43 protein-coding genes (1 of these 43 cut by a window edge) are annotated in these 57,671 nt (G+C 35.8%); 7 read left to right on the top strand and 36 right to left on the bottom strand.

Going from position 1 to position 57,671, the window contains the following annotated elements:
- Positions 1-12: 12 nt before the first annotated feature.
- From ACHRWY_RS04430 to ACHRWY_RS04410, 5 genes are all read right to left on the bottom strand, one after another.
- Positions 13-954, bottom strand: coding sequence for a hypothetical protein (locus ACHRWY_RS04430; protein ID WP_395352915.1), 942 nt, complete (start codon positions 952-954; stop codon positions 13-15).
- A gap of 31 nt (positions 955-985) precedes the next feature.
- Complete coding sequence (locus ACHRWY_RS04425) at positions 986-2,413, bottom strand: alpha-L-fucosidase (protein WP_395352913.1); 1,428 nt, start codon at positions 2,411-2,413, stop codon at positions 986-988.
- 650 nt (positions 2,414-3,063) lie between these two features.
- A complete protein-coding gene (locus ACHRWY_RS04420; RefSeq protein ID WP_395352911.1) occupies positions 3,064-4,623 on the bottom strand; it encodes a RagB/SusD family nutrient uptake outer membrane protein in 1,560 nt (519 codons plus the stop codon).
- A 25-nt stretch (positions 4,624-4,648) separates the two neighbouring features.
- The gene (locus ACHRWY_RS04415) at positions 4,649-7,834 is read right to left on the bottom strand and encodes a SusC/RagA family TonB-linked outer membrane protein (protein WP_395352909.1); all 3,186 of its coding nucleotides are present in this window, start codon (positions 7,832-7,834) and stop codon (positions 4,649-4,651) included.
- Positions 7,835-7,948: 114 nt separating this feature from the next.
- Complete coding sequence (locus ACHRWY_RS04410; RefSeq protein ID WP_395352907.1) at positions 7,949-10,282, bottom strand: FAD-dependent oxidoreductase; 2,334 nt, start codon at positions 10,280-10,282, stop codon at positions 7,949-7,951.
- An 840-nt stretch (positions 10,283-11,122) separates the two neighbouring features.
- Here ACHRWY_RS04410 and ACHRWY_RS04405 point away from each other — a divergent pair.
- The gene (locus ACHRWY_RS04405; RefSeq protein WP_395352905.1) at positions 11,123-12,148 is read left to right on the top strand and encodes a LacI family DNA-binding transcriptional regulator; all 1,026 of its coding nucleotides are present in this window, start codon (positions 11,123-11,125) and stop codon (positions 12,146-12,148) included.
- A 277-nt stretch (positions 12,149-12,425) separates the two neighbouring features.
- On the opposite strand, the gene ACHRWY_RS04400 is transcribed toward ACHRWY_RS04405, so the two are convergent.
- The 15 genes from ACHRWY_RS04400 to ACHRWY_RS04330 form a co-directional block, all read right to left on the bottom strand.
- Positions 12,426-13,280, bottom strand: coding sequence for a fumarylacetoacetate hydrolase family protein (locus ACHRWY_RS04400; RefSeq protein WP_395352902.1), 855 nt, complete (start codon positions 13,278-13,280; stop codon positions 12,426-12,428).
- Positions 13,281-13,339: 59 nt separating this feature from the next.
- Positions 13,340-13,924, bottom strand: coding sequence for a lactate utilization protein C (locus tag ACHRWY_RS04395; RefSeq protein ID WP_395352899.1), 585 nt, complete (start codon positions 13,922-13,924; stop codon positions 13,340-13,342).
- Positions 13,925-13,952: 28 nt separating this feature from the next.
- Positions 13,953-15,320 (bottom strand): lactate utilization protein B, encoded by a 1,368-nt coding sequence (locus ACHRWY_RS04390; RefSeq protein ID WP_395352897.1) that lies wholly within the window; start codon positions 15,318-15,320, stop codon positions 13,953-13,955.
- A 46-nt stretch (positions 15,321-15,366) separates the two neighbouring features.
- Positions 15,367-16,104 carry a (Fe-S)-binding protein gene (locus ACHRWY_RS04385; protein WP_395352895.1) on the bottom strand — a complete coding sequence of 246 codons (738 nt, stop codon included), beginning with the start codon at positions 16,102-16,104 and terminating at the stop codon, positions 15,367-15,369.
- Positions 16,105-16,110: 6 nt separating this feature from the next.
- Entirely contained in the window at positions 16,111-16,875 is a 765-nt protein-coding gene (locus tag ACHRWY_RS04380) for an SDR family NAD(P)-dependent oxidoreductase (RefSeq protein ID WP_395352893.1), read from the bottom strand.
- Between the two features lie 50 nt (positions 16,876-16,925).
- Positions 16,926-18,581 carry a UxaA family hydrolase gene (locus ACHRWY_RS04375; RefSeq protein ID WP_395352891.1) on the bottom strand — a complete coding sequence of 552 codons (1,656 nt, stop codon included), beginning with the start codon at positions 18,579-18,581 and terminating at the stop codon, positions 16,926-16,928.
- A 400-nt stretch (positions 18,582-18,981) separates the two neighbouring features.
- Positions 18,982-19,119, bottom strand: coding sequence for a hypothetical protein (locus ACHRWY_RS04370; RefSeq protein WP_395352890.1), 138 nt, complete (start codon positions 19,117-19,119; stop codon positions 18,982-18,984).
- A gap of 224 nt (positions 19,120-19,343) precedes the next feature.
- Positions 19,344-20,177 carry an amidohydrolase family protein gene (locus tag ACHRWY_RS04365; protein ID WP_395352888.1) on the bottom strand — a complete coding sequence of 278 codons (834 nt, stop codon included), beginning with the start codon at positions 20,175-20,177 and terminating at the stop codon, positions 19,344-19,346.
- A complete protein-coding gene (locus ACHRWY_RS04360; protein WP_395352886.1) occupies positions 20,164-20,511 on the bottom strand; it encodes an L-rhamnose mutarotase in 348 nt (115 codons plus the stop codon). The genes ACHRWY_RS04365 and ACHRWY_RS04360 overlap by 14 nt, the downstream gene beginning before the upstream one ends.
- 848 nt (positions 20,512-21,359) lie before the next feature.
- Positions 21,360-24,494, bottom strand: coding sequence for a glycoside hydrolase family 2 TIM barrel-domain containing protein (locus ACHRWY_RS04355; RefSeq protein WP_395352885.1), 3,135 nt, complete (start codon positions 24,492-24,494; stop codon positions 21,360-21,362).
- Between the two features lie 205 nt (positions 24,495-24,699).
- Complete coding sequence (locus tag ACHRWY_RS04350; protein WP_395352883.1) at positions 24,700-26,217, bottom strand: RagB/SusD family nutrient uptake outer membrane protein; 1,518 nt, start codon at positions 26,215-26,217, stop codon at positions 24,700-24,702.
- Positions 26,218-26,228: 11 nt separating this feature from the next.
- On the bottom strand, positions 26,229-29,300 hold the full coding sequence (locus tag ACHRWY_RS04345; RefSeq protein ID WP_395352881.1) for a SusC/RagA family TonB-linked outer membrane protein: 3,072 nt from the start codon (positions 29,298-29,300) through the stop codon (positions 26,229-26,231).
- A gap of 883 nt (positions 29,301-30,183) precedes the next feature.
- The gene (locus ACHRWY_RS04340; RefSeq protein WP_395352879.1) at positions 30,184-34,236 is read right to left on the bottom strand and encodes a two-component regulator propeller domain-containing protein; all 4,053 of its coding nucleotides are present in this window, start codon (positions 34,234-34,236) and stop codon (positions 30,184-30,186) included.
- A gap of 307 nt (positions 34,237-34,543) precedes the next feature.
- Entirely contained in the window at positions 34,544-35,548 is a 1,005-nt protein-coding gene (locus ACHRWY_RS04335) for a lysophospholipid acyltransferase family protein (RefSeq protein ID WP_395352876.1), read from the bottom strand.
- Between the two features lie 17 nt (positions 35,549-35,565).
- Complete coding sequence (locus ACHRWY_RS04330; RefSeq protein WP_395352874.1) at positions 35,566-35,967, bottom strand: hypothetical protein; 402 nt, start codon at positions 35,965-35,967, stop codon at positions 35,566-35,568.
- A gap of 883 nt (positions 35,968-36,850) precedes the next feature.
- Here ACHRWY_RS04330 and ACHRWY_RS04325 point away from each other — a divergent pair.
- The 4 genes from ACHRWY_RS04325 (at position 36,851) to ACHRWY_RS04310 (ending at position 42,419) form a co-directional block, all read left to right on the top strand.
- A complete protein-coding gene (locus ACHRWY_RS04325) occupies positions 36,851-37,486 on the top strand; it encodes a DUF6891 domain-containing protein (RefSeq protein ID WP_395352872.1) in 636 nt (211 codons plus the stop codon).
- Between the two features lie 94 nt (positions 37,487-37,580).
- Positions 37,581-39,443, top strand: a complete 1,863-nt coding sequence (locus tag ACHRWY_RS04320) for a T9SS type B sorting domain-containing protein (protein WP_395352870.1) — start codon at positions 37,581-37,583, stop codon at positions 39,441-39,443.
- 172 nt (positions 39,444-39,615) lie between these two features.
- On the top strand, positions 39,616-40,599 hold the full coding sequence (locus ACHRWY_RS04315; protein WP_395352868.1) for a type IX secretion system membrane protein PorP/SprF: 984 nt from the start codon (positions 39,616-39,618) through the stop codon (positions 40,597-40,599).
- Between the two features lie 266 nt (positions 40,600-40,865).
- Positions 40,866-42,419 (top strand): hypothetical protein, encoded by a 1,554-nt coding sequence (locus ACHRWY_RS04310; RefSeq protein WP_395352866.1) that lies wholly within the window; start codon positions 40,866-40,868, stop codon positions 42,417-42,419.
- A gap of 75 nt (positions 42,420-42,494) precedes the next feature.
- On the opposite strand, the gene ACHRWY_RS04305 is transcribed toward ACHRWY_RS04310, so the two are convergent.
- On the bottom strand, positions 42,495-43,016 hold the full coding sequence (locus ACHRWY_RS04305) for a hypothetical protein (RefSeq protein ID WP_395352865.1): 522 nt from the start codon (positions 43,014-43,016) through the stop codon (positions 42,495-42,497).
- Between the two features lie 668 nt (positions 43,017-43,684).
- On the bottom strand, positions 43,685-43,876 hold the full coding sequence (locus ACHRWY_RS04300; protein WP_395352863.1) for a cold-shock protein: 192 nt from the start codon (positions 43,874-43,876) through the stop codon (positions 43,685-43,687).
- 263 nt (positions 43,877-44,139) lie between these two features.
- Between ACHRWY_RS04300 and ACHRWY_RS04295 the strand changes: the two genes are divergently transcribed.
- Positions 44,140-45,648, top strand: a complete 1,509-nt coding sequence (locus ACHRWY_RS04295) for an ATP-binding protein (RefSeq protein ID WP_395352861.1) — start codon at positions 44,140-44,142, stop codon at positions 45,646-45,648.
- A gap of 700 nt (positions 45,649-46,348) precedes the next feature.
- Here the strand turns inward: ACHRWY_RS04295 and ACHRWY_RS04290 are convergent.
- From ACHRWY_RS04290 to ACHRWY_RS04255, 8 genes are all read right to left on the bottom strand, one after another.
- Positions 46,349-46,993: a hypothetical protein gene (locus ACHRWY_RS04290; RefSeq protein WP_395352858.1), complete on the bottom strand. Its 645-nt coding sequence runs from the start codon at positions 46,991-46,993 to the stop codon at positions 46,349-46,351.
- Positions 46,994-46,995: 2 nt separating this feature from the next.
- The gene (locus tag ACHRWY_RS04285; protein ID WP_395352856.1) at positions 46,996-48,030 is read right to left on the bottom strand and encodes a D-alanine--D-alanine ligase; all 1,035 of its coding nucleotides are present in this window, start codon (positions 48,028-48,030) and stop codon (positions 46,996-46,998) included.
- Positions 48,031-48,040: 10 nt separating this feature from the next.
- Positions 48,041-48,751: an NRDE family protein gene (locus ACHRWY_RS04280; protein ID WP_395352854.1), complete on the bottom strand. Its 711-nt coding sequence runs from the start codon at positions 48,749-48,751 to the stop codon at positions 48,041-48,043.
- The gene (locus ACHRWY_RS04275) at positions 48,739-49,227 is read right to left on the bottom strand and encodes a DinB family protein (RefSeq protein ID WP_395352852.1); all 489 of its coding nucleotides are present in this window, start codon (positions 49,225-49,227) and stop codon (positions 48,739-48,741) included. Before ACHRWY_RS04275 ends, ACHRWY_RS04280 begins: the two co-directional genes overlap by 13 nt.
- Before the next feature lie 6 nt (positions 49,228-49,233).
- Entirely contained in the window at positions 49,234-49,614 is a 381-nt protein-coding gene (locus ACHRWY_RS04270; RefSeq protein WP_395352850.1) for a DoxX family protein, read from the bottom strand.
- A gap of 7 nt (positions 49,615-49,621) precedes the next feature.
- Positions 49,622-50,080 (bottom strand): YHS domain-containing (seleno)protein, encoded by a 459-nt coding sequence (locus ACHRWY_RS04265; RefSeq protein ID WP_395352847.1) that lies wholly within the window; start codon positions 50,078-50,080, stop codon positions 49,622-49,624.
- A gap of 5 nt (positions 50,081-50,085) precedes the next feature.
- Complete coding sequence (locus tag ACHRWY_RS04260) at positions 50,086-50,682, bottom strand: peroxiredoxin-like family protein (protein ID WP_395352845.1); 597 nt, start codon at positions 50,680-50,682, stop codon at positions 50,086-50,088.
- 90 nt (positions 50,683-50,772) lie between these two features.
- Positions 50,773-51,450: a Crp/Fnr family transcriptional regulator gene (locus ACHRWY_RS04255; protein WP_395352844.1), complete on the bottom strand. Its 678-nt coding sequence runs from the start codon at positions 51,448-51,450 to the stop codon at positions 50,773-50,775.
- 270 nt (positions 51,451-51,720) lie between these two features.
- Between ACHRWY_RS04255 and ACHRWY_RS04250 the strand changes: the two genes are divergently transcribed.
- Positions 51,721-52,044 carry a helix-turn-helix domain-containing protein gene (locus ACHRWY_RS04250; RefSeq protein ID WP_395352842.1) on the top strand — a complete coding sequence of 108 codons (324 nt, stop codon included), beginning with the start codon at positions 51,721-51,723 and terminating at the stop codon, positions 52,042-52,044.
- A gap of 788 nt (positions 52,045-52,832) precedes the next feature.
- On the opposite strand, the gene ACHRWY_RS04245 is transcribed toward ACHRWY_RS04250, so the two are convergent.
- The 6 genes from ACHRWY_RS04245 to icd all read right to left on the bottom strand — a co-directional run.
- A complete protein-coding gene (locus tag ACHRWY_RS04245; protein ID WP_395352840.1) occupies positions 52,833-53,834 on the bottom strand; it encodes an NADP-dependent oxidoreductase in 1,002 nt (333 codons plus the stop codon).
- Between the two features lie 26 nt (positions 53,835-53,860).
- Complete coding sequence (locus ACHRWY_RS04240) at positions 53,861-54,625, bottom strand: SDR family oxidoreductase (RefSeq protein ID WP_395352838.1); 765 nt, start codon at positions 54,623-54,625, stop codon at positions 53,861-53,863.
- A 6-nt stretch (positions 54,626-54,631) separates the two neighbouring features.
- Positions 54,632-55,324, bottom strand: a complete 693-nt coding sequence (locus ACHRWY_RS04235) for an SDR family oxidoreductase (protein WP_395352836.1) — start codon at positions 55,322-55,324, stop codon at positions 54,632-54,634.
- A 132-nt stretch (positions 55,325-55,456) separates the two neighbouring features.
- Complete coding sequence (locus ACHRWY_RS04230) at positions 55,457-56,047, bottom strand: TetR/AcrR family transcriptional regulator (RefSeq protein ID WP_395352834.1); 591 nt, start codon at positions 56,045-56,047, stop codon at positions 55,457-55,459.
- 176 nt (positions 56,048-56,223) lie between these two features.
- Positions 56,224-56,499 carry a DUF983 domain-containing protein gene (locus tag ACHRWY_RS04225; protein ID WP_395352832.1) on the bottom strand — a complete coding sequence of 92 codons (276 nt, stop codon included), beginning with the start codon at positions 56,497-56,499 and terminating at the stop codon, positions 56,224-56,226.
- 188 nt (positions 56,500-56,687) lie between these two features.
- A protein-coding gene (gene icd / locus ACHRWY_RS04220) for an NADP-dependent isocitrate dehydrogenase (RefSeq protein ID WP_395353207.1) crosses the window boundary here: on the bottom strand, positions 56,688-57,671 show its 3' portion. It continues 249 nt past the right edge of the window; 984 of the gene's 1,233 nt are visible here — the last part of the coding sequence; the start codon falls outside the window, past its right edge — the gene reads right to left on this strand; it ends in the stop codon at positions 56,688-56,690.

Here is a 57,671-nt window from a genome sequence, read left to right as displayed (position 1 = left end):
CTGTCTCTCGTTTTATTCTAATTCAATTTTTCTTTCTTTTAGTACTGTTTGCTTTTTAAGTTCTATCAACTCCTCTACATAATTGCCATAAACAGCGATCGCTTTTCCATTTTTAACATTGTAATAGGGCTCTGGGTACCATTTCTCTATCCATTCTTTTGATGCTTTAGAGATGTCTATTTCTACAGGTACACTGAATGCTATTATTTCAGGCTTAAGCACAGAATTGGAGTCAAGTCTTAAATAGTCAGCAGTTTGATACGGTGCTGCCCACTTATTAACTTTTGTTGGGTAAACATTGCAAAATTGGTACTTTTGATGTATCCATTCTTTACAATATTCGCTAACAAAAAGCAATACGTTTTGATAATTGCTAAAACCCGGAGCTCCGTAGTGATCATAAGCAATAAAGCTTATTGTGTCTTTTTTAAAGTTTCCGTATAGTTTTTCGATAATTTTGTACTGAGCATTAAATTTATAGTCAAGTGAAATAACATTACATATATTTTGTTCTTTCCCGCGATCTACCTTTATCTTTTCACCAATAAAGACAAAGTGACTGGGTTTTGTATCCTTGCACGCAATGTATGGCTCACAAACCTCTGGCTCAAGCAGAATTTTTATTTCACCCATTTTTAAAAGGTCCTTTACGCAATACACTTTAGAAATATGTTTATAGGATTGAAAAAACAGTGAATCACTCTTTTTGGCTTTGATTTCAAATTTTCCATCACTTTTAGCGAGCACTACCAAATTAGAATCTTTGCAAAGCTTAGCGTAATGCTCCCATTTGAATGATTTGTCTTTAGAGGCTCTTGCTAAAGTATCGTTCAAAATTACAGTTATCCAATTGCGCCCATGGGTAGTGTCCAAAGCAATCCCTCTCACTGTGATTCTTTGAGAAAAGCATAAAATATTTGACAAGAGCACTATTAAAAAAAGAAGTTTTTTCATAGAGTAGAATATAAAATTACAGCTCACATTTTTATATACTCAACCGAAGTACCGAAACCAAGTCATCCGGCGCCTTATTAGGGAGTTTAAGGACTGTGAAGTCAGTTGTTTGCTTCACCTCTATCTTAGCTTTTGTATCTGCAAGGAAAACTGCATTTTTTATTTTTGACTTCAATGCAGGTAATTTCAATTGGCCATCTTTTGGCCAGTTCAAAATGTGAATGTATACGCTACCTTTTTTGGTAGTGCAGCGCCAAGGAGCAGGAGTTGAAACGAATTTTGTTTTGCCATCCACTTGGGTATACTCACCAAACTCAGTTCCAAAAGCAGTACCACCACACCCGTAAATGGCTTCTCCATTAACTTTAAGCCATCCACCCATCTCCTGTAAACGTTTTATGTAGGGTTCTGTGATCTCTCCATCACCATTAGGAGCTATATTCAAAAGATAATTTCCATTCTTTGAAACGGCATTAACAAGAACATTAATCAGCTCACTGGTAGGAACAAAATCGGTGTCCCACTTTTTATAACCCCAACTATTATTCATAATTCCGCAATACTCCCAAGGTATTTTCGAATATAATGGATAGTCCTTGTTATCACCTCCACTCGAGTAATCCCAAAGACGCCCAATTTTGCTGTCCTTTCCCGTATATATCCTATTGCTCAACAATACATTTGGCGTAATACTGCGGGCCAAATCTGCTACTTTTTGGGCTCGTTCCAAGGTCATAGCCCCAGGAGTGTCAAACCATATTACAGCCGGCTGGTATTTTCTGCAAATCTCGGCAAGTTGTGGCAACCCTTTATTATTAAGATAAGCATCCATATCCCCTTTATATCCATTAAAGGACCAATTGTTGCCATATCCGTCAGGTTCATTCCAATCCTGTGCATGGGAATAATACACTCCGAACTTAATTCCCTGGCGATCACAAGCATCTTTCAATTCCCTCATAACATCCCTCTTAAAGGGGGTAGCATCAACAACGTTATAAGAGGAAACAGTACTTTTAAACATGGCAAAACCATCATGATGTTTAGCTGTTACAACAATATATTTCATACCTGCAGATTTTGCTAAAGAAACCCACTGATCGGCATTATACTTTGCTGGATTAAACTCTTTAGCGAGCTCACGATACTCCTCAATGGGAAGTTTATGTCCTTTCAGTGCCCATTCACCTCCGTAAACTTTTTTCCCTTTCCAGTATCCTTCCATGATTGAATATAGGCCCCAGTGAATGAACATGCCAAATTTATCATTACGAAACCATGCTATTCGTTCTTTCTCTTCCTTTGTTGGATTATAAGATCCTGTTGCCGGTCCGCCAAATTGCTCTAGTGTTGTCATTTCGCTAAATTGTGGCTCAGTTTGTTTTTGTTTACTGATCACTTGTGCATTAAAAGCTAAAGGCACTGAGAGCAAAAAAAATTGAATAAGTTTTTTTTTCATTTGATATTTTTTAGTTTAATAAGTAAGAAAAACGCCCTGATTGTCGGTAGTTTACCCTTATGTAATTTTATTTTTTCACAGCTCCCTTATAGGCAATACTGCTCTGCAATATTTAGTTAAATCCTAATACCAGATTTCCCATTAGGTTTTATATAATTTATACCCTGAACCTAATCACCGAAGTCTGCGTATCTACTGTCTTCTACTTAAGTTTCGCCTAAATACCGTCCACAAAGTGCTATACCATCTATTGGTGTTTTTGAGTTTGCCAGAATAGCTACGTTTATTTTTTTTAACTTCTATGCAGTTAATTTCAATATGCCCTGCTTGGCCAGTTCAAAATGTGGATAAACAGTTTACTTTGCTTGGTAATGCAGCGTCTATCGGCCGCAGCCGTAACGTTTTTTTTCCATCCACACTAAAACTAGTTCAAAATCAGCGACACTAAAGCCCTAAGCGGTCTCTATGTTAACTTTAAACCATTTCCCATTCTCAGAAATGATCCAACAAAGATCCTTCATTGAATCAAAAACTACTAATTGAGACACTATCTAAGAAATTGGAAATTTACTGCCAATAAATTAACCCCAGGCATTTCTGCCTTGGGTCAAAGTACATAGGTCCTGCATCAAAGAAATGCGGTGAGCTTTTCAATATCCAGGGTTCTGGTGGTCTTTTATATTAGGATTAGTAATCAATTCATTTTTCGGAATTGGGAACAGCTTTAAGTAATCACCTTCCATATAACTGTTATCACCGATGTTTAACTTTTTGTAGAAAAAGTAGCTTCGCTCCTTAGCGCCTTTAACTGCCTGTGCATAAATATTCCAGCGAACCAGGTCAAATCTTCTTTGTCCTTCAAAGAACAGCTCTCTATGGCGCTCTTTGCGAAGTTCTTCACGCAATTCTACTTGTGTTATGGCAGTTGTATTACCAATGCCGGCTCTGTTTCTGGTCATATTGATATATCCTTTAGCTACATCAAGGTTTTTGCCCTGCTCGATGAGCGCCTCAGCATACATTAATAGAACATCAGAGTAACGCAACCACACAAAATCATTGGCCCCATTAGTTCCATTAACAAAATCCAGATATTTAACAATGAACTTCGTCCTTCCTGTAGGCGTACTATAGGGGTCATTAAGATCGTATACAATAAACGGACTTGCAGCTGTAGTGGGATAAGCGCCTTGCGTAGTACCTAAATTGGACTTTCTGCGCAAATCGACTTTGTTATATAACGCATTAGGCGTATTATCTGATGAGGCGATTGCATCGCTTGAGGGCATGAATCCCTGAGATCTGGTCCACAATCCCATACGGCTAAAGGACCAGCTACCGCCCACGGCAGATAATGTGGAATTACATCTTGTATAAAAAATTGTCTCGGTATTGAGTGCTTTATTGCCATCATTTGGCGATCTGGGAAACATATCACTGTAAACCGGCATAAATTTGTAGCCATAAGTTGCGCTATTGTCAATTACTTCTTTAAGTTTTTTTTCTGCTTCAGCATACATCTCTGTCATATTCATTGGAGCTCCGGCCATGGTAAGGTATACTTTTCCTAAGAGGGATTTTGCAGCACCTTTAGTGGCCCTCCCTCCATTGGCATCCATATAGCTATACTTATCGTCAAGGTCATTTTCTGCAATTTTAAGGTCTTCAATAATCTGATTATAAACAGCAGCCCTCGGACTTCTGCTGGGATACAGATCAGCAGTTGCTAATCCGGTAACTAACGGAACGTCTCCGTACCAGCGTACCAGATCGAAATAGCAAAAGGCCCTCATAAAACAAGCTTCTGCACGAACTCTTTTACTGAGCGCTCCCGCATTAGAAGAATTTACATAAATAAGAACTTCATTTGCACGAGTAATTGCCCGATAACGATTTGCCCACGTGTTTTGGAACAAAGAACTTTTATCATCCCAGGTCAATAAATTCATCCCGTCGCGTTCAGCAGTTGCCGTTCCTGTATAGAATGTATCATCAGCAGCCAACTCATTGAGAAAAAAAGGTTCAACACCAAGTACTTCACTTCTCAGCGCGGCAATATATACCGCATTTACAGCAGTGACAGCGTCAGTTGGGTTATTATAAAAATTGTCCGGGGTGATTAACCCTTTAGGGTCCTCTTCGAGAAACGTATCGCAAGACTGCATGCCCAGCGTAGTTATCACCAACATTATGGTCAATATCTTTTTCATATCTTAAAAATTTTGATTTTAAATATTAAAATGTAAAATTAGTTCCCACAGAAAACAGTTTGTTTAATGGATAACCTCCTGAATCTATCCCTCTTCCTATGGAACTATCGGCCGACGTTCCCATAGGATTTATCCCTTTATAACTGGTTAGAATCCATGGGTTCTGAACCGTGAAATATACTTTGATATTTTGTACATTAAGTTTTGAGACTAGATCTTTCGGGAAATTATATCCCAGGGTAATATTATTTATGCGCAAGTAAGAGGTTTTTTCAACATTGAAATCTTTGACTCTACCGGAATCTACAGTAGTACCAGCTATGGGAAAATGGGTAACTGCATTGTTCTGTGTAACGGCTTCTACTGTTTGTGCATCCATATCAGGAGTCAAGGCGCGATAGCGGGTATCAAAGTATTTATATGCAGTATTATTTCCTCCAACATTAGACATTCGGGCAAGAAATGCATTATAAGCAGTTGCCCCGTATGAAAAACTCATAAAAATATTCAGGTCAAAATTTTTGTAAGATAGATCATTGCCAATTCCACCGGTATATTTCGGAAGCGCACTACCGAATGACAGTAAGTCTCCATCATCTAACCTTCCATTATTATTAATGTCGTCAAAACGTACATCACCTGGCTTAACGCCAGGCTGAAAAGTAACTGGTTTTGTTGCCAGACTCTCTGCGTTCCAGACAGGCAAGGTACGAAAAGCATAAATCTCTGCAATTGGCTTTCCTACATACGAGCGACTAAGCCCGCCAACTTCTGAACCACTTTGAATAAAGGTAACATCACCTACGAGCCTGGTGAGTTTATTTTTATTGAACGCAATATTAAAATCAGTACTCCATTTGAACTCCTTTTTAAAATTAATTGTTGTTAAAGCAATCTCGAGTCCTTTATTCTCCATTGCCCCAACGTTCTGCGTTTGTGACGAAAAACCTAGAGTAAGCGGTGTTTGTGCATTATACAATAGCTTATCGGTATTCTTTTTATATACGTCAACACTTAGGCTAATACGATTTTTCAATACTGCCAAATCAATACCTAAATTAATTTGTTTACTTTCTTCCCAACTTAGATCCGGGTTAGGAGCTCTTGAAGATGCATAACCCGGATTTACAATGCTTCCAAAACCATAGTTCATGCCTCCCGATGAGAGTGTAGATAGGGTTGCGTAATTCCCTGAGGCCTGTCTGCCTACTATTCCGTAACTTGCGCGAAGCTTCATATCAGAGAGTATCTTAACTTTTTTCATAAATGATTCCTTAGTAACTCTCCATGAAACACCAATCGACGGAAAAAAACCAAACTTATTTCCTTGTGCAAATTTTGATGTCCCATCATAGCGGCCGCTTAATGTTACCAGATACTTATTAGCATAACCATAGTTCATACGGCCCAGAAATGAAGCCAACCGATTCTCTTCAGTACTACTTGAGGGAGGCAATAATACGGATCCTGCTCCAATATCATAATAGCCTGTAACATCATTGGGAAACTCACGACTCTCCGCACCAATGATCTTAGTAAGATAACTTTCTGCTGTAGCAGCTAATACACCATCTACACTATGTTTACCAAAGGAATTAACATAATTGATTCTGGCCTCGTACAGGAGCTTTCTTGCGATATTATCGCGAATGCTGGCCTGGCCTTTCCATGTTAATTCTACAGGAAGTGCGCGTGGGCGGTATGATTCACTAAGACTCTGGGAAGATATGATTCCCACTTTCCCCATTACGGAAAGATGCTTGTCAAAGTTATAGGTCAAATTGAAATTTCCAATAATCTGCTCTGAAGTATCTGCACTTTTATATTTATCAATAAGAACAAACGTATTATTGGCCGGTTCGTCTGTTATACCTGAAAGTACCTCAGTTTGAAGATTAAAACGAGATTTATAGTATATAGGTCCAAAAACAGGATCGAGATAAAGGGTGGTTCCATACTTATAATTACCAAGCTTATTATAAGATCCGTCGGGATTTAGCATGGGTACCAATGGAGAATAGGTTAAAGCACTTGAGAATAAAGAACTTCCAAAACTAGCGTTAATGGGAAATCCTTCCGTTACACTTCTGTTGTAAGTCAACGATGCACTAACTCTTAAGTTCTTTTTGACCTGACTTTCTATATTTACTTTTATCGCATTTTTATTGAAATCAGAGGCTTTATAAACTCCCTGCTGTCCCAATCCCTGGTAAGAAATATAGTATTTTGTTACATCGGAACCTCCTGAAATTGAAGCGTTAAAATCATTTACAATACCCGTGCGGCTAACTTCTTTAAAATGATCATAATATTTAAGATCCTTCATCTCCTCTGGTGTATAACCTACAACCATGCCCCTGGTTGCATTAAACTCATTAACAGCCAAAGCCTGATCCATTGCATTTAGCCTCTCGATAGGAAAATTGACATAGGAAAGCGAGCTGTTATAACTTAAATTAATCCGCGGCGCTCCTTTTTTTCCTTGTTTAGTTGTAATAAGAATTACTCCGTCGGCGCCTCGTGATCCGTAAATAGAAGTTGCCGAAGCATCTTTTAAAATCTCGAAACTTGCAATATCATTAGGATTGATACCAGCGAGCGGGCTTGATGCAGTTGCCGGGGCATAAGTACTGCCAGATGAAGACCCTATGGCATCAAAAGGGATCCCATCCACTACATATAATGGCTGTGAGGAACCCGAAATGGATGACATTCCACGGATCTCGACACTCAGGGCGGCCCCAGGCTGGCCTGAACTTTCTCCAACCACTACACCTGCTGCTTTTCCTGCTAGAAACTGTTGAAAGTTTGAAAAGGTCTTTTCTGAAATATCTTTGGTACTAATGGTCGATACCGCGCCTGGTATTTTACTCTTTATCATTTTGCCATAACCTACTTCTACTACTACTTCATCCATCATAATCATATCAGGCTTTAGTTTAATCTTAAAATTGCTGGCTGATGTAATATCTATCTCCTGACTGATATAACCTACAAAGCTAAGAGTCATAAACCTGGCATCCTTTGGGACAACAAGTTTAAAATTGCCATCCATATCAGTTAAGGTCTTTATTGTTGTATTTTTTACAACAATATTTACACCAGGGAAAAATTGACCAGTTTCATCGGTGATATTTCCCTTAATCTCTTTTTGCTGAGCGAATATGGCGGTGCTGAGCAAAAAAGAACAAATAATAATTAGTTCTCTCATTTAATTTGGTTTTGGTTGGTTAGTATTAATCTTTTATATCTAGTGGATATTTTTCTTCTTCAAATAGCGATAAATCAGAAACAAAGTTTCCTATTAGACACTTAGCTTCTGCTGCTATTGTTCATTGAAACAAACAATTTCAAATAACGCTGCAGGTACATGCGCTGAGGGATGCTCAAACTTAAACTTTAATTCTAAAAATTCCTTTTCACTTTGCAGCTTTATGTCATTTATGGTTTGATAATTTCCTGTCTTTTCATACACTAGCTGGTCATCCTGATCAAATACTTTATAGTTTTGTATACAAAACGGAATAATATTCTCGGGATGTCCCATCAGCAGATTCTCCATTGGATGGTCGTAATCAGTATCAAAAAATAATCGTATTCTATTTATTCTCTGAGGGCTATCCCACATTAGTTTTACTTCAGGGGCTGTGTCTTCCAGGCTTGCTGCCCACGCATTTGATTTTAAATAAGGGCGTACAAACCCATTATTTATATGCTCCTTTTTAAATAACGCAATCGGGGGAGAAACGCTAAAGGCAAGGTTTCTGCCATTTGGACGTCGCTCGGGTGTCCAAAATTCAAAAGTATCAAATCCACTTCCCTCAGGAGGCTGTTGAATTCCATTGTTGGAAACTGCTTTATTAACTTTTTGGATCAGAGACAGTGTACCGGTAATTCTTTTTTCACTTGTCAATATCTTTACTTTTTCATTGGGCAAAAACTTTAAAAAAACGTACTGGTCTGTATCAATGGTATTTTCAAAAGAAAAATTTATATAATTTGAGTATGATAATTTATCTAGATGTGCTGTTTGCGTGGCACCTTGAGATGCTGGTACAGTTATTTCCAGTGCTTCAATAATGGTATCAGGAGAATAATTTCCCAATTTGGATGATTTTACCAATTGAACCTCTAATGTAGTTTGCTCCGGGCTCATGACCAAAAATTTAAACTTGTATTTAGTATTGGCATTTAAAGGAAGTACCTGAATAAATCCCTGATTTAAATCAGTCCACTGACCATTAAAAGGCATTTCTGCAAATTCATATGTACTGGAAACCTCTATAGATGGCCGCTGCACATTTAGCTCCGTGAAATCTATCGCTTTTCCTTTAATACTTTGTCCATTTAAATTGAGTTTATTTTGAACCTGTCCAAGGTACTGCGGTTGTAAAATCTCTCGTGTCACTAAATTATTCTCAAAGCAAATAACTGCAGCCTGCCCTGCGGCCTGCGCAGCATGTGCACAAGTTGCCATTACACGTGTAGAGCCGAAAGCAACATGAGTGGCACTGATAATTCTTCCTGCCAGAAATAGATTGTCAATATTCTTACTTATTATTGATCTATAGGGAATATCATAAATTCCTTTGGAATGATACTGATTGCATCCGGGTAGCTTACTGTAAACTCCGTCACCGGGATGCAGATCAATTGCCCAGCCTCCATATGCAATTGCATCGTCAAAATTTTGCTGAGAAACAATATCCTGCTGTTTTAGTATATAGTCCCCTTCAAACCTTCTGCTTTCGCGTTTACCTGGAATGGTCCCTACCCATTCCAAAGTCAGGTGTTCAGCTTCGGGAAAGTTTCCGGAATTTTTAATATAATCCCATACGCCATATACAATTTTCCAAAGTTCCCATTTAATATTCTCAGATTCCACAATGGTATCCTCTTCACGACCTCCGTATTCAAACCACCAAAACTGACAACCCTGCATGGAACTTTGTATGGTTTTATAACGTGGAATTTGAGTGATATCCTTTAATGCAAATGCTGGAGCTATATATTTTACAGGTTTCCCCGTGTCTTTACTATAAAAATAGATAGTATGCCCGAGCATTTTTCCATATTCCTGATCCGGAGCAAACAATTCTCCAAATTCTTCTTGAGTTTCTGCTCCCATTCGAAAAGACGCTCCCGCTAGAAAACCTAAAACGCCATCTCCAGAGGCATCTATAAAGAATTTTCCACTAATGAAAAATTCCGTTGATGTTTGACTGCAAAAGGCGCGTACAGTCTTTATTGTTGTATCTTCTTTTTCTGAGACTTCAAAAACTGCTGTATTTAATAACAATGTTATATTGGGCTCATTGCTTACTTTTTCCAGAAGGATTATATCAAAAATAACCGGATTACCTTCCTGATTGCGGTACAGATTCTCCACAAGAATCTCATCAATGATACCGCCTTCCCGGGCCCACCGATTATTGTTACCCATATGCGAAGTTGCACCTAAAATCCACATCCTAACCTCTCCTGATGCATTACCGCCCAAAACAGGCCTATCCTGCACTAAGATAACATTCAATCCTTCACGTGCTGCAGTTAAGGCCGCACAGACACCTGCTATTCCTCCTCCAACTACAACCAAATCACGATTGTATTTTATTGTATTATTTGATCTAACTTCTTTTGATTGTTCTCCTAGAATCATTTAATTTTTATTTTCTGTTTGATAAAAAAGACCAAATAAATAGCGCTGAGTACATCTCCACACTGCTGGGTTTCGGCTAAAGAAACCCCTATTGGCTCAGTAAAACTATATAGATAATTTTTTCCTGACTCAACAAATCCAAAAAATATTTACGGAAACGTTTCCGAAAACGCTTTCCATTTACGGAAACGTTTTCGTGATTTTATTACTACTCATAAAAAATAAAGAATATCATAAAAAAATATAAAAATTAATATATATTATATATCTTTCGCTCTTAAAAAAGTAAAAATCACAAAAAGCAAGCATTCATAAAGAAAAAAATCCATAAACACATTTTTATAAGACTCTTTTGAATGATGGTATGAAAAAAATTAGAAATTTTGGCCTATCTTTACAAGGTAAGAAGTGTATACGATAAATTTATTAACCATTAATAATAACGTTTTTTTTATTTCCATTTAAAAAAAGCACATCGACACTTCCGCCTGTGTACTTACACATGAACGGCAAGATTTAAAAAACTCAAAAAAAATGCTATATCTCTTAATTGGTATACGAAAATAAAAACTTCAAATTCTATTGAATCAGGTACAGTTTGGATAAGATCAATTTCAATACATTTTAGGCAAGTATGAAATTGAAACCTATTTTGATAAGTTTGTTTATGGAATCCAAACTATTGGATTGTGGAAAAAAATTGCAGCATACAACGATCATGATACTAAGTATATATCGTTCACCCATAGAAATAAATAACAGGAAAAATAAAATGACTTTTTAATAATTTCAATCAAAAACAGTAAATCAATTAGTCCATAATTTTAATTTCATACCTAAATGAAACACGTCTCCATTAAAGATGTAGCTAAAGCACTTAACTGCTCCGTATCTACCATTTCCAGAGCTCTTAATGATAAATATGATATTCGCCCAGAAACACGTGATAAAATCATTAAAGCTGCAAAAGAGATGGGGTACTCACCAAATCCTATTGCCCGAAAATTAACTCAAAAGCAAAGTTACAGTATAGGTGTGGTGATCCCCGAGTTTGTCAATTCCTTTTTTCCGGAAGTCATTATTGGAATTCAGGAAGTCTTCTTTAAAAAAGGCTATCAGGTACTAATAATGCAATCCAATGAACAATATGAATATGAATTGGCTAATTTAAAAAGATTGGTCGATAATTTTGTTGACGGAATTATTATTTCCCTGACTAAAGAATCAGATAACCTCACTTTTATTCGTGAGCTAATCGAAAGGAATTACCCGTTGGTTCTCTTCAATAGAGTTGACGAATCTTTAGAGGTTTCAAAAGTGATATTTGATGACTATAAAATGACTTTTTTAGCTACTGAGCATCTCATTAGTCAAGGGATAACAGATTTGATGTATCTGGGAGGACCTATCCATTTAAGCTTATCAAAAAACAGACGCAGAGGCTTTATGGATGCGCTCAATAAACACAAACTACCCACATTTAGTAGTCAAATTATTGAAACAGAATTTTCACTGAAAAGCGGAGAAGAAATTGTTGAAAAACTTATTAGTGAAAACAAAGTTCCCAAAGGGCTTGTGTGCATCAATGACCCCATTGCCATCGGGGCTATTAAAGCGTTGAAGAATCACGGATACAAAATACCCCAAGATGTAGCCCTAATTGGTTTTTCTGAATCTCCAATGGCATCAATCATTGAGCCCTCGTTGTCTTCTGTATTACAACCCACCCGAGAAATGGGAAAACTAGCTGCTGAGCTATTATTAAAGCAAATTGAATCAAATTCTGTTGTTCCTATGACTGAAACGATTATTCTGCCCGGTACTATAAACATAAGAGAATCCTCCAAAATAACTCATGATGTGTAAACCAAGGCAATTCTGTATCTCTTAACCCGTTTTTCCTGAAGATTTTTTACCGGGTCTGCTTTTTGGTAAACGCTGATCAGATACCGGGCTAGCTCTTTTAAAAATCTTTGGGACAACCTGTTCCTGAATTAGTGCAAATTACAATATCTAACTCAGGATCAGGATATATGAAAAATTGCAGCTCTTGTATTTACAGAGATTCCAAGGGGTAACTTTTTTTTTCAAAATTTATTCCTTAAGTAATGCGGAGTCATTACGCGCAGCAGCCTGCGTTACTCTATTTTGTATAAGCCACAGCGTGTTGTTTACTGCTGCCCAGTCCATCCATCCCCAATTCGATTACATCTCCTTCTTTGATGTAAATTGGATCTGGTTTTATTCCTAAACCAACTCCCGGAGGCGTTCCTGTACTAATGATATCACCTGGAAGCAAGGTCATAAACTGGCTTAAATAATGTACTAAAAAGGGGATCTTGAATACTAAATTCGAGGTATTACTGTTTTGGAATTTCTTTCCGTTAACTTTTAACCACATTGGTAAGTTATTCACGTCTGTTATTTCATCCTGAGTTGCCAAAAAGGGTCCGAGTGGTGCAAATGTATCACAGCCTTTTCCTTTTGCCCATTGTCCGCCACGCTCAATCTGAAAAGCTCTTTCGCTGTAATCATTAAGTAAAGCATAACCGGCAACATAATCCAAAGCATCGGCTTCTTCTATGTAACTTGCTTTTTTGCCTACAACAAAAGCCAACTCAATTTCCCAATCTGTTTTCTCACTGTTCTTTGGGATTATCAAATCATCATTTGGTCCGCATAAAGAGGTTGTTGATTTAAAAAAGATAATAGGCTCCGTTGGAATTGGCGCATTGGTTTCTAAACAATGATCTACATAATTCAGTCCAATACAAATTATTTTTGATGGTCTGGCCACCGGAGAACCTAAACGTACATTGGCATCTACTTCCGGTAAAACCGGATTACTTTCTAATGCTTTTTTTAATTTCTCTAATCCGTTTTCTTCAAAAAACGTTTCGTTGTAATCCGTTACTATTGAAGAGACATCCAATCTTTTTTCTCCTATTAAAATACCCGGTTTTTCTTTACCGGTTTCTCCAAATCGTATTAATTTCATTTTTATTATTTTTAAATATATTATACCTCTTTATTTATTAAGACAATTACATGTGTCACTTATTCTATTACATAAATCGTGGCGCTTCTTGCGCCGTGTGCCCCTATTACCAATGACTGTTCGATGTCGGCAGTTTTAGAAGGTCCGGCTATAAATGCTCCAAAACCTTCTTTTGCAACATCCAGTTTTTCATAAGCCTGATGTAGCGTGTTTACAATGTTTTTTTTCTTGATTACCAAAATCAAATGCTGGCATATAAAAGGAACGAGCCTGTTGATCATTTGACTTTCAAAAACCCAAACCGCTCCATTTTCTGCCACTCCAATTGTACCTTCAACATACGCTTTTTCGACTTTTTCTAATTCAAATGCTGATAAAAAAGCGACTTGATTATCAACTTCTCCTAATGCGTTTATAGTATTTACAATAAAATTGCCGTTTGCTTTATCGGCAGTTAATCGGTCTTTTAGCACTGCTATATCCGAAATCAGTTCTACTTTACCACCAATGCTTTCCAATACTGTTTTGAACTGGATAAAAGCATTTTCATATTGAATAACCTCCGAAATAGTAACAACAGGAAGTTCCACCCGTTCAGGCTGATTCATCGCTATGGCATTCAATATTTTTTCTCTTGCGCTCATACTCTTTTGTTCTCTGCTGTCTTATTTTTTATTTTTCCCGTTTTTTTAAATACCAATCCCGGAATGATTCCTTGGGAGCTACAGGCATTTCTCTTTGTTTGTACCAGACATTTAATTTATTATTGACCATAAACGGAAACAAATGCATCACTCCTCTTCCCATTTTTCCCGCCAAACGATAGACTTTAGGGTTCGAGAATATAAAATTCATTCCCTTCATGCTTACTTTTTTACTTGTGGTTACATGTCCTTCGGCAACAATTACTTGTCTCCATTTCCATAATTGCTCATGAATATTGATTTTAACGGGGCATACGTTGGTACAACTGCCGCATAAGGTTGATGCGAAAGGCAAGTCGGCATTGGCTTTCATGTCCAGATTTGGATTCAAAATAGAACCTATTGGTCCTGCAACGGCGGTATGATAACTATGTCCGCCACTTCTTCGGTATACCGGACAAGTGTTGAAACAGGCGGCACAACGGATACATTTTAAGGAGTTTCTGAAATCTTCTCTTCCCAATTGTTTGCTTCGGCCATTATCTACAATCACGATATGCATTTCCTGATTGGGTCTTGGTTTGTGAAAATGACTTGAATAGGTCGTAATAGGCTGACCTGTGGCGCTTCTGGCCAATAATCTCAAAAACACAGCTAAATGTTCTGCTTTTGGAATTAGTTTTTCAAAACCCATGCAGGCAATGTGTACAGGCGCTGTATGTGCTCCCATATCGGCATTTCCCTCATTGGTACACACTACAAAACCACCCGTCTCCGCAATCGCAAAATTAACTCCGGTAATGGCTAAATCTGATGCTACAAACTTATTGCGTAAGTGCTGTCGGGCTGCTTCGGTTAAATATTGTGGATCATTATTTCCTTTTTCTGTTTGCAAATACTCATGAAAAGTGGCGCTTACATCTTCTTTTTTTAAGTGAATAGCAGGTAATACAATATGGCTTGGCGGTTCTTTTCTGAATTGAACAATGCGTTCTCCCAGATCTGTATCCACGACTTCTATTCCGTTGTGCTGTAGATATTCATTCAGATGACATTCTTCGGTTAACATACTCTTGCTTTTGACAATCTTCTGAATACCGTGTTTTCTGATAATTTGATGAATGATCTCATTGTGCTCTTTGGCATCTGAAGCCCAATGCACTTTTAGACCATTGGCTGTTGCTTTTTCTTCAAATTCTTTTAAATAATTAGAAAGATTAGAAAGCGTATTGTTCTTGATCTGTGAACCCCATTGTCTTAATTGCTCCCATTCCGGTAAACCATGAGCAGCCTTATCCCGTTTCTCACGAACAAACCACAAAGTTTCGTCGTGCCAGTCGGTTCTTGGCTCGTCAGCTATAAACTTTTCCGCTAATGCAGTGTGTTTTACCGTCATCTTTTTATATTTATTTTAATCTTTACTAAAGACTAATTGCATTTTTTTATAACAAACTATTCAATATTTCAGCAATATGAATGGTTTTTACCTTACTGCCTTGTCGTTTTAATATTCCTTCAAGGTGCATCAAGCAGCTGGTATCTCCTCCTGTGATATAATCAACCTCATTATCGTTGTGTTCTTTGACTCTGTCCTTACCCATTTTTACGCTTACTGCTTCTTCAAACACGCAAAAAGTACCACCAAAACCACAACATTCATCATTTCGTTTGGGTTTAATAAGGGTAATGCCTCTGACCATACTTAATAATTGTTCGGGTTTCGAAAATTCCGGCAGCATTCGTTCTGTCATCGAAGAAAGGTTTAATCCTCTCTGTCCGTGACAACTGTTGTGCATCCCAACTTTATAAGGAAAGCTGGCATTTATATTTTCTACTTTTACAATATCGGTTAAAAATTCAGTGAGTTCATAAATCGAATTGCGAATATGTGATGTTTCCTGAGGATGTTTCGCATCATGCAAATGTTCTTTTACATGCAAAACACAGCTTCCTGAAGGAGCTACTATATAATCAAACCCGGTAAAATTTTCAACAAAATTACTATTGCATCCCTTACTCAAACTTGCAAAACCACTATTGGCCATCGGTTGGCCACAGCAAGTCTGCTGCAGCGGAAAAGTGACCTCGCAGCCTAATTTTTCTAATAGCTGCAAAGTTGCAATACCCACATTGGGGTAAAACTGGTCGATATAGCAGGGAATGAATAAAGCAACCTTCATTATACCTTAGTTATTTAATTTAATAAAACCTCCGTCAATAGGATAATCGCAACCGGTAACAAAACCGGATTCATCACTGCATAAAAACAAAGCCAAAGCTGCCACTTCATCCGGTTTCGCCATACGGCCAATGGGTTGCGACTTTGATAATTTCTCAAACATTTCAGTTTCCTGTCCCGGATAATTCTTTGCTATAAACCCGTCTACAAAAGGAGTATGAACGCGCGCCGGAGAAACTGAATTACAACGAATGTTTTCGCTTATATAATCTCTTGCTATCGATAAAGTCATTGCCATTACAGCTCCTTTGGCAGTAGAATAAGCAAACCTGTCCGGAATACCTACCCAGGCAGCAATCGAAGCCATATTTAAAATAACGCCTCCTCCAGAATTTCTAAAATGTGGTATTGAAGCATGCAGACAATTGTATACCCCTTTTACGTTCACATTCATGATTCGGTCAAAATCTGCTTCAGGAGTTGTATCTACTTTGCCAACATGAGCAATTCCTGCATTGTTTACCAGAATATTAATATTTCCTATTTTTTCAAATGTGACCAATACTTCTTGCTGACTGGCAACATTACAGGCGTGAGAAAATACTTTTCCGCCATTTGCCTTTATTTCATCAACGGCCGTTTTAGCACTTTCCTCTGTTACTTCGACAATGTGTACTTCGGCTCCCTGATTTGCAAATAAAACCGAAATGGCTTTTCCTATTCCGCTGCCACCACCGGTAACAACCGCTTTTTTGCTTTGTAATGAAAACATATAATTAGATTTTTAGATCTTTAGATTATTAGACTTTTAACTCCTGAGAGTTACAATGACACTCCTCTTTTCCACGGAATAAAATCATCCTGGTTGAGTAATACGGCTTTTGGAATAATTTCCCCACTTGCCGCTTTGATACAATATTCCAGAATATCTTCTCCCATTTCTTCAATGGTTTTTTCTCCGCTAATTATCGGACCACAATCAATATCGATAATATCTCTCATTTTTTTAGCCAAAATAGAATTTGTAGCTACCTTAATAACTGGACAAACGGGATTACCTGTTGGAGTTCCTAATCCTGTGGTAAACAAAATTAATGTTGCTCCGGCAGCCGCTTTTCCGGTTGTGGCTTCAACGTCATTTCCTGGTGTACAAACCAAACTCAAACCTGCTTTTGTTACCGGTTCTGTATAATCCAATACATCAACTACAGGTGCTGTTCCCGCTTTTTTAGCTGCTCCGGCACTTTTTATGGCATCGGTTATTAATCCGTCTTTAATATTTCCCGGCGATGGGTTCATGTGAAATCCTGAACCTACTTTATGTGCCAGGGCATCGTAAGACTGCATTAAATCAATGAATTTTTTAGCAACAGTTTCTGATGTACAACGATCAATCAGGTTCTGCTCTACTCCGCACAATTCCGGAAACTCAGCCAACAAAACTTTACCGCCCAAAGCCACCAGTAAATCTGAAGCATAACCTACTGCAGGATTAGCCGAAACTCCGCTAAAACCATCGCTGCCGCCACATTTTACTCCAAGACACAATTCGCTTAACGGCGCTGCTACTCTCTCGAGTTTGTTTATTTCGATTAATCCTTCAAATGTTTTTTTAATGGCATCGGCAATCAATTGTTCTTCGCTTTTTGATTGTTGCTGCTCAAAAATATACAAAGGTTTATCAAAGGATGGATTTTGCTTTTTAACATCATTCGTAAAATCCTGTACTTGCAAATGCTGGCAACCCAAACTCAATACGGTTATTCCCGCCACATTTGGATGATTTGCATATGAAGCCAGTAACGCACTTAAAGTGGCCGAATCCTGACGCGTACCTCCACAACCACCCTGATGGTTCAGAAATTTAATCCCATCTACATTTTTGAAGATCTTATTCGTATTTTGATCCGGAGCCAATTGTACATCAATTGAATCGAGGCTTTCTCCTTTTTTAAACGCTTCAAGTAAATTATGGGTATATTGGGTGTACTTATCGCTCACTGAATATCCTAACTCATTGTGCAAAGCTTCACGGATAACATCCAGATTGCGGTTCTCACAAAATACTGTTGGTACAAACAACCAGTAATTGGCTGTTCCAACCCGGCTGTCATTTCTTTTGTATCCTCTAAAAGTTCTGTCTTTAAATTTTGAAACATCCGGCGCTTTCCATTCAAAATCAACATGACGATACTGATACGGTTCTGCCGCATGTTTCAGATTGTCTGTTGTCATGAGGCTTCCTTTGGCAACATCATTTTGCACTTTTCCAACCAAAACACCGTACATGGTAACTTCAGCTCCTTCTTTTAAATCAGTTGTATAAAACTTATGCTTTGCCTTAATAGTATCCTGAAGGATATAGGTTTCTTTATCAAAAGTTACACTTTCTCCTTTTACCAAATCTGTCAAAGCGACCAGCACATTATCTTCCGGGTGCATTTTCACCACCAATCTTTTAACTCCGTTTTCTAACATATTATATAAATAAATTTTATGCTTTATTTGTTTTATGTCCGTTAAATGCAAACAATAATATTACTGAAAAGCAAGTCAACGGAACAACGTAACCATACTGAATACTTCATCTACTATCTGAAATCAACCCTAAAACCGGAGGAAGTAAAGCGCCTCCTACTATAGATATTACGATTAATGAAGATCCTATTTTGGTATTATCTCCAAGACCGTCAATTCCCATTTAGAAAATAGTTGGAAACATAATATTCATAAAAAAAGCTATTGTAATTAAGGTATAAACTACTATCATTCCTGAACCGAATATGGCTAATATTGATAAGAGGATATTAATGATGGTATATGATTAATAATTTTCTTGGTTGTATGTATTGCATGAAAAATGTTCCTGCAAAGCGTCCTAACATAAATGCCAGACCAAAAAACCAAGATATTTGGCTGCAACACCTTCTTCGAGACCTGCTGAAGTAGTTGCCATTTTAATAAAAAAAAGTTCTACAGCATCTCTGCATTCCCGCGCATTAGTGAGTTCAGCCACAACACCAAAGGCTTTTCCTCTCTGAGCTCGATTTCTGTAACAGCAATTTAATTATCGGCATTCTATTCCAAATATTACAGCCGCAGCTAGCTAATTTCACGTTCTATTCCTTTTGCTCCACCATTTACGATAATTATTCTTTCATTAAGTTTTAGATTCATCTTGTTCTTTATTCAAGTTGGTATTTTATTTCTTATGGTTGTAGATAAAATACAATGAATTCATTAAAATTTTAAGTCATAAAAATCAATGGCATTCCTGCTCCAGAATTTTTCCCGATCTTCTATCGAAAATTCCCAAAAATAATCCTCTACAATATCACATAATTCTGCATAAGACGCTGCCAGTGTACTCACTGGCCAATCACTTCCAAACATGAGTCGGTCGATACCAAATGCGTCTGTGACCACATCTAAACAATAGGTAAAGTCTGCAGCTTTCCACCTATTCCAATGGGCTTCGGTTACTAATCCTGAAACCTTACACATCACATTAGGAAACTGGGCCATCGCGATGATACCTTTCTCCCATTGGCTGAAATTTTGAATTTTGAAATCTGGTTTGGCCAAATGATCTATAACAAACTTTTGATGGGGGAATTTTGCAACAAGTTTTGCTGCATTTTTGAGATGTTTTGGAAAAATCAAAATATCATAGGTAAAACCATATTCTGACAATTTAGAAATTCCATTCTGGAAGCCCTCCATGTGCATAAAATTAATATCTGATTCGCCCTGAAGGATATGCCTGAATCCTTTTAACTTCTCATATTTATTAAAATATTCCAAACGTTCCTCTACGTTTTCTGAGCACAGGTCTACCCAGCCTACAACACCTTTTATGAAATCATTGTCCCGGGCCAAATCCAAAAGAAAACGAGTTTCCTCTTCGCTTTGATCTGCCTGAACAGCCACACAACCATCAATTTGATTTTCAAACAACAATGGTTCTAAATCAGAAGGCAAAAAATCCCTTCTAATCACTTTCATTTTTTCATTGATCCACGCATCCTTTACAGGATGGTATTTCCAAAAATGCTGGTGGCTATCTATTCTCATGCAAATCAAATATTTTCTCCATTAGAATCCATTTCTCACCTTTCTTTGCCCAAGGCAATGCCTTTTGATATTTCCACATCAATTCTTCCCATTTTTGAACTACCGGATTATTAGCATCCATTTCCCCTTTTCTTTCAAAACTAAAAGTTTCATTGGCTTCAATAATCATAAACATTCTGTTACCAACGCAATAAATGTCAAGATTTTCAATCCCAGAACTGGTGATACTTTCTGTGATTTCAGGCCAAATCTTTTCATGATATTTTTTGTACTCTGCCATGAGTGCCGGATCTTCATTCAAATCTAATGCAAGACAATATTTTTGAGTTATCATATTATTTTATTTAAAATTTAAGATTAAAAACTAAAAATTATTTTTTTATCAATCCAAACTAAGGATCGAAACCTATCTTTTGGTCTTTTCAAATCCTTTATTATGAAGCACAACTTTTTTTAAACAAAAACCAAGCTTATCTGCTAAATGTTTTTATATTTTCCAGCTCAATATCTCGCCGTGCTCTTAAAAGTATAAAACTAATGCATTATTATTTTTTATTTCAAGTCAAAATTATCATGTATTAAGTTTTAATTATCTTTTTTATTGATTTAACAAAACACCAAGTAAGCAGCTATTTTTTAATAAATTTAATGCATAAAAATAAGTTTTATTTACAGGATTAGAATTCAGAATACTCACCACATCTTCTTGCTGTTTTAAAGTGTTTTAAAGACCATTTAATTTAGACTGATATCCCAAATTCTGTATTCAAATTCTGTATTATAAAGCAAATTCTCGAAATTAATAAGTATAGTAATACTATATTTTTGGGACTAAATCATTGGTTTAAAGCACATGTAAATCCACCAATATATTCACAAGACCACCTTCTGCTAAAAATCATTTATTCTATTTAGAGCTATATACAAAAAAAACAACCCGAAGGTTGTTAGTTTTTGACCGCGATTACACTAGAAATAGTTGGTTTTCTGTAAATCTTTATGAACTAATGACTCAACACATTTGATACATTTTCTTCTCTTTATTATAGTATTCTGAGAAAGCAAATCTTCAAACAAAGCAATGGAATAAAACTCTTTTTATGTAAAAAAATCTTATTACTCCTATTGGTCAGGTTTAATTATTTTGGTTCGGTTTTTTATACAAAAGGAAATATTAGCTACTTATTTCTTTATAGCTCTAATAACAAAACCATAACTGTATTCTTTGTTCTTCAATTGATATTGCTCATGAGGTAAAGCGCCCCAGCTGGTATCACCACCAAGGCCTCTTTGTGCTAAATCAACACAGACAATAATTTCTTTTCGAGGCGTAATATCACTCGAATGACGGTATTTTTTTGTCAGGCCGGGATCAAAGTCTTCGGGATAATTGTGCAGCGCGCTTACTCCCAATGCTTGCAAACCTTCTATTTCTATACCATTTCCTGAGTTATTGGTTAGCGTTAACCAGCGAACATCTGTTTTATATCCATTTTCCTGAGGACGTATATAAGGGACATATTGATCAGCTACTTTACTTTGGTAAATTCCTTTGAAAGAGGCTGTGTTTCTGTCCTGATAATTCTCCCACGGCCCTCTTCCATAATATGAAAAATTATCCAGTTCTTTTTTAAGAGAAAATATCATTCCAAAACGAGGCATTTCAGACAATTGATTATTTCCGGCTTTGAATGAATTTATCAGCGTCAAACTTCCATCTGAATTCATCGTGTAAGTAATTGTATAAGTGGAGGTAACATCTTTTAAGAAAAGATTTGCCACAACAATTGTTCTACCGGATTCTTTTTTGACTTCTATAGTGTTCAGAATAGCAGTCTTTCCTGCGGCTCTCCATACATTACTTAAAACCGGCATATTGTTTCCAAAGTCATTATCTGTTGGTGCACGCCAAAAATTAGGAGTTGGCATCTGATCAAAATAATCTTCATTATTTGATTTGTATTGCTGCATTAAACCTGTATTCTTGTTGATGGTCACTTCGACACCTGCTGTGCTAAGCGTAATGGCATCTTTAGTTTCTTTGACAACCGGATTTGTCACTGCAACTTTAGATTTTGCAAAATAATTCCCCTCACTAATTGAGAATTGTTCTCGGGCTACTTCAAAATTTTGAGGTAAAACTTCAGTGCCTTCAGTAGTGTACGCATAAATATTCAAAAAATATTCAACTCCGTCTTCTGTTGTTAGTTTCGGTAATTCAAGCTGGACTTTCTTCTTAGACTGCGGTGCAAGACTAATGGCAATAGTACCTGATTTTATAACCAATCCGTTTTTTAGGACTTCATACCTGAAATTATATTTTTCTAGGTTTGTATAACCAAATCCATTTTCTACTTCAATAATTCCTTTTTTCAAATCAGCCGCTGTAAATAGAATATCTTGATACACTTTTTTTACTTCAAAAGCACCCGGATGAGGCGTGCGATCCGGCCAGACTAATCCGTCATCGCAACCATTTTCGTCATTGGTATAATTTTGACTTCCCATATCTCCTCCATAGGCCCAGTATTTTCGTCCCACTTCATCAGTCATCTCCAGTCCCTGATCTACCCAATCCCAGATAAATCCTCCCTGCATGTTATTGCTGCTGCGAATAATATCCCAATATTCCTGAAAATTACCATTGCTATTTCCCATTGAATGGGCATATTCACACATAATAAACGGGCGTTTTACTTCTTTTCGACTGGCATATTCTTTCATATAATCAATACTTGGATACATTGGGCAAACCACATCAGTATTCTCTTGTTCTCCTGCCTGCTCAAATTGTATTAATCGCGTTTTATCTCTATTTTTTACCCAATTGTAGGCTTCATGAAAAACGGGTCCGTTGCCGCATTCATTACCAAGGGACCAAAGAATAACTGAGGGCTGGTTTTTATCTCTTTCCACTAAGCTGTAAATACGATCCATATGCGCCGCTTTCCACTCTGGAAGATAAGCAGGATGTTTTGTTTTATCAAAAGGCCCTTGCAGTTCCGCCCCCATATCGTGACTTTCTATGTTGGCCTCGTCTACCAGAAATAAACCAAATTTGTTACATAATTTTACCCACATCAAGTTATTTGGATAATGACTGCAACGCACCGCATTAATGTTTAATTGCTTCATTAACCTGATGTCTTTCATCATCGTTTCTTTATCCTGATAATGGCCCGTTTTAGGATTATGTTCATGGATATTTACACCATGTACCATAATTCGAATACCGTTCACTAATAATTGTCCGTTCTTTAATTCTACTTTTCTAAAGCCAATTGGTGTCGAAACCGTTTCAATAAACTTTCCATTTTCATCCTTTAAGGTCAACAGTAAAGTATATAAATTTGGTGTTTCGTTGTTCCACAATTTAGGTGAAGTGACCTTTTGTGTAAAAGTGGTGGTTGCTTCAGAATTAGTTCCTATATTTATTTTTAATGTTCTTTTAAAAACTTCCCTGCCTACTGCATCTACTAATTTCGCTTCAACGGTTTGGTTGTTTTTTGAAATAGTATTCATATTCTTTAGTCTAACATCTACAGAGAGACTTCCGTTTTTATAGGAAGCGTCAAGATCCGGACGCGCAAAAAAATCTGCAATACGAATGTTTGCCGTACTATAAAGATAAACGTCGCGATCTATGCCTGACAAACGCCAAAAATCCTGATCCTCTAAATACGAACCATCGCTCCAGCGATATACCTCAACTGCAACCTGATTTTTACCGGGTTTAACGTATTTTGTTATATCAAACTCTGTTGGACTTTTAGTGTTTTCACTATATCCCACTTTTTCCCCATTGATCCAAATATACATTGCCGAAGTTCCTGCTTCAAAATGAAGATAAATACGTCGTTGGTTCCAGTTTTCCGGCAACTCAAAAGTGCGTTTGTAGGATCCCACAGGATTATCTGTGTGAGCAATGAAAGGCGGATTTTTAGCAAATGGATAGATGATATTGGTATAAATAGGAATTCCGTATCCAACCAATTCCCAGTTCATAGGGACTGAAATTTCTTTCCAATTTGTGGTATTAAAGTCAGTTTTAAAGAAATCTTTTGGTCTTTCGTCAGGCGTTGGCGCCCAGTTAAATTTCCATTTTCCGTCTAGTGTTAAGAACCAGGGAGAACGAGTATAATCATCTGCAATAGCAGAAGATTCGTCTGCATAGGGTAAGAATGCTGCCCGTGCAGGTTCGCGATTAATCTGAAATACGGCTGGATTTTCCCAATCACTATTTGCTGTCTTTTCCTGCGCATTGACAAATAATGATGTTATCACAGCGATATAAACTAAAATTGTATTTTTTTTCATATAAAATATTTTCTAATATGCATAATCAAAATTTATCATTCTCTAAGTCTATAATTCAATAGTTAAAACTTAGTGGGTATTTAAACTGATTGCTACACAAATATTTGAACTATTAACAAATCATAATAAGAGATGACAAATGACTGATTTAATTCGATCAATCATTTGTCAAACTCAACAACTAACTAATTTAAACAAATACTATCTACCAAGGCGCATTTTGGGTCATATTGGGATTATTATTCAATTCGCTTTGCGGAATTGGATAATACGAGTTTTTAGTGGTAAAAAGCTGGTAACCTCCTACCTGACTTGTTTTGATTACTGTTTCTAAAGTTCCCCATCTTCTTAAATCAAAAAAGTGCAGTCCTTCGCGGGCAAACTCAACATTTCTTTGGTGCATAATCTCTGTCATCATTTGGTCTTTGCTCCATCCTGTCATCGAAATATCAGCCAGCTTTGCTCTGTCTCTAATCCTTTTCACTAATGGTATTGCCTCAGCTACTTTACCTTGCATTGTTTTTGCCTCAGCCAGCATTAAAAGAACATCTGCATAACGCATGGCATATTCATTGAGTTCAGACTTCCAGTCCCCTTCGTCATTATTCCACCAGTTTTGATTTTTTCTAATCCATATCGCATTTGTTCCAAACTTTGTTGCAAAATCTGAATTGTAATAAATGCACCCCGGATAATTCCACGCCAAAGTAGCCAAAGCTCTTGGATCAAATTCGCCAGCAACAGTCTTTTCCTGTGTTAATGCATTTAATAGTACCTTTGTTGGCAATAATTCGTTCCATCCGCCAACTTCACCAGGCGCGCATTCCTGAGCCATTGTTGTTGCTCTTGTTCTCTCGGCCGGCGTTCCTCCCCAAATGGTCGAACCTCCCACTTTGCTAAACTGAATTTCAAAAACGGACTCTTTGCTGTTTTCATGTTTACCATCAAATAATTCAGCATAATTATCTAAAAGTCCATATCCGTTTGAGCCTTCGTTACTTACTAACTTATTAAATTGCTCTTCGGCCTTTGCCCAGTCTTTCATATACAAATATGTTTTTCCTAAAAACGCAATGGCGGCATTTTTTGTCACTCTTCCTTTAAGGGCAGCAGGATAATTTTCCGGTAATTTGCTATTGGCAGCAAATTGAAAATCAGCTATAACCTGATTCCAAACTTCCGCTTCAGTAGATTTTGATTTAAAATAATCAGCCTGAGTTTCTACTAACGCTGTCGTAATAGGCACGCTTCCATACTCATTGACCAAATTAAAATAATTCAAACCTCTTAAAAAAGTCGCTTCTGCTAATAATTGCTCTCTTTTAGTTTCATCTATATTTTTAATTTTTGACCCGTAAACAATTACCTGATTGGCGCGAAAAATTCCGATATAAAGTGCTTTAAAGATATCTCCGGTCAGATTGGTACCGGCATCATTTTTATACATAGAAACGGCATAACGATCCTGCACATCATTTCTGGCAACAAAATTTTCTGTTCTATTTTCTTTGAGCTGCATGGCCTGAATCTCCCAATAACCTGCATTATTATTGTCTACAAGAGTATTATAAACGGTTGCTAATCCGGCTTCCAGATCTTCAGGAGTTTTCCAATAAGAAGTAGTGGTTAATTGACTAGGGTTTTCTAATTCAAGGTTATTATCGCATGAACTTAATAATACAAGTCCTGAGATTAGATAAAATATAATTGATTTTTTTTTCATTTTTTGTCTATTTAAAAGTTAATTTGCAAACCAAAAAGTATCGTTTTGCTTAATGGATATGATTTATAATCAATTCCTCTCCCGCCTAATGCATCAGCTGACACATCCGGGTTATATCCTTTATATTTTGTAAAAGTATAGAGGTTGTCTCCTGCAAAATAAATTCTGCATCTCTCTACCGATACTTGTTTTGTAATGCTGTTTGGAATTGTATATCCAAGTTGAACCGTTTTGATTCTAAGATAAGAACCGTCTTCCAGGAATCGATCAGAATAATCTGCTCCGTTATTGTTTTTGTCGTCAATATCTAATCTTGGGAAATCTGAATTTGGATTAAAAGTATAAGAATCTAGTGTTGCGCTAGAATAGTTGGTATTGGCTCTTACTGTTTCAAGATCTGTTTTATTTCCATTATAAAGTTTATTTCCCTGAGTTCCTTGCAAAGCCAGCGTAAAGTCAATCCCTTTCCAGTCCCCCTGCAGTCTCAATCCGTACTCAAACTTAGGGAAAGCACTTCCTTTGTATTGTCTGTCTTCACCGTTGATTTCACCATCACCATTGTAATCAATGTATTTAACATCTCCTACTTGTGCATTTGGCTGAATCAGTTTTCCGTCTTTCGTATAAGAATTAATTTCTGCCTGAGATCTGAATAATCCATCAGAATCTACCAGAAAAAACGAATAAATCGGATATCCTACTTTGCTATAGGTTACTGGAGCACCGTGAAAGGAACCTTTTCCTCCTTCGATTACCTGACTTCCTGTACTAAGTTCATCTACATTGTTTTTGATACTTGAGACATTAGCGGTAATATTGAAGTTAAAATCTCCCAGTTTCTCATTATAGGTTAAACTCATTTCATAACCTTTATTGGTAACGTTTCCAGCATTTGTATAAGGATTATCACTTGATCCGACAGATAGAGGAATTGGAACTCTTAAAAGTAAATCTGATGTTTGCTTTTTGAAATAGTCAAATGTATATTGCAGCTTACCGTTCCATAAATCCAGATCTAAACCAAAATCTGATGTTGCTGTTGATTCCCATTTTAAACCCACTGCCGGATAATTAGTCTGAATATTTCCACTCCATAATGTGTTTGGTTCTCCTGCTCCGTAACTGATTCCCGAAGTAATCAATCCTAAGTATTGATAATCCCCAATTTCCTGATTCCCCAATACACCGTAACTTGCACGTAATTTAAAATCGGATATTGGTGTTTTTAGATTTGTAAAAAAGTTTTCTTTACCAATGCTCCATGCTCCTGAAACAGAAGGGAAATTACCCCATTTGTTGTTTTGGCTAAATCTTGATGACCCGTCACGTCTTATGGTAGCTGACAATGTATATTTACTGTCATAAGAGTATATTACACGACCTAAATAAGAAACCAGATTATTTTTCGTGTTAAAACCACTTGCTGCGGGCTGAACGGCTCCGGATAACGTATAAATCCCATCCGGTATTCCACTCACTGAGCTTGTAACTGACTTGAAGGTATTGTTATATACCGTATATCCTGCCAAAGCATTTACATAGTGCTTGCCAAAAGATTTTGTATAATTTAAGGTATTTTCTACCTGCGTGTAAAGATTGAACTGATCCAGATGAATCAAATCGTTATCTAAATTTTTAAAGAAACCGCCCACCTCATAACGTGGTGTATAATTATCTTTTACGTAATCTGATACAGTTGCCCCGACACTCAATTTGTATTTAAAACCATCAAAAAAGTTAGCTTCAACATACGTATTTAGCAAGGCCTGATAGGTATCACTTTTTACATCAAGAAGATTCAATGCCGCTATTGGGTTAAAGATATCCGTTACAGGACCGGAAGCTCCGCCGTATCCTCCGACCGCATCTTGATTGTAAAGAGCAAAACCGGGAATCATTGTAATAGCCGATCCCACCACATTCTTTCCTTGTCCCGGTACATCTGGTAATTCTTTTCTTTTTTCTTTGGTTAACAGAAGTGTTTCTCCAATTTTAAAGATCCCTTTTTTATAATCAGACTTTACTCTAATATTAAAACGATCGTAATTTGTTTCTCTGATTATCCCTTCCTGATTGAAGTAATTTAAAGACATATTGTATTTTAAATTATCAGATCCTCCTGAAAAACCTAAAGAGTAATTTTGAATCGGTGCAGCTTTAAAAATGGCATCCTGATAATTTACTCCAGCTGCCCCAACTTCAGGATTAAGTGAAATAGGCAACGGATCTTTTCCTGCCGCCGCATAGGCTGCATTACTTACTTTCGACCATTGTTCCTGGTTCAGTAAACTTAATTGTTTGGCTACAGTAGCATAACCTCCAAACACATCCAAAGAAACCTTGATATCTCCTTTTTTCCCGCTCTTAGTGGTAATAATAACAACACCATTTGCGGCTCTGGAACCATAGATTGCAGCGGCAGCGGCATCTTTTAAAACCTCGATTGATTCAATATCATTTGGACTTATGCTGTTCATGGATGCCACCTGGATATCATCTACCAAAATCAAAGGGGTGTTATTGTTTAATGAACCCGCTCCTCTTATCTGAATTCTGGTACCGGCGCCGGGACTTCCTCCTGCCGATTCTACAGAAACTCCTGCAACCTTACCCTGAATAGCACTACCCAGATTAGTATTGCTTTGAGCATCAAGCTGTTTTGCCTTCAAACTGCTTATAGCACCCGTAGTACTGCTTTTCTTCACAGTACCGTATCCTATTATAACAACTTCATTTAATGCATTACTTTCTTCACTTAGGGAAGCATTAATAACATTTCTTCCTTTTACTGCTTCTTCAACACTACTATATCCAATGTAGGAGAAAACTAATATGGCATTTGAATTGGCTACATTTAACTTAAAAGTTCCATCAAAATCTGTAACAGTTCCATTAGTAGTTCCTTTGACAGTTACTGTAACGCCGGGAATTTTTTGAGCTGTTTTATTGTCTTGGACTGTTCCTGTAATCGTATTTTGAGCTTGCATACTAATGCATGAAATCAAAATAAAAACAGACAGTGCCAGTTTAGATGTAATGAAAGATCTTAAATTTTTCATTCGATTAAAATTCTTTTTTTTCATAAATTCATGGTTTTAAAATTGGTATTAGTTAGTAATTATTATAATTATTCTTTGGACAAAGCAATAAAAAGCACTCTCTGTTTCAAGTACTGACCTTGGAATAAATGAACTGACCTTATTGCAGGTAGGGACTTTTATTTGCTTAATTATCCCAAGAGAATTATTAGTCTTGATCTTAAATGGATTTGAAAATTTACAATGTTCTTCATTGTGTATTTTTTTATTCTTACCCTTTCAATAAAAAAAAACGATAAATCCAATTGTGAGTTAATTAACCGTAAAAAACACACTTTTACACTGCTGTTTCAAAAGCTTTTCTTCTTTGCCCATATCTATTTTCAAATGCAAAGTAATGTCTAGTGAAAGGCATTTATGGGGGGTAAATTCAAGAAAAAAGGAGGGTAAATTCGTGATTTGTTTTATTTTAGGATAAAAATTTTAGAATATAAAAAAATCTATGCTTTTTTTTACATAAACAATAATTACCTAAAAAAAATTTCCAGAACAGTATTTCTACTAAAAACGCATATTCAGATTCCTTTTATAAAAGCTCTACAGAGACGTGGAAAAAAACAGTTTAGTACAATCTGCTATAAAAAAGACATTAATAGCCCTTTTGCTGCTGAGAAAAAAGAAAAATATGATGTCATTCTTGAACATGAATCACTAAGCAGCATTGGAGCTTAAATACAAAACATAATTATATAATAAATCTTTTTTTTAATTAGTGGAGCAGCAGATGAAAAATTATACTACTTATAGTACTATTATATCATGGAGATGAACATCCGCTTGATAGGCAATTGGCCTAAAAGTAAATTGAATAGATTATTTTTCATGGTGTAAAACAAGCAGTAATTGCAAATGAACAAACACATAAATTTTATTTGACAATATTGGTATCGGCATTAAAAGAACTCTTATATTTTTTTATATACTCAGAGGGTGTTATTCCAAATAACTTTACAAATTGTTGCCTGAAATATTTAGGATCTTCAAAACCAACTTCAGCACTTGCCTGGGCAATATTAATATCTTTTGTCAACATTAACATGGCTGCTCTTCTCAGACGGATAGAACGAATAAAGGAATTTAAAGTTTGACCTGAGATTATTTTAATTTTAGCATATAACATACTGTGGCTCATTCCCATTTCCATTGCAAAATTTTTGATCTTAAAATCTCTTTTATGAATATTGGATTCCACTATATCGATACATTTTTTTAATAGATCCTGATATTCAATTGGAACTTTTTGGGTATTCTCTTTAAGGGTTATACTTTCTAGAAAATATTTACGTAAATTATTTCGATTCCTCAATAAAGAATCTACTCTTGCCAAAAGCATGTCATCATCAAATGGTTTTGTAATATAATCATCGGCGCCACCACTTATTCCCTGAAGATGTGTCTCTGGATTTTTTGATGCCGTTAATAGAATAACCGGAATATGAGACAATATATTGTTTTCTTTTATTTTTTTACACAACTCCAGACCATCTAATTGCTCCATCGTAATATCACTGATTACTAAATCCGGCATGTATTTTTCAGTCAATTTCAGAGCTTCTTCTCCATTCTCTGCGCTATAAACAATATAGAGATCAGAAAACAATTTGATCAGATAATTTCTTATTTCAGCATTATCATCAATAATTAAAACTGTACGTTTGTCTGTCAACATTATTGCATGAAAGTCATTTTCTGAAACAGTAGCTGTAAACGAATTATTATCCTCATCCATTTCATCACCAAGAAGTTCATTGAGTAATTGACTTCTTTGATTAGCAGTATTGGTAATTTCAGCACCTTCAAAATGATTTCCACCTTTTATAAAAGTCAATCTAAATAGACTTCCTTTTCCAATTTCACTGGTACAGCTTACGCTTCCTTTATGTTTTTCTATAAAATACTTTACAATATAAAGTCCGATTCCAAAACCTGTTCCCACCGATACTTTTGAATTTACCTGCCTGAATTTTTCGAATATAACCTGCATATTCTTTTCTTCAATTCCCTTACCGGTATCAGCAATTTCAAGGATAACTTCAAAATCATTCTCAATGAGTTTTAGCTCAATTTCGCCTCCCTCAGAAGTATATTTAAAAGCATTAGACATTAAATTAAATAATGAAATTTCAATTTTCTCATAATCTCCGATAATTTCAATTGTATAATCTGGCAAACTAAAATTGTAATTAATATTCTTATCTTTTGCTTGATTTACAAAACATTGATATACCTCATTACAAAGGTTATTTACATTTATAGTTGACAATCTAAGCGAATCCGCATCATTTTCGGCTTTACGAAGAAGCAACAGCTGATCCACCAAACTCAAAAGTCTTCGTGCGTTTCGATGTGCAATCGCTAAATCACTTCCAGAAGAGCCATTTTGCACATTTTCTTTTTGAACTGCTTTTTTTAATGGATTTATAATGAGTGAAAGCGGCGTACGAAACTCATGTGAAATATAAGTAAACATAGAAGATTGCTTCTCAGCAATTTCCTTTTCTTTTTTACTTTCTAATTCAGCAATTTTCACTTTGTACTTTAGTTTTTCTTTATTTTTATTGTATCTCAGATATCCAAACACAATTGCAACAACAGCAAATAAATATAAAATATATGCCCACCAAGCCCTGTACCACGGCGGCATAACAACTATAGTAATAAGATCTGTTTCTTGGTTCCAACCTCCTTTAAAATTGGTTGTCTTTACCTTAAAAATATATTTTCCTTCGGGCAATCTCGAATAATTTGCCTTTCTTATCTGTCCGGCATATGTCCAGTGATTATCCCAGCCTTTCAAAAAGTAAGCATACTTAATTTTATCGGCATCATTATAATCAAGTGCCGCAAATTCCATTGATAAGGTGGTTTGGTCATAGGGCAGTTTTACCATCTTGATCTTACCGGAATCCCACTCTGAGTTTAATTCATTTGAACTTTGTTCAATAGGCTGATTATTGACATAAAAATCTGAAAGCAATACGTTGTTCTCTTGATTGACCTCCCTAATATTTTCAGGAAAAAAGATATTAAATCCGTTTATTCCACCAAATAGAAATTCTCCTGTGGCTAATTTTAATCCAGCATTAAAACTAAACTGATTGTTCTGAAGTCCATCATTTACTGAAAAATTCCTGAATATTTTTCTTTTCCAGTCAAACCTGCAAATACCATTATAGGTACTCATCCATAAATTTCCATTCTTGTCCTCGAGCAATCTTAAAATTGTGTTTGAGGGCAAACCATCATCAGTGGTCAGGCGTTTAAACACTTTTGTCTTACGATCAAATAACAATAATCCACCTTCCTGGGTGCCAACCCAAAGATTTTTGCTTTTATCCTCAAGTATACAACGAGCAGGATTACTAATGCTTATCCGAGTGTATTTCCTTTTTTCTTTTTCAATAACAATCAAAGAGGTGTAATTTCCACCCCAGAGTTTACCGTCACTAGTTTCTGTCAAACATTGCAAATTATCAATTCCTCTATCATAGAGTAGAAAACTATTTTTGGTCCTATCAAAGAGATATAAAAAACCTTCATTAGTAGCACTAGCCCAAATATTTCCCTTAGAATCCTTGTAAACAAGCCATATATTTCTCTCAATGTGTTTTGTGTATGGATTATAGCAAGAAAAATGACTTACAGTGTGATCTGAATTAATACGGTTTATACCACCTGCCCAGGTTGATAACCAAATAGCATTAGTTTTATCATCTCTTATAATGCTGGTAATAAAACCACTGGAGAGTTTATTTGAATATTTTATATAGGAATTATTCTTTCTATTCCAATACTTTAAACCTGCTCCATCGGTTCCTATCCATATATTGTTTTTTTCATCTTCACAAAATGAGAGAATAAAGTTATCAGTTGGATCATTCCCAATGCTATTATAGCGAATACTCTGAAAATACTTAGGCGTACCACTCAACATGCTTATGCCTCCTCGCAGTGTTCCAATCCATTTGTTTCCTGCTCTATCTTCATACAAGCACTCTATAGAATTACTCTTTAAAAGTTGGTTATCCCGGACAGAATTATAAGCTACCGCTTTTTCAGTATTTCCTACTACCTTATAAATACCACAACCATCTGTGGTCAGCCACAATTCTTTTTTCTTATCTAAAAGAATGTCAGTAACGGTGCATTTTTCTGAAAAATAATTCTGGGAAAGCAAACCAGATTTGATGTTCAAAAGAAAAAGACCTTCATCTGTACCCAGCCAAAGATTATGATCTAAAGAAACCTGCATAGATTCCACTTCTTTTGACAAAGGGAATCGTACCTTTAATCTTTTTAAGTGATAATCATATCTGCAAACACCTACATCTCTAACATATACCCAGCAGTAATCTTTAGCCCCGGCCTCTTGGAGAACCGTCGCATCGTACTTATATTTAATATCTTTATTTAATCCCTCAAGAGGTATATTTCGACCTATAAATGATCCGTTCTCAAAGAGTAGTAAACCTAAATTTTGTGTACCTACTAATACCTGTTTTTTATAAACCGATTTTATCTGACGAATGATATCCTTAAGTACTTTTGGCTTGTTATGTGCAAAAACATATTGAACTGGGTAAAATACAGCCTTGCTTTTACTATAAACACAGACACCATTAGAACCTCCCACCCAAATATTTTTATTTGAATCTCCTTCAATGCAGGATATATGATTAAATCGTAATGATTGTCTGTCCTTAATACTATTTCGGTACACTTTAAAATTATAACCATCATATCTATTGAGTCCGTCGTAGGTGCCAAACCACATATAACCATCACTATCCTGAAATATTGATCTTATTGAATTATGAGATAAACCATCGGGAGTGTCAAGAAATTTAACTGCATGCCCTTGTGAAGAACCAATTATAGGAAGACCAATTAATAGTAAAAAATTTAGAACAAAATTTTTCAAAATAAAGTGTGTTTTTAATTTCGTTAAAAGAAAATATAAGCAATTTTACAAAAAAAAACATTCTACTTATTTTTTTATATCTTTTTTTTCATAATTCACATTTTAATACCAATATTTTTGATTCAGACCAAAAAACAGACACAACTGCAAAATCATTTTAATCGTCTTTATTATTCTCGCAAGAATCTGAATGCTTATTTCCATCTCTTTTGTAGAAAATTTATGAGTTTAATTTTAATATCGTACCCACAAGGACATACAATAAAATAGAGAGCAAAATCGTATTTAAAAAACTAGACTAATAGTGCTAAACTTTGCTAGTTTTGTTAATCCATCTTTTTCTATATTCGTTTTTATACTTATGCTTCCATCGCTTATGGCTCCATAAATAATTTTCAGGATTTGATATGATTGCATTTTCCAATTTTTCAACAAAAATATTGGTTAGAATTCTTCTTTTATAAGGTTCCGTAAAATCAAATATTGGCTCTAGAATAATTTTATAACGCCCTCTTTTTTCACGAATAATATTTGCAAAAAGACTAGGTGTTTTATAATCGGCCGTATTTAATTCAACATCGCTCAAAAACGCTGTTCTTTGCGAAAGAAACGAGAGCCAATAGCTTTTTGATGGAAATTTAGGATTTTGATCTGCAAGTACAATCACAATGTGAGGACTACCTGAGAATTGCTCCATCTCTTTTTTCATATTTTCTGATTCCACGATTTTTGAACCAAAGCGGCTTTTTATTCGTAACATTAAATCATTTACTATGTGGCTGCGCGAGGTCTTATAAACCAATAAAACTTCGGCTTTTTTTTGAACTAGAGTCATATGGGCGATTGCCCATTCCCAATTAAATTGATGCCCGAGATAAATATGGCAATTTTGATTCTCTGCAAGTATTTTCTCAAGTTGGGAATAATCTGCCGAAATGTAGGAGAGTAACTTTCTCTCGGAAATAGAAAGCAGCTTTATTGTTTCCATAAAATTATCGGAAAAAACTTTGTAGAATTCTTTTTCAAGAACAATTCTTTCATTATTGGTTAGCGTATAAAAAGATTTCTTTATGTTTTCTGCAACTACTCTACGACGATATTTAAAAACATAATACAGTAAAAAAGCTAAAAAATCTGAAATGAAATATAAAATCCTAAGTGGAATTAATGAAATGAGGTATAAAAAAAAGCCAATCATTATTTTTGGTATTTGATTAAAAGATAAATTCGCTATCAAAAAAAATTGCATCACTCTATGCTTTTCAACTTGAAATTCATTTCCTTGATAAGGGAAAGCTCCTGCTTGTGACACGATTTTTCACATAACAACTATCTGTAAAACTGCGAACGATATCCATTATTAAAATTGTTGGCTAAGGTTAGATTTTTACTGTCGAGTTTTTCAATAACATAGGTTATGCCTTCAAAAATAATAAGGTCATGTTCTTTCTGATCAAAAACGCTTATACCTTTACTTAACTCATATTTACTAATTCTAATTTCTACATCATCCTTATAAGTGATAACTTTTCCATCAGTGGTAAAAACAATTTTCTTTTTGTATCCCTTAGATTTAGGAGTGGACAAATAACTTTTATTATCAACATGTATTGATTCTTTCCATATCCATTTACCCATAATTAAATTTGGATTTTCCTGCTTGGCAATCATTACTGATTTAAAAGAAAAAATTGTCATAAGTACAATAAGGCTTACTAAACACCTTCTCATTATCTTTAAACATATTTTTTGATTCCTGTTAAACATCTCATTTTTTCCCACTTTTCTAATTTCTAATACCGCGTTAAAAATTGGTGATTTTACATTATTTTTCATTCTGACTAAAAAAGATTATTGTATTGAATTTAAATCGTCAGTTTTTTTTCTGATCTATTTTGTATTGAAATCAGGAAAATAAACTTTCGCAAAATTAATTTACCTGGCACCTTGCACATACAAAAAGGGGTAGACAAATAATAGACCAGGCAAAATTTAGATAGATAATTGGTGGACAAACTATCTTTATTGGATCTATAGCTTAAAATACAAGCGCTAAGACTTACCAATAGTTCGATTTCGAAATTCATAAGCTAATCTCTCGCGAGAAGGAAAACGCAACAGAAAACAGCGCTGCAAATCAAAAAAATAAAAGTCAGTTTAATAATTGATAATTATTAACATTCGTAGTAGTGATGCTAATTATTTCAAATACGTTCGATCTTAATTTTTGGTAAGGCCCGCAAATACAATACATAATTACATGGGGAAAGTTTTAAATGCTTTTCTCATTTAAAAGCACTTTCTCCTGTTTGGCAGCCAACTCACATACCCTTCTATTGATATGTTTACCACAAATCTATCTAAAGTTCCCGTCAGTCTATCATTTGTTTACTACTTAAAAATAGTAGCCCTAGTGCTTTGGTATAATTTAGCCCATACTTAAAACAGTGGCAATTTTGACAAGGTTCATCTAGTCTAAAAACACATTTTGAATTCATTTTTATACTAACTAATGAATGTCCAGGATTTAAATTATTTACCCGAGGCAAAAAATAAAAAGTTATAACCAGATACTATCCCCATCTATTCCAATACCATATAATCAGATAATTCTATGAAAAAAAAAATTAGAAAAGATGCTTTAATACAATTAAAACTAGACATTAAGTTTGGTTTTGACACTAAAGAGGAGATTTATAACAATATCAGTTTTATATTTTATGAAAATGAAACCTACGATGAGCATTTTGATAAAGAGAAACTTAAAAAATTTATCTCAAAACACTACAAAAAACATCAGAAGAACAGTCTAAAGTGGGACCATCCGACAGATTTTGACAAACTAGCCAATGCATTTGATGATCTAATTAAGCAGCAAATTATTTGTTTGCACAATGTGTACAATAGCGAAGATGGACTATCCGACTGTATGTACGCATTTGATATGCTCGCCAAAAGAAGAATTAAAGTAATTGGCTTTTGCTATTATAACTCCTATGATCTGGAGCAGGTAATTAGCTCTGGTGAGAAAAGTCTGTTTTTGGAGTTCAAAAGTTTAAAATTAGGAATAAGAGAAGTCTCGAAAGTAAAAAACAAAATCATAAAAACCCTAAAATTAAATGGTTTACAAGCCAATGTTTCAGACTTTAACCCTAACATAATAGAAATCAAAAATATGGATTGGAAAAAAAAGCCCGACAAAGAAGACTGGTGGATTGATAGGGTAATTTATCTAATGTCAAATACCTAAAGCTATAATACGTGTATAAATCCGTTACTCTATCCACCCGAACGCTATAAAACATATAATTTCCCTCACATCCCCTTAAATCTACCTATTATTTATGAACTTGCTACGTCAAAATTACAATTACAGCTGCTTTTATAGCCTTAGAATTCGGGTATTTATAATCTTTCTTTTTACTTATTCAGCCCACAGCCAATGCAGGGTTAACACTATTAACAATAGTTTTGAGTTGCCTGTTTTACGCTACTCTGCTTCATTAATTAACCAGGATATGGTTCCTGGCTGGAGGACAACAGCGCCGGACCGAATTATAGAATTCTGGAGAAACGGTTCTAATTTAGACAATCTTCGGAGTTTTGCCTATGATGGAGAGCAGTATATAGAACTCAATGCTTCCTATTCTTCAGGATTATATCAGGACTATGATACTTCTCAAAATAATGTCTTTACGTACTCCTTTGCGCACAGAGGCAGATTTGGAGTTGATAAGATGGTATTAAAAGCAGGTCCTCCCAATGGTCCCTACACTATTGTGACCACTTGCTCAACTGGTCACCTGGCCTGGAAACTTTATAGTGGAATTTATGTGGTGCCAGAGAATCAAAAGGTCACAAGATTTATTTTTGAAGCACTTTCCAATTCCTCAAATTCTCCTACAATTGGAAACTTTCTCGATGCCATTAATTTTAATTCGGCTCTCGAGAAGCCAATCGTTGAGAATGTTCCTGCTATCTGCTCGGGTGGCTCTGTTACTTTGAATGCTAAAAGCGCTACTGAACAAGAGGATGGGTCAATTTTTCAGTGGTATAATTCAAATAAAATTCTAATCCATACGGGAAAAACCTTCACATCTGGCCCATTATTAACTAGCACAAAATACAGCGTAATACAAATTACTTCCTCGGGCTGTAAAAGTGATTATCTGGACATTGAAGTTAAAGTGAATTCAGGGGGTACAGATTTCTCAGAACATGACCTTTTAATCCAGCAAAAATCTTCAGTTTCTCCAGATAAGTGTGCCAGCCTTGTTGCTATAATTAAAAATAATACTGGCACTTTTGAATATAAATTAGACAATGGAAATTTTCAGTCCTTAAATGAATTTCACAATGTAAGTGCTGGCGCCCATATAATAACGGTAAGAAATCTTGGCCAGTGCAGCACTAGCATTAGCAAAGAGATCTTTATAGAGGCACTGGAAAAACCTTTAGTGGAGGACCCGCTCCCAATCTGCCCTGGCAACGCTGTTACTTTAAGGGCCAAGAGCGCTAATGATCCAAAATTTCAGAATATTTTTAATTGGTATGACGCAAATAAAGTTTTAATGCATACGGGAGAAACGTTCACCTCTGCGCCATTAATGACCAATACAAAATTCAGCGTTATGCAAATTAATCCTTTTGGGTGCAATAGCGATTTTCTTGAACTGGAAGTTAAAGTTCACTCAGGTTCTGCAAACATCTCAGGGCAGGACTTACTGATCCAACAAACATCCTTTATTAATTCAGCTCAAGGCACTACCCTTGTGGCTATAATCAAAAACAATACTACTGCCGGTTATGAGTATAAATTAGATCAGGCAAATTTTCAGTCCTCAAATGAATTTTATAATGTAGCCTCTGGCATCCATACTATCACAGTTAGAGATATCAGTAGCTGTATAGAGTTCAGTAAAGAAATTTTCGTAATTGCCTATCCACCTTTTTTCACTCCCAACGGTGATGGCTATAACGAGAGATGGAATATTAGCAATGCCGGAAATGACGACTTATCATTTTCAAACCTTTTCATATTTGATCGCTATGGGAAACTCTTAAAACAACTTAACCCTTTGGGTGAAGGATGGGACGGAACCTATAACGGGCAACCATTGCCCTCAAGTGATTATTGGTTCACCCTGGAGTGTACAATCGGGGGAATTCAACAAAAATTTAAAGCTCATTTTAGCCTGAAAAGATAAATCTAAATTATCACAAAAATCAGATCCTACTACTGATCTTATAGTAGACCTATAGTACAAGTAATGTTATTCTACTGCAAAAAGAACAACTTGTGCTATTTCAATATACTACAATTGCCTTTAAGAAGCAAAACACGCTCTAAGGCATTTCTATACTTTAATATCTATTAAAATGCGTCATAAACTCAGATTCACAGCTTTTTTATTGTTTCTATTTTCTATATCATTTTCACAGGAAGGAATACCGGTTTATTCCGATTACCTCTCTGACAACTATTACCTGATTCACCCATCAATGGCTGGCGCCGCTAAATGCGCTAAGTTAAGATATACAGCACGTACACAATGGCTACAGGAACAGGAGGCGCCACTTTTACAAACCTTAACTTTAAATGGCCACCTGGGTGAGAAATCAGGAGCCGGTATTATACTCTACAATGACAAAAACGGATTTCATTCTCAAAAAGGCATAAAGATGACCTTTGCACATCATATTGTTTTTTCCAGAGATGACATTGATTTAAACCAACTCTCCTTTGGTATAAATGCCGGTTTAATCCAAAGCCAGCTTGACCAGACTTTATTTACTGAATTTGATCCCATTATTGACCGAACGATTCAACAAGCTTCTTACTTCAATATGGATTTTGGCGCATCGTATAATTATGAAAATTTTTATCTGCATGCTACGCTTCAGGGAGCAATTCAAACCCGAAGAAAACTCTATACAGAATTTGAAAGTAAAAATCTCAGAAAATATCTCTTTAGTTTGGGATACCTTTTCGGTGACAACGAAAAGTTATTATGGGAACCCTCCATCCTTTATCAGGCATTTGATAAAACCAAAGAAAGGCAGATTGATATTAATTTAAAATTGTATAAGAATATTATGGATTTGAGCAGTATCTGGACGGCGGTCTCATACAGAAGAAGTTTTGATAAAACAAAATACAATAACACATCTTCCCAAAGGTTAGAATATCTCACCCCTATTTTAGGTATAAATATAAAAAATATGGTCATTGCCTATACGTATTCTCAAATTATTGGAGCTGAAAAATTCGATGTTTCTCCTTACCATCAAGTGACAATTGGTTTTAATTTATTCTGCAATAAAGATAGATACGATTGTGGTTGCCCTGCCTTAAATTTTTAAGCTTATAGGGTTTACACCCAAAAAGTAATAATTCTTAAAATTAAATAGCAAGATAACGCGAAGTTCAATATTTAGACTATCGTTATTTTGCTGTTTTTCTTTATTGAAGATCTCCCAATAATGCACTTTAATTTGTTCTTTTTTAACCAAAAGGATTATTATTTTCCCCAACTACATTCAAATAATACCCTTGCATTTTTTGCATTTTTCCAATAGCCATGTTCTACAAAAAGTTTTACCTATCACTCTTCACACTCTTTTTATCTTTGAATGTAACTGCTCAGAATTCGAAAAAAACAGAGGATGCACCTTGGTCCTGTTTACTGAATGAGAACCAAACCTTTTGTTATTTTTTTCATGCATTTGAACAGGCCATAGAAGATAATAATATTGCCAATCAGGCTGAGACCCTTCTTTATTTAGGTATCTGGTCTTACGGGCAGAATCTGGAAAATGCCCTTCAATATGCCAGACAAGCCCTGGAGAGCTACTCCAAACTTGAAAAAACAAAGCCTGAACAAGCCAGAATTGGCCAGAGGAAATGCCGTCAGCTAATCAGCATAATTCTAATAAGACAAGGAAAATACTCAGAGGCCTCATTGATAAACCGGCAAGTTCTTGATGTTCTTGAAAGCAGTGATAAAAAAAACGCGATCTCTGGTGTGCCCTACTTCGGCGCAGAGCCGCTTTATGAGATGCGGGAGAGGAAAGATTCTGCAATCTCCGCTTTCAAAAAGGCGTTAAAAAATGATTTTGAAAATTCATGCCATGAGATTTCCCTGGCCTATACCTATCTTAAAATTGGACAATATGCCTTAATGAACAAGTATCGGAAAAAGGGTTTGTTGTATTTTAAAAAAGCATTAGACATCGCGGAGTTCACCCATGATAAGAAAGCACAATTTTTTGCATTACTCAACCTGGGAAAATATCACTTCGAAGTTTGCGATCTTTCAAAAGCAAACGATTATTACCAAAGGGCAAATAACATTGCCACTACCCTTTCGGACAAAAGACATGAAATAAAAGCACTTCAGGCGCTGATAGCTTTAAGGAAGCTCGAGAAAAAACACTTTGAAATTACCCAGCTTCAAAATCGGCTGTTAATTTTAAAGGATCCCTATTTTTTATTGGAGAAAGAGAAAATTGGAAAGAGCCTGGAAATGCAATTCAAAGTAATAGAAAAAAATAAAAAATTGGCCTGTATTTCGAAAGAAAAAAAAGATATGGAGCGCACCAATTCCAAATTAATAATAGCTATCATTACCATACTTATTACCTTATTGATTGGCTTTTATTTTTTAAACAAGATTAACCGGCGTGATAAACAATTGCTACACCTTAAAAATGAGCTTGTAGGGGCATTAGAAAAAGAGAGAAAAACCGAAGAGATAAAGTTTCAGAATGACCTTGAACACAAGGAAAACCAGCTCAGCAGTATCACTTTACAAATACTTGAAAAAAATAAACTTTTAAATGAAATTAAAACCGCAATTGAAAAAAAAGAACCCTTTTCAGAGCAACAACTCCTAAAAATACTCAATCGTCATTTCGAGCAGAATATTTTGTGGAATGATTTTGACCTGTACTTTGAGAGTATCAATAAAAATTTCTATACCCGTCTCAAAGAATCCTATCCCGAGATCAGCTCTAATGACTTAAAGGTTTGTGCCCTTATAAAACTTAATATGACAGTGAAAGAAATGTCTCTTTTTTTAAATATTTCCCCAGATAGTGTAAAAACGGCCCGCTACCGCCTGCGCAAAAAACTAAACCTTACAGCTGAGCAAAATCTCACCGATATAATTCTTTCTATTTGAAAGCAGCAAAACTATTATGAAAAGGCAACATCATCTACTGATGCCAACTGAGAAGTACAGCACAACTGCTGTTTTTCACTGGAATATGTTTTTTAGTCTGCTCCTAAATGTACTATTCTTTTTATTGCTTATTTTAGTTTGCTTTTCCCTTTCTTGAGATAATGTAATTGTTTGCTTATCTAATTCAGACAGAAATTCAAGGGTCTCTGTGATCAAAATTTCCCTTGTGTATTTCATCTTATTGTCAATATCATAAACCAGGGCATTACTTAGATCAATCAACGCAACTAAAATAAGCCCAATACAAACACTTGTGGGCAAGTCTTTTGCGCAAACAAATGAAATAGCAGTGTCCTGATTTCTTAAGTCAGGTTTAATCCATTGCAATTCTGTTACTGACAGTACAATATTGGCTCCATCGAAAAGGACTATAAAATCTATTTGGAATCCATTTATGCTACACTCAAGCACATCTTCGCCAATATGTTTTTCAAGGTCACCAAATATTGTAAAGTCATAGCCAAGGTGTCGAATAAGGTCCTGAATTTGTTTTTTTAATGGAATGTCTATTTGTCTTAGGAAAACGATTTGTCTCATTAACATTGTTTTGTTTTTTTACCCAGAGGCATCAGATAATATAAAATAATTTAAAAATTTTATAGATCTCAAAAGTATATTAAACTGATACCGGAACATAAAAATCGCAGTAGACAAAAAATAGACAAAAGTGCTATACAGGTATAAAATTGGTGGAAATTTTAGTTTTATACCTAAATGGAGTTGCCTTGAACTTTGCCACAATTTTTATTAGTCTAAAGTGCTGAACTATGCTGTGTTTTATTACATCAGTATAAAGCTGAGTGAAAAGCAAAGCTGAAAGAGAAGTTCCTGTGATGATTATAAGTACAACAATTGGATTAGGATATCAAGTTCTCCAACACAAAAAAGGGCTCCTCAGCAGGCCTGGCCCCGATAGAAGTAGAAATCCTTTTGTGCCGGTGTTCGGGGCAAAAGATTAGAGCGAATAGCGGGAATAGCTCCCAAAAAAATAAGTACTGTAATTAACCCAGCTCTATTTTCATGATGAGAACAAGTTCCCTATTAAAATTAAACAAAAACCAACTCTTCACAGTCAATACAGCGCCACGCGTCTACGCCCATAATCTGCAATACTGCCTGAAGATTAAAGACCATGCCTCAAATGACATAAAACAAAAAAGGCACCTGCGAAGCAGATGCCTTTAAAAGCTCACTGTGATAGTATATTATGCTACAACTACGTTTACTGCGTTTGGACCTTTACGGCCTTCTTCCACGTCGTATCGTACTTCATCGTCTTGACGGATGTTTTCTGATAGACCTGAAGCATGAACAAAAACTTCGGCCCCTCCGTTACTTGGAGTTATAAATCCGAACCCTTTTTCTTCATTGAAAAATTTTACTGTACCTTCTTGCATTTTAATGTATTTAAGGGTGTAAAGGTAGCTTTAATAAACCAGAACTAAATTAATTTAAGTTTTTATTATATTTTTATAATCAGCACACTGCTGGCCGCGTCCTGCTCCAATAATCTATCGCTTAGTTATGTTCATACGGCCATAAGCCGAATTGAAATGCGGCAGTAAATTTATAACCTATAATAATGAAAGATTCTCTTAAAATAGTGTAACTAAAATAGCCAGGAACTATGATACATTCGCTAAAATAAAACCAACCACTGATGTATGACAATCTATCGCTTTTGAAGGACATTGTGGATAATACCCCTTTGCCTACCGCTGTTTATACAGGGGAAGAGTTAAAAATAGAACTCGCCAACCCCTCTATGATACAGACTTGGGGCAAAGGCGATCAGGTAATTGGAAAAAAATATCTTGAAGTACTCCCTGAAATTCAAAACCAAGATTTTGCCGCTCAGGCATTAACCGTACTGAAAACCGGAACTGCCTTCCACGCAAAAGACAAACAGGTTGATTTAATGGTGGACGGCGCCCTTAGAACCTATTATTTCAATTACAGCTTTATCCCTCTTTTTGATAAAACGGGCGGGATCTATGCGGTTATGAATACGGGCTCTGATGTGACCGAGCTGCACCTGGCAAAACAGCAGACCCAGAGTGCCGAGCAAAGGCTCAGAATGGCTATTGAATCCTCAGGTATGGGAACCTATGAGATAGACCTTGCAACCAAAAAAATCAAAACCTCTGGAAATTTCAATGCCATCTGGTCCATAGAGGGGGAAATAGCCAACGAAGAGCTTATTGCCAAACTGCACCCGGAGGACCAGGCCCTGCGCGAGAAAGAACACCAAAAGGCACAAAGCACAGGAAAAATGTGCTACGAGGCCCGAATCATAAACGATGACGGATCACTCAAATGGGTGAAGATCAACGGCAGAATTATCACCGACGAAAATGGAACCCCCGGCACCCTTATCGGGATCATACAGGATATCCACGAGCAGAAAGAATTTGAGCAGGAGCTCAAAAAACAGGTGGCCCATAGCACACAGGAGCTTCGCAGATCCAATGATGATCTTTTGCATTTCGCTGGTGTTGTGAGCCATGACCTGAAAGAGCCTATCCGAAAAATTAAAACTTTCAATAGTATATTAAAAAATCAGTACAAAGCCGATTTTAGTGAGAACGCTAAAAAATTCCTGCAAAAGGTAGACCAGTCCGCACAGAGGATGCAGAATATAGTGGAAGGGATTCTCGCCTACTCCACCCTGGATAAAAGGTCGCAGCCCATTGAAAAGATAAATCTCAATGAGATGATCGAAAGTATCAAAACAGATCTTGAACTCATCATAAGGGAAAAAGGCGCCATACTCATTACAAGTGAGCTTCCTGATCTAGAAGGGGCGCCGATCCTAATCCAGCAGCTTTTCTACAACCTGATCCATAATGCGCTGAAATTTTCAAAGGCAGATGAGCCACCCAGGGTTATCATATCCTTTAGTACGGTTACTAATGACGGTATTGCCACGGTACAAATTACAATTAAGGACAATGGCATTGGACTGGATCCTGTCTATGCCGAGAAGATCTTTAATGCCTTTGAAAGACTGCACTCCAAAGACCAATATGAAGGCAACGGGCTTGGCCTTGCCCTGTACCGAAAAATAGCCAAAAGACATGGCGGTAGCATTACTGGCACCGGAGAAAAAGATAACGGAGCTGAATTTACAGTCACCCTTCCTGTAAAACAGGCAGGTGATTATCTTTAGCAACTTTTAAGCGAATTATATAAACTGATAGTTTCTTATCGCAAATGTGTTACTGCAAATTTCAAAGTTCAATTTCGCAGATAAATCAATATATACTCCCTATCAAAAGTTTTTAAGTAGACATAAAATGGAAGATTATGTTTATGGACAGCCCGCCCTGTACTTAATTGTATGGGCCGGGTTTATCATTTTAATTTTCTAAAAAAAATTAAGAGATAAAAAATAAATTCAATTATAAGAAGAGCATCTTTACTATAAATTTTAAAATAAAATTCATAACTACTCAACGGCAAATAAAACTGGCGGCAAAACAGCTTAATGCGTAAATTAAAGTAATTTAAGTTCTACCGTAAAACCGCGGCGTATGGATTTATAGAAATTAGAAGTTGCATAATAAAAGCTTTGGGAGAGAATTGCGGCATATGGTATTTAAAAAAATAGAAGATTGAGTATTGATTAGAAATACACCAATAGGCCAGCAATATACATCACTGGAACGACAACACAGGGCTCGTTGGCAGCCCTTAGCCCCGATTGCTTCGCCAGTTCGCTTCGCTCGTGTGCAGTGAAATCCTTTTGTGCCGGGGTTCGGCATAAAAGATTAGAGCGTATAGCGGGAAAAGCTCCTGAAAAATAATTAATTGATAGTCTCCACTAAAAATCACCTGTAAATCATAATAAATTTTACCCTTTTAAAATTCTAATACACACTGAAATATTTCTTATATACTTTAAACAATTGAATACCTGCTAAAGCAATAAAAAAAAGCGGAATAAAAACAGGCAGTATGCCCTTTGAGAATTGATTTGGGTCTTGTAAAACAGACTGCAATATTATTATTACGCTAAGCATTCCTGCAAAAACACCCATTAAGGTTCCTGCGATATAATAATACTTTAGCTTCCCTTGAATGGTAATATATTTTTCATTGAGCAAATATAAATTCCAGCTGGTCCAAAAAGGCAATTGTAAAAAATTAAATCCATTTAGAATTACGCCAATTATAAATGGAGAATTGATCAAATAGCGCTCTAAATAATAATCAGACTCTGCCGGGTGATTGAAATTCAAATAAAAAACAAGCGCCAGAGTAAGCATGAACCCAACTGAAAACAAATCAATGATCTTGATGAGTTTTCTGTTTTTTATAAGGTCTCTGGCAAAAAGAAGCGTAAAATAAATCACAAAGGTTTCTATAAATATGACTCCAAACAAAAAGAAAACCAAATTATGAAGTCCTGATTTTGCATAGATTTCAAGTCCAACTAAGTTTAAATACCCCAGGGGAACTGATCCGAGAAAACTCACCAGAAATCCAACGGAGATATTTTTTACTTTTTTCATTTCTAGAAATTCATTATTTTATTGTTTTGTGCCAGATGCAGTCTGTACTCACGCATACCTGCTTTGTGATCTAAATAGGGAACGCCCATTTTATGGTTTTCAACACTTATTTCATACATATAGGTAATGTGTCTGGCCAGTTCTCTCCAGGCAAACCAGACTGAATGTTTTGGGTCATAAATATGTGTAGGTTCACTCGCCGCTCCGTTGAGTTCCACAATCTGAAAATTTTCTCCACATTCTAATTCTTCAAAAGTGTTGTACATGATATCAAAACGCCCGAAATAGAATTCAGAAATTTGATTGGCAATTTCATTCATCATTGCCGTTAATTTTGGCGTAATCAAATCGCTTCCGTCAAGAAATTTTGCTCCGCGGCAATGATTTCCAAACGGAACCAGATTTAATGTTTCTCCTTTTGGTAAAATGCGGTGCAATTGATCGCCATATTCTTCTTTTAAAACATCAAACTGCAATTCAAATCTGGGTGTTTGTTTGATTAATTCTTCAATGGTTGATTTTCCATCACCTTTAACGATCATGAATTCCTTAGAAACAATACCGGTAATTTTTCCATTTTTCTGACCTGGATGCCGCACATAAAAAACACCTACTTCATTTTTAAATGGAATTAAATCCTGCAATAAAAAGTCGAAATTTGCTTTTCTGGCATAGTCCTTCAGCTCCGATATTGTTTTAATTTTTTTCACGCCAGAACCACGAAGGCCAATATCGGGTTTTGCAATTAAAGGGAAGTAGATTTCCTTTTCCACTATCTTATCTACAATCTTTTTTAAATCCGTATTCTCTTTAATTAAAATGGTTTTAGGATAATATTTTTTGGGAAGCAGATCATAAATCTGTTTTTTGCTTTCCATCATAAAGCCGCCATTTTTAATTTTCGGATTTGAGGCGTTAAAGAAAAAAATAGATCTTGCTCTGATAGCATAATAGGCCCAAAGAAAATAGATAGGAACATACAAAACCTGAAATGGCCAATATTCCCAATTGGTTATTTTATGAAAAAATAGTTTCATCGGAATGTTTTTAAATTCGAATAAATGAGGCTGAAAAATCCTCAGTTCTAACTAAATCATAATATTTCATTACCCCCCTGTTTTGCTCTGTTACACTTTGGGTTACGCTCAGGGTTTTCATCGTATTTTCTCTATTGATAATTAAACCATTTTGAGTGTCTTCGCTGCGTGTATTTCGATGAAAATCGAGCATTTCCACAGGTGATATCTCATTTTTATCTTTTAAAAAATCAAAAAACCAGTCTGATCTTTCCTTTCTTATTTCCTGGGTATATAAAGTTACTGATGACCAAATATGGTTTAGAGTTTCATCCAGTTGCGTCATTCTTTTTACAGAACCATCCCAAATCAATTCGTACAATTGTTTTTGCTGATACAAAACCAGCGTAAAAGGCTCAATATTATCCAGATCGATTTGTTTGCAAAAGTCCTTTGGAGAATCATCCGAAATAATGTCCAAAACAATTAATCCGCGGCTTTTTCGATAAGGAAGTATTACATTGTGCTTTGTAATTCCGCCATTTAGCAAGACCAGAACAGTTCCTTTTTCATCCATGACAAACCAGGTTCCTCCCGCTTTTGAATCTTTTGGGTACATCATATTTTTTCCCTTATGCTTATAATTCCTGGGCACAATAGCGCCCGGACGAATTACTTTTTCATCCCTGTTTGAAGTGATCATTACAACTCCGTTATTATTTACAAAACTTACTGTACACATTGTTTTCTGTATGCTATGGTCGAGGGTGCTACGCCAAAATTTTCATCAATGATAATATTTTCGAATTGCAAAACGGCCACTTTTATCAGCGCCTGATGATGCACACAATGCTCTAGATTATAGAGCAATTCTCTATAATAATTACTTTGAATCCTCATGCTAAGACCATCAATAAACTGTTCGAGATAGATTATTTTGTTCTCACTTTTCAATTCTTCTTTAATTTCAATAATGCATTTTTTAGCAAAATCTGTTTCGGTTTGAATTTGCTTATTTCTCTGGCGGTTATCATAATTTAAAATTCCAGACTCATAACTTTGTTCCAGACATTGAAACACCTCCACAATATGTCTTGTATGCTCGCCAATAGTGGCATTACTTAAAGACTGGCAAGATTTTGAATAATCCTGATCTGACAATTGATCTAATAGATAAATTAGCTCATCTAAACTCTGGCGTATTGATTTTAGTAACATAATCTTTTAATTGAGAAGATTAGACAATTTGTTTTTGTTGAAATAAAGCAAACCCAGGCAGCATAATAATGTGATAATAGCCAGACTAAAAAGTAATCCGCCGTCATCTTTCACCACCAGTCCCAAAACAAAGACATGTGATAAAATAGCGCCGCTCATTACCCCAATTCCACCCAAAGCACCAATCCAGGTGGTTTTTGGAATCAGGATTAAAATTACCACTATCAATTCAGCTATGCCTGAAGCAATTCTTCCGTAAGGTTCTACTCCTAGAGCATTGAAAATATAGATACTTTCCTCTGCTGCGCTGAACTTAAAATATAAGGTTTGCAATAGAATTAGCGAGGCAACAATTCTCAGAACCCATATTAAAATTTCCTTTTTCATGGCCCTGTTATTTATAGATTTTTTTCCAATTGTCATCTGCCTGTGATTTTAATTTTCCCTCGTCTTTATTCCAGCTTTTCAAAGTATTATTAAAATAAGCATTGTAAAACAAATAGAGTTTTCCATCGATAATCTTAAACGTTTGGGGGTTTATTTCGACTTTTTCACCAGCGCTTCCCATCGCATACGCGCACCAGCCACCATATTGAGGTTCATATTTTGATGGATTTTTCAGAAAAGCATTTTTATTTTCACCTGACCAAAAATTATAAAGCACGCCCTGGTAAGAAGCTGAGATCTCTTTTTTCCCCTTTATTGCTTTTCCCTGATTAAAATATCCTACCGGATCATATCCCTGAATGGCAGTTTTGTTTTCTAAATTATACTGGCTAGCTCTCTTGGCATCATTTTGAGCAGAACAAATTCCAAAAACCAAAATCAATACAAGTACTACAAACCTTTTCATTTTCTTTATTTTAAATTTTTTAATACCGAAACAAGTACTTCGGTCGTTATACGATGCTTAAAATCTGGCGAGACATATTCAAAAAGGATATCACTCTGGGGATTCACAACAAAAACAGAAGGGACTGGTAAAAAACTAGTATTCATCCCATTAGAATGTACGTTAATTAGACTTTTGTAGTTTTCAGGAGCCTCAAAAGCAATTCCCATGGCTTTTATTAATTCTGCTTTTGAGTCAGAAAGCAAGGTGTATTTTACTTTGTCTTTTTCTGCTGTCATTTTCAAATTTTCAGCAGAATCAGGACTTACCGCAATAATTTGATATCCCAAATCCAGAACTTGCTTTTCGGCCTCAGCCAAAGCCTGCAGATGCAAATTACAATAAGGGCACCAGCCTCCGCGATAAAAAACAAGGACAGTTTTTTTCTTTTTTAGCAGGTCTGAGATATTTACATCTGTATTATCCGATGATTTTAAAGTAAGGTTTGGAATCTTCTCTCCTATTAACAAAGGAGCGATATCAGTGGCAGATTTGGCACTCATGTTCTGCGCGTTAGCAGCCCAGGTGAGGGTTACTAAAAAAATAAAAAGTAATTTTTTCATCGTGTATGTTTTTACATCTTTTTAATAATGTAAAATTAGCATACTATAAAAAAGCGAAATGTCGGCTAATTTACACTTAGCCCAAAATAATTATAATTTGGTAATATCTCGAATGATAATTTCTTTTCTGTTGTAGTTTAATAGCCCATTGGTTTCCATCTCATTGAGCAATTGAGTAGCGGTCTGTCTGGAAGTACAGATAATCTGGGCAATATCATTTTGGGTTAAATAGTTTTCTATTACAACTGAATTCCCGTCTCTAACGCCTTCCTGTTCTGCCCAGTCTTTCAGGAATTGATACAATCTGGTTTTGGCATCCTTAGAAATTAGATTGGCATAATTGTTTTTAATACGTTTCATTTTAAGTCCCACAAACTTGGTATATGAAAGTGCTAAAGTTGGATTACGAAGCAATAAATCTTCAAAATCAGACATTAAAAAACTGCAAATCGCAACATCCTCTGAAAGGACTTTTGCATATTCTTCGTTTTTATTATCTGTCTCTAAAGTCAGTTCACCAAACAAATCTCCTTTCTGGATAATGTCTTTTATAGTTTCGTTGCCATTATTATCCAGGCCAACAATCTTGATATTGCCCTTTTTAAGTAAATAAATCCTGGGCACATCTGAAGATGAAAAATAAATAATTTCCCCTTTGGAGGCTTTTTTAAAACCTGTGATTATGCAAAGTTGTTTAATTTGAGAAAAACTCAGAGTTCTAAACAATTTATGATCACGCAAATACCAGTATTTTAATTCTTCGTACATAAGAGATAAATTATTCGGTAAATGTAAACATTTTAGAAAATAATTCGCTTACTGGTCTAAATCACTCAGCATTTCATTTAAAATATTTAATGGTATCGCTAAATCGCAGATTCAAACCCTATAGCCACTTAATCAAAGTATTTTAATTTGAGTATTTTCCAAAAGCCAAACTATTAGAAATTAAAAGCCAAAGAATTCCATTTGACGACATTAAATTTCTAACAATATTAGTAAAGTATACTTTTAGATGATATTTAATACAGTTATAAAATGAAACCATTTACTTTTGATCAAATACCTATCATGATGAGTAAACTTCATGATAAACTAGAGCACTTGGAAAAGCTTATTTTGAAAATATCTATTACAGAAGAAAATAAAAACGAACTTTTAAATGTTGAACAAGCATCAAAACTTCTAAATCTATCTGTAGCCACAATCTATAGTAAAGTATGCAGGAAGGAAATACCAGTTAATAAGAAGGGGAAACGCATTTATTTTTACAGGCATGAGTTAATGAAATGGATTAAATCGGGTCGGGTAAAAACCTATACAGAAATGAAGAATGATATTGAAAAAAGGTCAAAATTCTAAATTTAACACTTAGATTTTTTGACCTTTTTTAGTTTTAAACATTCCCAAAGCACAATCAGCAACCATATTGGTAAATCATAATCTTGCAAAACCTTATATATTAAAAATTTGTATTATTTTTGTATTGAACAACTCCCATGAGTTTTGTTATCTCAATAAGGATACTTTGTTTTATTTTGTGATATATTGCTTTAAAATGTACCATAATTGTACCACTAAAGTTGAGAACCCTATTAAAATAAGGAATGTTAATTTCTGCATCGGAAAATAGCAGGACAAAACAACTACAAATAAACGAGCTAAAGCAATAATATATAATGTTGTAACTCGTTTTTTTTAAATTCTTTTTTCTTTTGAATATTATGTGATGTCTTAATTAAATTTGTACCCTGGGATTTTATGGCGGAACGATTACTGCCAGCGGGGAAAAAGATAACGGGGCAGAATTCACTGTTATTTTACCCCTGAAAAATTCTGCTGAAACTCTTTAGTTTTTTTGCAGGCGAACTTATCTATAATGCCTCCATTTAAGATTGTTAACCGTGCACTTCCAATTCAAAAACAGGCATCAGGTTCTGGTTTAAATTATTTAAATTCCATTGCCAAAATTTAAATCACGGGTGATTGCTGTTTTTAAAATTACTTAACAGGGCCACAATGAATGTAAGAAAAAGAAAAATTACGTTCATAACTACTAAGCAAAATCAGATGCTTCTTCAAATTGAAAAGTGCCGATTAAAATATTTAAAAGACAAAGCGTCTTTAATCTTAAACTTAAAGCAAACTGGTTATTTTATTTTAATAACTACTTTTCCTTTGGCCCTGCCGCTTTCTACATAAGACAAAGCATCATTGGTTTTTTCGAAAGAAAAAACTTTATCCACCACAGGTTTGATTATTCCAGACTCAATAAGTTTGGTAATTTCGTTTAACTGCTTGCCGTCAGCTCTCATAAATAGAAAAGAATAGTCAACATTTCTATCTTTTGCTTTTTTGCGAATGCCGGAACTCAACAATGATAAAATGATTTTTATAAACCAGGGCGCTTTAATTTCATTAGCAAAATCAGGTGTTGGCGGTCCGGAAATAGAAATTAGTTTGCCGCCTGATTTTAGTATTCGTAATGATTTTTCGAGCGTCTTTTTATCCTGACTGTTCAGTACAACATCGTAATTACTCAGCATCTTTTCGAAATCGCTGTTTTTATAATCGATAATAAAATCAGCACGAAGTTTATTTAGCAAATCGAAACTTTTTGCACTTGCAGTAGTCGCCACCACAGCACCTAAATGTTTGGCCAGCTGAATGGCAATTGTGCCAACACCTCCGGATCCTGCCTGAATAAAAACTTTTTGTCCTCCCTTGATTTTTGCTCTTTCGACCAAAACCTGCCAGGCTGTTAAAGCTACCAGCGGTATAGATGCTGCTTCTTCCATAGAAAGATTTTTAGGCTTGAGTGCCGCATCTTTTTCGTTTATCGCAATAAACTGGGCAAATGTGCCTATATGATGATCTGAGGCTCTGGCATAAATCTCATCGCCAACTTTAAAGTTTTTTACATTTTTCCCAGCCTTTGTAATAACTCCGGCCAAATCATGCCCTAGAATTAGCGGAAGCTTGTAAGGCAAAATAAGTTTAAATTCTCCCGTTTTTATTTTAGAGTCTAAAAGATTGACTCCGGCAGCATGAACTTCGACCAGAATATCGTTGTCATTTACTTCCGGAAAAGGCACTTCGGTAAGCTGCAAGCGCTCGGTTTTACTGTATTTACTAATTATAAAGGCTTTCATTTTATATCTTTTTAAAGTTTCGGTTATTATCTAAGACCTGCATATATTTTTTTAGGATTAACCAAATTGAAAGCTAATTTTGGAAAAAACCTGCTCACGATATATAACAATTTGGTATCGCCTGCCCTAATGGTAAATTGATCTTTTTTGATTCCGGAAACAAGCGCTTTTACCAACTCTTCCGGCGTCATTTTCTTGTCTTTTCTTTGAGCGGTCATTTCTGTCGCCACAACCGGCGGAAGCAGCTCAAACACTTTGACATTACTTTCTAAAATCTCTAAATTTTTTCTAAGTGTCCGGGTGTAAAAACCCAAAGCGGTTTTGGTGGCGGCATAAGTAGGTTCTTCAAGCGCAGGTACCAGACTCAAAATAGAAGTTGTATTGATAATAGCGGCTTCTTTTCTTGATTTTAGCATGTCTATAAAAACGTTGTTCAGCCTGATAACACCAAAATAATTGATGTTCATTTCATACATCGCATTCTTTAAAATCTGATCATTTGCGATTCCCAGATTAAGTGCGGGGCTTCCAACACCAGCATTATTGTAAAGAATATCGATTCCGCCCAAAGCAGTGACTTTTTCAAAAAGAGCTATTGCATCGTCCTGATTTTCAACATCACTTTTGATACTAATTACTGAGGGAAGCATTTTTTTTGCCGCCTCTAATTTTGCCTGATTTCTGCCTGTGATGATCACCTCTGCTCCTTCAGCTAAAAATTGCCTTGCCGATTCCAGACCAATACCGGAAGCTCCTCCGGTAATCAATATCGTTTTACCTTTTATGTTCATTATCGCTTATTTAAAGAATTGTTTTGTGTCGCCAACAGGAACATCAAACTGATTTTTTTCCAGAGCCAAAAATAATTCATCTGCAACTTCTTCTGGTGGAATACCATTTGCACCGCCTATTTCTGCTGAAAATTCGGTATTGACCAAGGGCGGGTAAACTTCATAAATCTGAAGGTTTTTCTCTTCTTCGTAGGTATAACGCAGCGCAACGGTGTAGCTGTGCAAAGCTGCTTTGGTAGCTCCATAAGTTGGTACTAGTTTATGGCTTCCAAAAACTGCGATCGATGATACATTTACAACAGCTGCTTCTGTTTTTTGCAATAAATGAGGCAGTAAAAGTTCTGTAAAATGAATAACACTTAAGTAATTCGTATTCATTTCGATAGCCGCTTTCTCGTGTGCGTTCAAAGTCTCACTTAAAAGATAACTAAAGGCCGCTCCCGCGTTGTTGATAATCACGTTTACTTTCGGATGATGTTCTTTTAATTCTTTTGCAATACGAATCCTGTCTGCCTCCACAGACAAATCGCCTTGTATTGCAATGGCTTGATCCAATTGTTTTAAAGCACTTTGCAGACGTTCTTCACTTCGTCCGTTAATAATGATTGTATTTCCTGCTGCATTTAGTTTTTTGGCCATTGCCAATCCTATTCCGGCACTTCCACCACTTATGAATATTGTATTTCCTGTTGTTTTCATTCTATATTTATTTAAATTAAATTTATTTTTTAGGTATTCTTGTATTTGATAAAAACATTTTATTTTTTAAAATTTAGACTTTTTAGTTTATTTTAAAATATACTTTTTAGTCTATTTTGTTTCAAAAAAAAGTTAGATGAGATATTGTTCTAATTCGGACTTCAGACTTTTTACCAGTCCCTGCATTGGTTTTGCATTCTCCATAACACGGCACATTACAATTCCTCCTTCTACCGAAGCGACCAGTTTAAACGCAAAAACTACCGGATCAAGAGTATTCGAAAACTCACCAGTATTGATTCCTTCCTGAAGCAAAGCGGTTAATTCCTGCTGTCCGTTTCGAATTACTTTGGCTACTTTTTCTTTTATAAAAGGATAATTATCATCTGCTTCAACGGCTGTATTGAATATTGGGCATCCTCCGGAAATATAAGTATCAATAGGGTTTTTATAAAAATCAAGGAACGCAAATATTTTTCCTTTGATCGTTTTTCCGCCATAAACTGCAGTTCTTATTTTGTCACCAACCATCTTAAGCGATAAATCAATCACCTGTGCAGACAAATCTTCTTTATTTTCAAAATGACCGTAAAGACAGCCTTTTGTAAGTTTGGTCGCCTCGAGAACATCATCAATATGTACTCCCGAAATACCTTTTTCATTATAAAGCGGTACTGCAGTTTCTAATATGAATTGTTTTGTTCTTTCGGCCTTTGTCAGCATTTTGAAATAAATTAGACAACAAATATACTAAAAAGTATATTTTACAAACAAATAAAACGCTAAAATTTAACGTTTTATTTGTTTGAAAAGTTTACTATGGGATTCAGGCGGTGTGACATGAGTTGAGCACTGGAGTAACTATGCACTACATGTAATGAAACAGGTATCAGGGAAACTTATTTGTTGCCGCTGCCTACATAATGGATGGTAAAATGAAGTAAAAGGGCCCTGGAAATACGCATTATTGGAATCTGCAGGCCAAAACAAACGATGATAAAGAATCCCAGCATCATTTCTAAAGAAAGCGAATAAGTCTCTTTCAAAAGAAATCCAAAAAAAATCATGGGCACAAAAACAATGAGTACTATGGGATAACTAATCCATAGTGCAGCGGAATAAAATCCGGGTTCAATCCGGAAATCCTGATTGCAGTGCTCACATCTCTCGGGCATTTTTAAAATGGATTTAAAAACAAAAAGTCCTGGCCTGGTAAATAAATTACCTTTATAACATCGCGGGCATTTTAATGCAAAAATGTTGTATAATTTTGTTGTCTCTTTCATTGATCAGGTAAGTTATTATAATTTAATCCAGACAACCCAATTAAGAACTGTCCGGATTAAGCAGCTAATGAAACATACTACATATTATCGACAACTGCCTGGCCGAATTCAGAACATTTGACCAGAGTTGCCCCTTGCATCAAACGCTCAAAATCATACGTAACGGTTTTATTACCGATAGCTCCTTTTAGTCCCTTTACAATAAGATCGGCCGCATCCTGCCAGCCCATATATTCAAGCATCATGACCCCTGAAAGGATTTCAGAAGACGGATTTACCTTGTCAAGATCCTTATACTTAGGCGCCGTACCGTGCGTGGCTTCAAAAATAGAAACCCCTGTGGCGTAATTAATATTAGCTCCGGGCGCTATCCCTATTCCTCCTACTATAGCCGCCAGGGCATCTGAAATGTAATCCCCGTTAAGATTTAGCGTAGCAATCACATCATACTGATCCGGCCTTAAGATAATCTGCTGTAAAAACGCATCGGCTATTACATCTTTTATAATCACCTTATGTCCGTATTTTTCTATCACCAGCCACGGGCCTCCCTCATACTCTTTGGCTCCAAACTCCTCTTTGGCCAGCTGATAACCCCATTCTTTAAACTGCCCCTCGGTAAATTTCATGATATTTCCTTTGTGCACAATAGTCACAGAATCCTTCCTGAAATCAATCGCATGTTTCAAAGCCGCTCGTATCAAACGTTCACTTCCTTCTTTGGAAACCGGTTTAATACCAATGGATACGGTATTGGGAAACCTAATGTTCTTAACCCCCATCTCATCAATTAGAAAATCTTTCACCTTTTTGAGTTCCGGCGTTCCTGCCATCCATTCGATACCGGCGTAAATATCTTCGGTATTTTCCCTGAAAATAATCATATCTACTTTCTCAGGCGCTTTAACCGGAGAAGGTACCCCTTTAAACCATTTTACCGGTCGTACACAGGCATATAAATCCAGTTTTTGTCTCAGGGCAACATTTAGTGATCGCATCCCGCCACCAACCGGAGTAGTTAAAGGCCCTTTAATAGCAACCAGAAATTCCTCAATATCTTT

Source organism: Flavobacterium sp. FlaQc-48 (assembly GCF_044007335.1).
Classification (GTDB): domain Bacteria; phylum Bacteroidota; class Bacteroidia; order Flavobacteriales; family Flavobacteriaceae; genus Flavobacterium.
Note: the sequence above shows the minus strand (reverse complement) of the source record. Positions and strands in the feature narration are given on the sequence as shown.

Bases quoted from the DNA above. Each gene is read 5' to 3' on its own strand.
- ACHRWY_RS04430 (WP_395352915.1), bottom strand. From the start codon at position 954: ATGAAAAAACTTCTTTTTTTAATAGTGCTCTTGTCAAATATTTTATGC.
- ACHRWY_RS04415 (WP_395352909.1), bottom strand. From the start codon at position 7,834: ATGAGAGAACTAATTATTATTTGTTCTTTTTTGCTCAGCACCGCCATA.
- ACHRWY_RS04385 (WP_395352895.1), bottom strand. From the start codon at position 16,104: ATGAAGGTTGCTTTATTCATTCCCTGCTATATCGACCAGTTTTACCCC.
- ACHRWY_RS04395 (WP_395352899.1), bottom strand. From the start codon at position 13,924: ATGAGCGCAAGAGAAAAAATATTGAATGCCATAGCGATGAATCAGCCT.
- ACHRWY_RS04425 (WP_395352913.1), bottom strand. From the start codon at position 2,413: ATGAAAAAAAAACTTATTCAATTTTTTTTGCTCTCAGTGCCTTTAGCT.
- ACHRWY_RS04245 (WP_395352840.1), bottom strand. From the start codon at position 53,834: ATGAAAGCCTTTATAATTAGTAAATACAGTAAAACCGAGCGCTTGCAG.
- ACHRWY_RS04360 (WP_395352886.1), bottom strand. From the start codon at position 20,511: ATGATAACTCAAAAATATTGTCTTGCATTAGATTTGAATGAAGATCCG.
- ACHRWY_RS04250 (WP_395352842.1), top strand. From the start codon at position 51,721: ATGAAACCATTTACTTTTGATCAAATACCTATCATGATGAGTAAACTT.
- ACHRWY_RS04275 (WP_395352852.1), bottom strand. From the start codon at position 49,227: ATGTTACTAAAATCAATACGCCAGAGTTTAGATGAGCTAATTTATCTA.
- ACHRWY_RS04365 (WP_395352888.1), bottom strand. From the start codon at position 20,177: ATGAGAATAGATAGCCACCAGCATTTTTGGAAATACCATCCTGTAAAG.
- ACHRWY_RS04325 (WP_395352872.1), top strand. From the start codon at position 36,851: ATGAAAAAAAAAATTAGAAAAGATGCTTTAATACAATTAAAACTAGAC.
- ACHRWY_RS04390 (WP_395352897.1), bottom strand. From the start codon at position 15,320: ATGACGGTAAAACACACTGCATTAGCGGAAAAGTTTATAGCTGACGAG.
- ACHRWY_RS04375 (WP_395352891.1), bottom strand. From the start codon at position 18,581: ATGTTAGAAAACGGAGTTAAAAGATTGGTGGTGAAAATGCACCCGGAA.
- ACHRWY_RS04350 (WP_395352883.1), bottom strand. From the start codon at position 26,217: ATGAAAAAAAAATCAATTATATTTTATCTAATCTCAGGACTTGTATTA.
- ACHRWY_RS04400 (WP_395352902.1), bottom strand. From the start codon at position 13,280: ATGAAATTAATACGATTTGGAGAAACCGGTAAAGAAAAACCGGGTATT.
- ACHRWY_RS04315 (WP_395352868.1), top strand. From the start codon at position 39,616: ATGCGTCATAAACTCAGATTCACAGCTTTTTTATTGTTTCTATTTTCT.
- ACHRWY_RS04285 (WP_395352856.1), bottom strand. From the start codon at position 48,030: ATGAAACTATTTTTTCATAAAATAACCAATTGGGAATATTGGCCATTT.
- ACHRWY_RS04290 (WP_395352858.1), bottom strand. From the start codon at position 46,993: ATGAAAAAAGTAAAAAATATCTCCGTTGGATTTCTGGTGAGTTTTCTC.
- ACHRWY_RS04305 (WP_395352865.1), bottom strand. From the start codon at position 43,016: ATGAGACAAATCGTTTTCCTAAGACAAATAGACATTCCATTAAAAAAA.
- ACHRWY_RS04280 (WP_395352854.1), bottom strand. From the start codon at position 48,751: ATGTGTACAGTAAGTTTTGTAAATAATAACGGAGTTGTAATGATCACT.
- ACHRWY_RS04345 (WP_395352881.1), bottom strand. From the start codon at position 29,300: ATGAAAAAAAAGAATTTTAATCGAATGAAAAATTTAAGATCTTTCATT.
- ACHRWY_RS04320 (WP_395352870.1), top strand. From the start codon at position 37,581: ATGAACTTGCTACGTCAAAATTACAATTACAGCTGCTTTTATAGCCTT.
- ACHRWY_RS04420 (WP_395352911.1), bottom strand. From the start codon at position 4,623: ATGAAAAAGATATTGACCATAATGTTGGTGATAACTACGCTGGGCATG.
- ACHRWY_RS04235 (WP_395352836.1), bottom strand. From the start codon at position 55,324: ATGAAAACAACAGGAAATACAATATTCATAAGTGGTGGAAGTGCCGGA.
- ACHRWY_RS04225 (WP_395352832.1), bottom strand. From the start codon at position 56,499: ATGCCCGAGAGATGTGAGCACTGCAATCAGGATTTCCGGATTGAACCC.
- ACHRWY_RS04255 (WP_395352844.1), bottom strand. From the start codon at position 51,450: ATGTACGAAGAATTAAAATACTGGTATTTGCGTGATCATAAATTGTTT.
- ACHRWY_RS04355 (WP_395352885.1), bottom strand. From the start codon at position 24,494: ATGAAAAAAAATACAATTTTAGTTTATATCGCTGTGATAACATCATTA.
- ACHRWY_RS04300 (WP_395352863.1), bottom strand. From the start codon at position 43,876: ATGCAAGAAGGTACAGTAAAATTTTTCAATGAAGAAAAAGGGTTCGGA.
- ACHRWY_RS04230 (WP_395352834.1), bottom strand. From the start codon at position 56,047: ATGCTGACAAAGGCCGAAAGAACAAAACAATTCATATTAGAAACTGCA.
- ACHRWY_RS04410 (WP_395352907.1), bottom strand. From the start codon at position 10,282: ATGATTCTAGGAGAACAATCAAAAGAAGTTAGATCAAATAATACAATA.
- ACHRWY_RS04330 (WP_395352874.1), bottom strand. From the start codon at position 35,967: ATGAGAAGGTGTTTAGTAAGCCTTATTGTACTTATGACAATTTTTTCT.
- ACHRWY_RS04380 (WP_395352893.1), bottom strand. From the start codon at position 16,875: ATGTTTTCATTACAAAGCAAAAAAGCGGTTGTTACCGGTGGTGGCAGC.
- ACHRWY_RS04405 (WP_395352905.1), top strand. From the start codon at position 11,123: ATGAAACACGTCTCCATTAAAGATGTAGCTAAAGCACTTAACTGCTCC.
- ACHRWY_RS04260 (WP_395352845.1), bottom strand. From the start codon at position 50,682: ATGAAAAAATTACTTTTTATTTTTTTAGTAACCCTCACCTGGGCTGCT.
- ACHRWY_RS04240 (WP_395352838.1), bottom strand. From the start codon at position 54,625: ATGAACATAAAAGGTAAAACGATATTGATTACCGGAGGAGCTTCCGGT.
- ACHRWY_RS04265 (WP_395352847.1), bottom strand. From the start codon at position 50,080: ATGAAAAGGTTTGTAGTACTTGTATTGATTTTGGTTTTTGGAATTTGT.
- ACHRWY_RS04295 (WP_395352861.1), top strand. From the start codon at position 44,140: ATGTATGACAATCTATCGCTTTTGAAGGACATTGTGGATAATACCCCT.
- ACHRWY_RS04270 (WP_395352850.1), bottom strand. From the start codon at position 49,614: ATGAAAAAGGAAATTTTAATATGGGTTCTGAGAATTGTTGCCTCGCTA.